This window comes from Brasilonema octagenarum UFV-OR1, assembly GCF_963888615.1.
In the GTDB taxonomy this organism is placed as follows: Bacteria; Cyanobacteriota; Cyanobacteriia; order Cyanobacteriales; family Nostocaceae; genus Brasilonema; species Brasilonema sennae.
In genome coordinates this window covers 1-57,671 of sequence record NZ_CAWPKW010000093.1, presented here as the reverse complement: position 1 = coordinate 57,671, position 57,671 = coordinate 1, and the positions used below count along the sequence as shown (strand labels likewise).

50 protein-coding genes and 2 pseudogenes (1 of these 52 running past the window's edge) are annotated in these 57,671 nt (G+C 42.0%); 23 read left to right on the top strand and 29 right to left on the bottom strand.

The annotated features are described in order from the left end of the window. Positions 1 to 655 carry the start of a TIGR03936 family radical SAM-associated protein gene (locus tag AC5590_RS07240; protein ID WP_169263495.1) on the bottom strand. It extends 2,066 nt beyond the left edge of the window, so the window shows 655 of its 2,721 coding nt (coding positions 1-655); its start codon is at positions 653 to 655; its stop codon lies beyond the left edge, outside the window. Between the two features lie 88 nt (positions 656 to 743). After that, positions 744 to 1,121 carry an STAS domain-containing protein gene (locus AC5590_RS07235; protein WP_169263494.1) on the bottom strand — a complete coding sequence of 126 codons (378 nt, stop codon included), beginning with the start codon at positions 1,119 to 1,121 and terminating at the stop codon, positions 744 to 746. Positions 1,122 to 1,896: 775 nt separating this feature from the next. Here AC5590_RS07235 and AC5590_RS07230 point away from each other — a divergent pair. Beyond that, the gene (locus AC5590_RS07230) at positions 1,897 to 2,103 is read left to right on the top strand and encodes a hypothetical protein (RefSeq protein WP_169263493.1); all 207 of its coding nucleotides are present in this window, start codon (positions 1,897 to 1,899) and stop codon (positions 2,101 to 2,103) included. Positions 2,104 to 2,501: 398 nt separating this feature from the next. Here AC5590_RS07230 and AC5590_RS07225 read toward each other — a convergent pair whose 3' ends face one another. Beyond that, positions 2,502 to 2,858, bottom strand: a complete 357-nt coding sequence (locus AC5590_RS07225; RefSeq protein ID WP_169263492.1) for a hypothetical protein — start codon at positions 2,856 to 2,858, stop codon at positions 2,502 to 2,504. 203 nt (positions 2,859 to 3,061) lie between these two features. Here AC5590_RS07225 and clpS point away from each other — a divergent pair, with 203 nt between their 5' ends. After that, the gene (gene clpS / locus AC5590_RS07220) at positions 3,062 to 3,343 is read left to right on the top strand and encodes an ATP-dependent Clp protease adapter ClpS (protein ID WP_169263491.1); all 282 of its coding nucleotides are present in this window, start codon (positions 3,062 to 3,064) and stop codon (positions 3,341 to 3,343) included. A 14-nt stretch (positions 3,344 to 3,357) separates the two neighbouring features. Beyond that, a complete protein-coding gene (locus AC5590_RS07215; protein WP_169263490.1) occupies positions 3,358 to 4,182 on the top strand; it encodes a CPBP family intramembrane glutamic endopeptidase in 825 nt (274 codons plus the stop codon). Positions 4,183 to 4,232: 50 nt separating this feature from the next. Here the strand turns inward: AC5590_RS07215 and AC5590_RS07210 are convergent, their stop codons facing one another. From AC5590_RS07210 to AC5590_RS07190, 5 genes are all read right to left on the bottom strand, one after another. Then, the gene (locus AC5590_RS07210) at positions 4,233 to 6,263 is read right to left on the bottom strand and encodes a WG repeat-containing protein (RefSeq protein WP_169263489.1); all 2,031 of its coding nucleotides are present in this window, start codon (positions 6,261 to 6,263) and stop codon (positions 4,233 to 4,235) included. Positions 6,264 to 6,512: 249 nt separating this feature from the next. After that, on the bottom strand, positions 6,513 to 6,764 hold the full coding sequence (locus tag AC5590_RS07205) for a PIN domain-containing protein (RefSeq protein ID WP_211178288.1): 252 nt from the start codon (positions 6,762 to 6,764) through the stop codon (positions 6,513 to 6,515). Continuing rightward, positions 6,764 to 6,928 carry a hypothetical protein gene (locus tag AC5590_RS07200; RefSeq protein WP_246163079.1) on the bottom strand — a complete coding sequence of 55 codons (165 nt, stop codon included), beginning with the start codon at positions 6,926 to 6,928 and terminating at the stop codon, positions 6,764 to 6,766. The genes AC5590_RS07205 and AC5590_RS07200 overlap by 1 nt, the downstream gene beginning before the upstream one ends. Positions 6,929 to 7,005: 77 nt before the next feature. Continuing rightward, positions 7,006 to 7,644 carry a pentapeptide repeat-containing protein gene (locus tag AC5590_RS07195; RefSeq protein ID WP_169263488.1) on the bottom strand — a complete coding sequence of 213 codons (639 nt, stop codon included), beginning with the start codon at positions 7,642 to 7,644 and terminating at the stop codon, positions 7,006 to 7,008. Between the two features lie 93 nt (positions 7,645 to 7,737). Next, positions 7,738 to 9,135 carry a DICT sensory domain-containing protein gene (locus AC5590_RS07190; RefSeq protein ID WP_169263487.1) on the bottom strand — a complete coding sequence of 466 codons (1,398 nt, stop codon included), beginning with the start codon at positions 9,133 to 9,135 and terminating at the stop codon, positions 7,738 to 7,740. A gap of 363 nt (positions 9,136 to 9,498) precedes the next feature. Here AC5590_RS07190 and AC5590_RS07185 point away from each other — a divergent pair, with 363 nt between their 5' ends. Further along, complete coding sequence (locus AC5590_RS07185) at positions 9,499 to 11,394, top strand: DUF3857 domain-containing protein (RefSeq protein ID WP_169263486.1); 1,896 nt, start codon at positions 9,499 to 9,501, stop codon at positions 11,392 to 11,394. A 55-nt stretch (positions 11,395 to 11,449) separates the two neighbouring features. Here the strand turns inward: AC5590_RS07185 and AC5590_RS07180 are convergent, their stop codons facing one another. Further along, entirely contained in the window at positions 11,450 to 13,021 is a 1,572-nt protein-coding gene (locus AC5590_RS07180) for a photosystem II high light acclimation radical SAM protein (protein WP_211178287.1), read from the bottom strand. An 847-nt stretch (positions 13,022 to 13,868) separates the two neighbouring features. On the opposite strand from AC5590_RS07180, the gene AC5590_RS07175 reads away from it, so the two are divergent. The 4 genes from AC5590_RS07175 to AC5590_RS07160 all read left to right on the top strand — a co-directional run bounded on the left by AC5590_RS07175 (position 13,869) and on the right by AC5590_RS07160 (position 16,509). Next, positions 13,869 to 14,261 (top strand): DUF1830 domain-containing protein, encoded by a 393-nt coding sequence (locus AC5590_RS07175; protein WP_169263485.1) that lies wholly within the window; start codon positions 13,869 to 13,871, stop codon positions 14,259 to 14,261. Positions 14,262 to 14,420: 159 nt separating this feature from the next. Beyond that, complete coding sequence (locus AC5590_RS07170; RefSeq protein WP_169263522.1) at positions 14,421 to 14,858, top strand: DUF4079 domain-containing protein; 438 nt, start codon at positions 14,421 to 14,423, stop codon at positions 14,856 to 14,858. Between the two features lie 117 nt (positions 14,859 to 14,975). Further along, entirely contained in the window at positions 14,976 to 15,542 is a 567-nt protein-coding gene (locus tag AC5590_RS07165; protein ID WP_169263484.1) for a hypothetical protein, read from the top strand. Between the two features lie 187 nt (positions 15,543 to 15,729). After that, positions 15,730 to 16,509 carry an ABC transporter ATP-binding protein gene (locus AC5590_RS07160; protein WP_169263521.1) on the top strand — a complete coding sequence of 260 codons (780 nt, stop codon included), beginning with the start codon at positions 15,730 to 15,732 and terminating at the stop codon, positions 16,507 to 16,509. A gap of 35 nt (positions 16,510 to 16,544) precedes the next feature. Here the strand turns inward: AC5590_RS07160 and AC5590_RS07155 are convergent, their stop codons facing one another. Then, the gene (locus AC5590_RS07155; RefSeq protein ID WP_169263483.1) at positions 16,545 to 17,312 is read right to left on the bottom strand and encodes a response regulator transcription factor; all 768 of its coding nucleotides are present in this window, start codon (positions 17,310 to 17,312) and stop codon (positions 16,545 to 16,547) included. Between the two features lie 562 nt (positions 17,313 to 17,874). On the opposite strand from AC5590_RS07155, the gene AC5590_RS07150 reads away from it, so the two are divergent. Continuing rightward, complete coding sequence (locus AC5590_RS07150; protein ID WP_169156803.1) at positions 17,875 to 18,117, top strand: DUF6761 family protein; 243 nt, start codon at positions 17,875 to 17,877, stop codon at positions 18,115 to 18,117. A 236-nt stretch (positions 18,118 to 18,353) separates the two neighbouring features. Here the strand turns inward: AC5590_RS07150 and grxD are convergent, their stop codons facing one another. The 7 genes from grxD to AC5590_RS07115 form a co-directional block, all read right to left on the bottom strand. Continuing rightward, positions 18,354 to 18,677 (bottom strand): Grx4 family monothiol glutaredoxin, encoded by a 324-nt coding sequence (gene grxD / locus AC5590_RS07145; RefSeq protein WP_169263482.1) that lies wholly within the window; start codon positions 18,675 to 18,677, stop codon positions 18,354 to 18,356. 69 nt (positions 18,678 to 18,746) lie between these two features. Beyond that, positions 18,747 to 18,998: a BolA family protein gene (locus AC5590_RS07140; RefSeq protein ID WP_169263481.1), complete on the bottom strand. Its 252-nt coding sequence runs from the start codon at positions 18,996 to 18,998 to the stop codon at positions 18,747 to 18,749. Between the two features lie 363 nt (positions 18,999 to 19,361). Next, positions 19,362 to 20,027: a hypothetical protein gene (locus AC5590_RS07135; RefSeq protein WP_169263520.1), complete on the bottom strand. Its 666-nt coding sequence runs from the start codon at positions 20,025 to 20,027 to the stop codon at positions 19,362 to 19,364. 302 nt (positions 20,028 to 20,329) lie between these two features. Continuing rightward, entirely contained in the window at positions 20,330 to 21,103 is a 774-nt protein-coding gene (locus AC5590_RS07130; protein ID WP_169263480.1) for a lysophospholipid acyltransferase family protein, read from the bottom strand. A gap of 111 nt (positions 21,104 to 21,214) precedes the next feature. After that, entirely contained in the window at positions 21,215 to 21,700 is a 486-nt protein-coding gene (gene tadA / locus AC5590_RS07125) for a tRNA adenosine(34) deaminase TadA (protein WP_169263479.1), read from the bottom strand. Between the two features lie 19 nt (positions 21,701 to 21,719). Further along, a complete protein-coding gene (grxC, locus tag AC5590_RS07120) occupies positions 21,720 to 22,034 on the bottom strand; it encodes a glutaredoxin 3 (protein WP_169263478.1) in 315 nt (104 codons plus the stop codon). Positions 22,035 to 22,203: 169 nt separating this feature from the next. Next, on the bottom strand, positions 22,204 to 22,431 hold the full coding sequence (locus AC5590_RS07115) for a hypothetical protein (protein ID WP_169263477.1): 228 nt from the start codon (positions 22,429 to 22,431) through the stop codon (positions 22,204 to 22,206). 724 nt (positions 22,432 to 23,155) lie between these two features. Here AC5590_RS07115 and glpX point away from each other — a divergent pair. Next, positions 23,156 to 24,196, top strand: a complete 1,041-nt coding sequence (gene glpX / locus AC5590_RS07110; protein WP_169263476.1) for a class II fructose-bisphosphatase — start codon at positions 23,156 to 23,158, stop codon at positions 24,194 to 24,196. A 79-nt stretch (positions 24,197 to 24,275) separates the two neighbouring features. Beyond that, a complete protein-coding gene (locus AC5590_RS07105) occupies positions 24,276 to 25,562 on the top strand; it encodes a glutamyl-tRNA reductase (protein WP_169263475.1) in 1,287 nt (428 codons plus the stop codon). 317 nt (positions 25,563 to 25,879) lie between these two features. Here the strand turns inward: AC5590_RS07105 and AC5590_RS07100 are convergent, their stop codons facing one another. After that, positions 25,880 to 26,023, bottom strand: a complete 144-nt coding sequence (locus AC5590_RS07100; protein ID WP_169263474.1) for a hypothetical protein — start codon at positions 26,021 to 26,023, stop codon at positions 25,880 to 25,882. Between the two features lie 55 nt (positions 26,024 to 26,078). Continuing rightward, the gene (locus AC5590_RS07095) at positions 26,079 to 26,753 is read right to left on the bottom strand and encodes a hypothetical protein (RefSeq protein ID WP_169263473.1); all 675 of its coding nucleotides are present in this window, start codon (positions 26,751 to 26,753) and stop codon (positions 26,079 to 26,081) included. Positions 26,754 to 26,895: 142 nt separating this feature from the next. On the opposite strand from AC5590_RS07095, the gene AC5590_RS07090 reads away from it, so the two are divergent. Further along, a complete protein-coding gene (locus tag AC5590_RS07090; protein ID WP_169263519.1) occupies positions 26,896 to 27,213 on the top strand; it encodes a UPF0182 family protein in 318 nt (105 codons plus the stop codon). Between the two features lie 280 nt (positions 27,214 to 27,493). Here AC5590_RS07090 and AC5590_RS07085 read toward each other — a convergent pair whose 3' ends face one another. Beyond that, the gene (locus AC5590_RS07085; RefSeq protein ID WP_169263518.1) at positions 27,494 to 28,132 is read right to left on the bottom strand and encodes a histidine phosphatase family protein; all 639 of its coding nucleotides are present in this window, start codon (positions 28,130 to 28,132) and stop codon (positions 27,494 to 27,496) included. 313 nt (positions 28,133 to 28,445) lie between these two features. Then, positions 28,446 to 29,558 (bottom strand): caspase family protein, encoded by a 1,113-nt coding sequence (locus AC5590_RS07080; RefSeq protein WP_256379410.1) that lies wholly within the window; start codon positions 29,556 to 29,558, stop codon positions 28,446 to 28,448. 105 nt (positions 29,559 to 29,663) lie between these two features. Here AC5590_RS07080 and AC5590_RS07075 point away from each other — a divergent pair, with 105 nt between their 5' ends. Together AC5590_RS07075 and AC5590_RS07070 are read left to right on the top strand one after the other, a co-directional pair. Next, complete coding sequence (locus AC5590_RS07075) at positions 29,664 to 30,161, top strand: helix-turn-helix domain-containing protein (protein ID WP_169263472.1); 498 nt, start codon at positions 29,664 to 29,666, stop codon at positions 30,159 to 30,161. A gap of 31 nt (positions 30,162 to 30,192) precedes the next feature. After that, positions 30,193 to 30,867 (top strand): transposase, encoded by a 675-nt coding sequence (locus AC5590_RS07070; protein WP_256379389.1) that lies wholly within the window; start codon positions 30,193 to 30,195, stop codon positions 30,865 to 30,867. Positions 30,868 to 30,894: 27 nt separating this feature from the next. On the opposite strand, the gene AC5590_RS07065 is transcribed toward AC5590_RS07070, so the two are convergent. The 4 genes and pseudogenes from AC5590_RS07065 to AC5590_RS07050 all read right to left on the bottom strand — a co-directional run bounded on the left by AC5590_RS07065 (position 30,895) and on the right by AC5590_RS07050 (position 34,496). Next, positions 30,895 to 31,113 carry an MAPEG family protein gene (locus tag AC5590_RS07065; RefSeq protein WP_211178286.1) on the bottom strand — a complete coding sequence of 73 codons (219 nt, stop codon included), beginning with the start codon at positions 31,111 to 31,113 and terminating at the stop codon, positions 30,895 to 30,897. 737 nt (positions 31,114 to 31,850) lie between these two features. Then, positions 31,851 to 32,267, bottom strand: coding sequence for a hypothetical protein (locus AC5590_RS07060; protein WP_169263470.1), 417 nt, complete (start codon positions 32,265 to 32,267; stop codon positions 31,851 to 31,853). 261 nt (positions 32,268 to 32,528) lie between these two features. Then, positions 32,529 to 33,126 (bottom strand): annotated as a pseudogene (locus AC5590_RS07055) (IS630 family transposase); the annotation flags it as partial. Positions 33,127 to 33,351: 225 nt separating this feature from the next. Beyond that, positions 33,352 to 34,496 (bottom strand): annotated as a pseudogene (locus AC5590_RS07050) (ISAzo13 family transposase). A gap of 180 nt (positions 34,497 to 34,676) precedes the next feature. Here AC5590_RS07050 and AC5590_RS07045 point away from each other — a divergent pair. From AC5590_RS07045 to AC5590_RS07030, 4 genes are all read left to right on the top strand, one after another. Then, entirely contained in the window at positions 34,677 to 35,609 is a 933-nt protein-coding gene (locus AC5590_RS07045) for a CHAT domain-containing protein (RefSeq protein WP_248277143.1), read from the top strand. 237 nt (positions 35,610 to 35,846) lie between these two features. Continuing rightward, positions 35,847 to 39,224 (top strand): two-partner secretion domain-containing protein, encoded by a 3,378-nt coding sequence (locus AC5590_RS07040; RefSeq protein WP_169263467.1) that lies wholly within the window; start codon positions 35,847 to 35,849, stop codon positions 39,222 to 39,224. A 56-nt stretch (positions 39,225 to 39,280) separates the two neighbouring features. Then, on the top strand, positions 39,281 to 41,899 hold the full coding sequence (locus AC5590_RS07035; protein WP_169263466.1) for a CHAT domain-containing protein: 2,619 nt from the start codon (positions 39,281 to 39,283) through the stop codon (positions 41,897 to 41,899). Between the two features lie 237 nt (positions 41,900 to 42,136). After that, the gene (locus tag AC5590_RS07030) at positions 42,137 to 44,821 is read left to right on the top strand and encodes a two-partner secretion domain-containing protein (RefSeq protein ID WP_169263465.1); all 2,685 of its coding nucleotides are present in this window, start codon (positions 42,137 to 42,139) and stop codon (positions 44,819 to 44,821) included. Positions 44,822 to 44,824: 3 nt separating this feature from the next. Here the strand turns inward: AC5590_RS07030 and AC5590_RS07025 are convergent, their stop codons facing one another. The 4 genes from AC5590_RS07025 to AC5590_RS07010 form a co-directional block, all read right to left on the bottom strand. Then, positions 44,825 to 45,622: a DUF928 domain-containing protein gene (locus AC5590_RS07025; RefSeq protein ID WP_169263464.1), complete on the bottom strand. Its 798-nt coding sequence runs from the start codon at positions 45,620 to 45,622 to the stop codon at positions 44,825 to 44,827. Between the two features lie 69 nt (positions 45,623 to 45,691). Then, on the bottom strand, positions 45,692 to 48,172 hold the full coding sequence (locus AC5590_RS07020) for a CHASE2 domain-containing protein (RefSeq protein ID WP_169263463.1): 2,481 nt from the start codon (positions 48,170 to 48,172) through the stop codon (positions 45,692 to 45,694). 20 nt (positions 48,173 to 48,192) lie between these two features. After that, the gene (locus AC5590_RS07015; protein ID WP_169263462.1) at positions 48,193 to 49,422 is read right to left on the bottom strand and encodes a DUF1822 family protein; all 1,230 of its coding nucleotides are present in this window, start codon (positions 49,420 to 49,422) and stop codon (positions 48,193 to 48,195) included. Positions 49,423 to 49,441: 19 nt separating this feature from the next. Then, positions 49,442 to 51,103 carry a sigma factor-like helix-turn-helix DNA-binding protein gene (locus AC5590_RS07010; protein WP_169263461.1) on the bottom strand — a complete coding sequence of 554 codons (1,662 nt, stop codon included), beginning with the start codon at positions 51,101 to 51,103 and terminating at the stop codon, positions 49,442 to 49,444. Positions 51,104 to 53,104: 2,001 nt separating this feature from the next. Here AC5590_RS07010 and AC5590_RS07005 point away from each other — a divergent pair. The 5 genes from AC5590_RS07005 to AC5590_RS06985 all read left to right on the top strand — a co-directional run bounded on the left by AC5590_RS07005 (position 53,105) and on the right by AC5590_RS06985 (position 57,402). Continuing rightward, entirely contained in the window at positions 53,105 to 53,293 is a 189-nt protein-coding gene (locus AC5590_RS07005) for a coproporphyrinogen III oxidase (RefSeq protein WP_169263460.1), read from the top strand. 8 nt (positions 53,294 to 53,301) lie between these two features. Next, positions 53,302 to 53,613, top strand: coding sequence for a hypothetical protein (locus tag AC5590_RS07000; protein WP_169263459.1), 312 nt, complete (start codon positions 53,302 to 53,304; stop codon positions 53,611 to 53,613). Between the two features lie 248 nt (positions 53,614 to 53,861). Then, positions 53,862 to 54,485 (top strand): L-2-amino-thiazoline-4-carboxylic acid hydrolase, encoded by a 624-nt coding sequence (locus AC5590_RS06995; protein WP_169263458.1) that lies wholly within the window; start codon positions 53,862 to 53,864, stop codon positions 54,483 to 54,485. A gap of 76 nt (positions 54,486 to 54,561) precedes the next feature. Continuing rightward, positions 54,562 to 56,007, top strand: coding sequence for an FAD-binding protein (locus AC5590_RS06990; RefSeq protein WP_169263457.1), 1,446 nt, complete (start codon positions 54,562 to 54,564; stop codon positions 56,005 to 56,007). A 108-nt stretch (positions 56,008 to 56,115) separates the two neighbouring features. Continuing rightward, positions 56,116 to 57,402 carry a glutamyl-tRNA reductase gene (locus AC5590_RS06985; protein ID WP_169263456.1) on the top strand — a complete coding sequence of 429 codons (1,287 nt, stop codon included), beginning with the start codon at positions 56,116 to 56,118 and terminating at the stop codon, positions 57,400 to 57,402. Positions 57,403 to 57,671: the final 269 nt, after the last annotated feature.

Sequence of the window (57,671 nt, the reverse complement as noted above, 5' to 3'; positions counted from 1 at the left end):
CTAAATCCAGCAACAATTCTTTACGACTCAGTCCTGCTTTTTTACCTTCTTCCAAAACTAAGCCGATTTCTGGCAACAGTTCCTCACCATCTCCTAAGGCGAAAAAGTCGAAGAACTCAGCATACGGTTCCGGATTGGATGTAGCTGTCTGTCCCCCTGCAAAAATCAGAGGGTAACTAAAGGAGAAGGGTGTACGGGGGGACGACGAGGAAGTAACGTCCTCGTTATCTGATTTTGTCTCCACCTCTAGACGTTCTTGCCAAGTTAGGGGAATTCCAGCTAAGTCCAACATTTCTAAAATGTTGGTTGCTCCGAGTTCATAACTGAGGCTAAAGCCTAGAATGTCAAATTCGCTTAGTGATCGCTTAGATTCTACGGCGAACAATGGTGTCTTTGTTGCTCGTAGTTTTATTGCTAGATCTGATCCTGGTAGGTAAGCGCGATCGCATAACTGACGCGGCTGAGCGTTCAGTATATTATAAAGGATAATGTGTCCTAAATTCGATGCGCCCACTTCATAAATTTCCGGGTATGTTAGAACCCAATGGATTTCTGCCGTATACCAAGGCTTATGAATTGCTAAGAGCTCGTTACCTAAGTAACGAGCTGGTTTTACTATATCCGATGTGATTAACTTTTCAACTGCAACATTCACTGTGCTATCTTTTAGCTACCTTAATTACAGCTACTCACTTCTAACATTAGCATTTTAATGGTGTTTCAACAGAGCCACTGATTTTTCCTTAAGACTTTTTTTGACATGAGTTCGTTTTCACTGATTGGATCGCAAAGCAAGCTGCTTCAAATGCCGCTTTCCCTTCAAATATCTCAAAAACCCTATCTAACTGAGTCATTTCAAATATAATTCTCAAGCATGGTGAAATAGAGCACAGGCTAAAGCTCCGTCCTAGTTTCTGAGATAGCTTAAGTGCAGACACTAATGCCATCAAGCCAGCACTGTCAACAGATTCCACAAACTCTAAGTCTACGAGTAACAAACAAACCCCGTCTTGTGAGAGTGCTTTGGTTATATTTGTTTCAAATTCTAAAGCGTTTGTGGCATTTAGGCAACCTTGAGGACTAATAACAGTTATTTTTGGATAGTCTAGTAGTACTTGCATCGTTTTAAAGTTATTGAACTTTAAGGTTAGATGTATTTGACCATAAACTTTTTTTTCTCACATCGACCATTCGTCTTAGTTATCTTTGCTGAATCTTTATTGCTATAGAGTTACTGTTTAAAGATTCTCAAAAACCCTAGTGTAACTGTGTTTCAATATACTTTTTTTTTATATTTAGGAAAATATAATCTTCACAAATTGCCGTAGAGGCGATGATAAACAGCTAATTACACCTAGAAATTTTATTTATCATACTTCGATTGAATTGCAAGAGGAAGCGTTAACCTTACAACAGCCACTTCGTTGATAAACCTATCTTAAAAATAAGACACACAAAAAACCCCCGCAGTGAGCGAAAAGTTCCTTTGTGGAATATCCAAACCCTCCTGTTGTTCAAAGCAGCATCTTTCCATGAGGTGCGCAACTGTTTTGGTACAACAGATCAGGATTTTTATCTGCCTGATCACTCGTACTGAACAACTGCGGTGCCTTTTTACTTTATGAACTGCTTTGACGTCACGATTAGTCGGGTTAAAATACCCCCATGACTTAATTTTGCTGTGTGGGTTAAAACGTAGATGTGTACAACCTTACTTACTTGCCTCTTTCCCTTTTGAGCAAGAAGTCTGCTGATAATTGGCAGATAGTTGAAGCAGCAATGAGCTATGTTTCCAGATTTTTGTGATCTTGATCGCTTACACAGACAGTTTGAGATCACTCTTTATATCAAATGATACCATAGATAATGATTACCTATAAACTGGGTGTAATCAGAATGACAACAAAATACTCTATTCGTCGATTAGTAGAAAAAGCTCTTGATATAAAAAAGTTGACTCCTGAAATAGAAAATGAAATCAACTCAGAATTGACACAACTGGGTTATATTTCAGACGTTGACTATGAAGCTTTAGAACTTTTAATGGCAGAGATGGATGCTGGTCGTGTTCAATTAGTTCCAAGCGCAGGTTGTTTCTTCTAAGTGGTTGGATTGATAGCTTTTTACTGAAATTAAGTAAACACTATAGTAGTCACCGAACTTCAATAGCAGAAAAAATAGAAACTACAGTAACGGTAGTACCAATAATTACACTGAAATATTGTCACTACTGATACTTTTTCTAAAGGTTAAATACACCTATTGCACGAATAGTGGAAAAATAGAAAAGAACAGGTCGAGCAGTACTGATGACCTCTGAACAGTTCAAAGAACTACAACCATGTGAGTTTCAACGGTTGAGTGCTGTAGGAGAAAGCTTTTTTCGGACAGTCCTGAGTGCTTTCTTCACAACGGATGCACGAAGCAATTCAACGTATGAAAGATGCAGGTATTCGTTATCAGTCCTGAATTCTCAAGACGAGTTTTGACTCATTTGCACTTCAACACTCAGAACTTTCTTTTTGTGCTTGCCAAATTTCGTGAATAAACTGATTGAGTTGTTGCTTAGCATCTAAAATCTGTCCTGGTTTTGGTTGTTTTGCCAAAACCTCACTTAAAAAACCTATGACTTCTGTGTCTAAGGCAGGTTGAAATAAATTGATAGACCAAAGCAGATCAGAAGCATCTCGCAGATCAATGATCTGCGGGATTTCTTGAGTGAAGGCGACTAGCAGCCAAGGACGTACCCAACACAACTGACGGGAAACGACTACTTGAATGACTTCTGCGTACAGCCTCCTGTCGCTATGCTCTAAATACACAATTTGTCCTGCTTTAAACTCCACACTCATGTTCATGCAGTTTAGGCGCATTTTTATCAATTCTAAGAGAATAAGGTGTCAACACACAGCAAAGCCATGCAGCTATCAACCCAGAAGCGCAAAAATTTTGACTTACACCACATTTGTATGAGTATGCTATAAAATGGATAAATAAGTGTTAAGCAATATTTTGACAAATATTCTGCTGTACTAATTCAGCCAAAAAAGAGTAAAGAGCCGTGTCTGTCGAAACTTTACAGAAGAATTCAACATCCCGCAAGCTAGCGCCTCGGTATCGCGTTTTGCTTCATAACGATAACCACAACTCTATGGAGCATGTGGTACAAGTTCTATTAACTACAGTGCCAAACCTTACCCAGCCTCAAGCTGTTAGCATTATGATGGAAGCGCATAGCAATGGTTTTGCCTTAGTTATTACTTGCGCTCAAGAACACGCTGAGTTCTATTGCGAAACCTTGAAAAATCATGGTTTGACCAGCACAATTGAGCCTGAGGAATAGTTGGGCTATTTGAATTGAAAAAAGTTTTACTCCGTTTACGCCAACGCCCTGCCCCAATAAGGCTGGGCGCTTTTATATTAACTTTGGTGGGAATATGGTTGCCCATAGCCGTACCTATTTATTTGTTGGTAGATGATTCCAATTTAGTCGCTATCTTGACTATGGTACCGCTGGCAATTGGATTTTTCGTGCTTCTCCCTATATGGAACAAATATGTATACCAGCAGCGACAGATATTTCGGCACTATGGTTTAGAAAGAACACGCCTCAATAAAGTGGAACTGGTGCGCGGCTTGGCTATTGGGCTGATTACCATTCTGATTCTATTTAGTTTAGAAGGACTCCTGGGTTGGTTGGTGTGGCAAAAACCCAATATTTTTTTGCTCAGAGTCGTTTTAGAAGGGTTAATTACCAGTTTGGGTGTGGCATTTGCAGAGGAATTGTTTTTCAGGGGGTGGATATTGGATGAACTGCAGCGGGATTATACCCCCCCTGTCGTACTTTGGACAGATGCCACCATTTTTGCGATCGCCCACTTTATTAAACCACTGCCAGAAGTCATTCGCACCTCCCCGCAATTTTTTGGCTTATTGTTGCTAGGGTTAACACTGGTATGGGCGAAGCGGGGTTCCAGGGGACGCCTAGGTTTACCGATTGGTTTACATGGTGGTTTAGTTTGGGGATACTACATTATTAATGTTGGGGGATTGATGAAATATTCTCGTCAAGTTCCCGACTGGGTGACGGGCGTGAATGATAATCCTTTGGCAGGAGTGATAGGGTTGGTGTTTTTGGGTGGGCTGGCGTTGTGGATGAGGGGGCGGGCAGTGAAAATTTGAATAATTAAAAATGGAGTTTTGCTGGGTTACGGACAAAGTACTAACGCACCTTACTTTAAGGGATTGCGAATATAGCCTCTGTTATTGTTAATATTTACCCACGCCAATGTTTCGGAAAAATTTCCGGCCTTATCAAATTGTGGTTGAATGACGAAGTTGCCATTCTTGTCGATGTAACCCCACTTGCTGCCAGTCTTTACTGCCGCTAGCCCTTCGGAAAACTTCCCAACCTCATCAAATTGCGCCTTGACTACGAGGTTTCCCGTTTTGTCAATGTAACCCCAGTTGCTACCAATCTTTACACCTGCCAGACCTTCAAAAAAATTCCAGGCTTGATCAAATTGCGCCTTGACTACGAGGTTTCCCGTTTTGTCGATGTGACCCCACTTGCCACCAATCTTTACGCCTGCCAGACCTTCATTAAATATATATACCTGATCAAATTGTGGTTGAATTACGAAGTTTCCCGTTTTGTCGATGTAACCCCACTTGCCACCAATCTTTACGCCTGCCAGATCTTCATTAAATTTATATACCTGATCAAATTGTGCCTTGACTACGAAGTTTCCCGTTTTGTCGATGTAACCGTACTTGCCGCCAGTCTTTACTCCTGCCAACCCTTCGGAAAAGTCTTGAGCCTCAGGAAATTTTCGTTCAATTACAAAACGTCCTGTCTTGTCTATATAACCCCAAGTGCGAGCAACTCGTACCCGCGCCAGCCCTTGGGAAAACTTTTGAGCACGATCTTTGGCATACTGTGGCGGAATCACAAAGCGTCCAGTTTTGTCTATATAGCCTCCGTTCTGACCAGAAATCCACACTACTGCCAGTCCTTCAGAAAAGTTATCAGCGTCGTCAAATTGCGGTCGAATGACTTCGGTACCGTTCTTGTCGATATAGCCGTACTTACCGTCAATGTTTACCTTCGCCAGCTCATCGGAAAAATAGCTAACTCCTTCAAATCGTGGCTCAATCGCCCAGTTAATATTCTGTGGCGATGCACTCGGCGTTGTTGATGGAGATGTTGTCGGTAGCGCAGAGGCTATTGGTGTTGGAGAAGCTGTTACAGGTTGCGAAGATGGAGATGGAGAGCGATTTAGTAGAATAACAGTAGCAATGACTCCTATTCCTAGTCCGCCCAGTCCAATTAAACCTCCCCACAGAAATGATTGAGGAATTTGTGACGTGACACGAGCAACTCTATTAAACTGTTGGGACTGCTGTGGGGTTTGTTGCTGTGGGATTTGTTGCTGTGGCGCTAAAGCATTTACTGCTTGTAAAGCTTCAGATGCTGACTGGTAGCGCTGACTAAAGTGGTAGCCCACCATTTTGTTTAAAACTTCTTCTAACTTCTTGTTGACTTGTGCATAATGACTCCACATCAGTTCACCTGTTGTAGAGTCTTGGAGAAACTGTTGAGGAAGTAACCCTGTGAGCGCTTGGATAGCAACCATTCCTGCGGCATATACATCGCTACATAATTTGGGGTCACGATTAGCTTGTTCATTCGGCATATAGCCAGGAGTACCAATAGCAATGGTAGACCTTACGACACCTTGAGTGTTCTTTGCTAAAGTTCCAATCTCTTTGACTGCACCAAAGTCAATGAGAACAATCTTGCCATCTGTTCGGCGGCGGATTAAATTTTTAGGCTTGATATCTCGGTGAATAATATTCCGTTGATGGACAACCGCCAATACTTCCAAGATTTCCTGCAACAATTGAAGGACTTCGTTTTCACTAAAACGCTTGCCAGGACTGAGTTCTTTGCTGAGATCATGCCCATCAACAAATTCCTGAACCAGATAGAATTCCCCATTTTCTTCAAAGTGGGCAAAAAGGTTTGGGATTTTGTCATGCTGACCTAATAAGTACTGAACTTGTGCTTCTGTTTCAAACAAACGTCTGGCAATGGATAAAAGATCTGGATCGAGGCTTGGCGGTTTCAGGTGTTTTACGACACATTGAGGATGCTTGGGTAAATCCCTGTCTCTCGCTAAGTAAGTGTCGCCAAATCCTCCGCTTCCTATGTGTGCAACGATTTGATAGCGATGACGCAGGATTGTTCCTTGGACAAGCATACAGCTGATGGAAGTGCGTTATACATTCACGTCTATTCTGGCACAATTACCACAATTAAACAGTAGAATGCCTTATAAGACTATATTTCTTGACTTCCATCACCAAATAGTGTTCCTGCTGGATAGTTTAATTTTGCAGTCCCGACTAATCACTGGCACTCCCAGATACAAAGCTGTAGCAGCAATAATGCGATCTGGTAAATCTGGCACTTGTGTGCGCTCAACTAAACGCAAAGCTTGGGCTATATGTCAATCAAATGGAACTTCTGCTAATACAGCATCAGTTGTGTCAACAACTGCAAGCAGTCTCTCAAGCGTCAGTGCAGAAATACGTCCTTTCTCGCTTAAGTAGACAATCTCAGCTAGGGTAATTGAGGAGAAAGCAACTTGATCGCCAGCAGATGCAATTTGTGCGATCATACTTCTTGCAGTAATCGAGAGTCGCGCATCAGCAAAAATATACCAGATCACTGTGTGAGTATCAGCGACAGCACGCAGCATTAAATGTCCTCCCGTGGGAAGTTAGCCCATTCCTGACTGCGGGCTGCATCAATTTCGGATTCTGAAGGTGCTTGTCCCAAATCAGCACATAAACCCCACAATGATTTGCGGGGTGTAGGCGGGTTGTCGATTAACTCGCGTTCTATTTCAGGAGCAATTTGCACCAATCAAACGCACCTTGTCCACTGTTGAAAGCTGCAATGCTTGCTTAAGAACTTCCTGTAGACTCATAAGTTTTTCCTTACGAAACTCTCTCAACCGATGTCCCTACCAAACACGCTCTCTCCAAATTCACACCATTTAAATTAGCCCCATCTAATTCAGCACAAAGTAAATTAGCACCCGTCAAATTCGCACCAGCAAGATTGGCTTTGCGCAAGTCAGTTTCTTCCAAATTCGCCTCACTTAACAACGCACCTTGCAAATCAGCGCGACTCAAGTCTGCACCTTTAAGATTCGCCCCAGTCAAATTCGCGCCTCGCAAGTCAGCACCTCGAAAGTCAACACCTTGCAAGTTGACATTCATCAAATTGGCACCACTCAAGAAAGCACCTGCAAGGGAGACTTCACTCAGTCTTGCTCCCATTAAATTAGCACCACGCAAATTTCCACCTCGTAAGTCAGCGCCTGTCAAATCTGCTTGCATCAAGTTCGCTCCCATAAGGTTCGCCCGCAAGTCAGTTTCTACGAGGTTGGCTCCCATCAAATTTGCACCTTCTAAATGTCCACCTTCGAGTTTGGAACCTGTAAAAATTGTGCCAACAAGGTGAGCACCAGCAAGATTAACGCGACTTAAATCAGCGTTTGATAAATCTTCGTCCTCTAAATTTGTTCCTGGCAGATTTTTGAGTTTTCCTAATCGAATTTCTTCTATGTTCATATAAATTATGGATTATCAAGATAATTACATTTTGCACACAGACACAAAGGTACAAAGAGTTTCTCAGCGTCTGTGAGCTTTTGTATCAAATGATTATTTGTCGTAAGTGCGAATCTGCTCACTAGTTTTGCTTTCGCTATCTAACCTGCTATTGAGTAGCCACATACTAGTGCTAGCTTTAGGTGTCATCACAGGTACATCCAGTCCCTGTTGTAAACCCATGACTAATAAAGCCAATGTATCTACAAGTTTAGGATCAAAGCGATAGGATTGCAGTTGCCTGCACTCTTCTAAAGCTTGAGCAAATATCTCCTCGCGACTTAACTGAGACATTTCTTTGTGATTCAGCCGCCATTGGAAATCCGCGACTAATGCGAGAATTCTCGACTCCAAAGGAATTTCATCTCCAACTAACCGGGCTGGTTCACCTGTACCATCCCAGTACTCAGTTTGATGTGTAATAATTTGGGCGATCGCTCGCAATTGTGGCATAGTTCGCAGAACTTGCGCTCCTGGTACCAAAGGACAACTCAAGGCACAAGTGGGTGCATCTTCTTGGTAGCGTGTAGAAGTTCCACCAGAAAGAACGCTTTCTACTCTTTGCAATGGATCTATACGGTGCAGCAAAGCTGCAAGACGCAAACGTTTCATCTGCCATGCAGGAATATCCAAAAGTTGCCCCATTGTTTCTGCTAGCGCTACCACTTGTGCGGCTGCCATTGGATTGGTAGTATCAGTAGCATCAATAATTTGCGCCATCCGTAAAAATGCTTGGATTTCGTTGGAAACCAGGTTACCGTCCAAGGCTTGATGGCGAGTTGCTGTAGGCACGGAAATGTTCACTTGCCCTGTTTGGAGGTACTCTACTACCCGAGAAACCACTGCACTCAAGTCTTCTGGTGTTGCAAGACGCGACTGAATTGCCTGTTTATGTGCCTTGAGTTTTTGTGCCAGTTCTGGGTTATATTCTCCGATATGGGAAATTGCCAATTCTGCTGTTTCTTTGACTAACTCTGGCTCAAATGTCCACAAGCCGTAGAATTTCCGCTCTACATCTGATGCAGGTACTCCGCTAGAACCATAATCAGCGACTGAAAGTTCTTGACAAATTACCATTGCTGTGTATCCTGGTGCGAGAATAATCAAGTGCCATTCCTGCGCCACTGGATCAGTTGAATCTAATCCTACCAGGTTCACATTGGGCAACTGGCTTGTGGGATGTTCAGCAAAGCCTGTATCCAGAGAAGCCATGATCGCGATTTGACCAGATTTTTTAGCAATATCTGCATATCTTTCGGCTTCTTGCAAATACCATTTTCCTTGTTGGAAGGCTGTGATGACTAAAGGTGTACTGTCGTCAGTTAAAATGTGGTCTTCCAGAGCATGACACAAGGAAACCAAGGTGTTTTTGTAGTAAACGCCGTATTGAATTGGTCTTTTACTATGGCGATGAGCTGCTTCTAGCTTTTGTAAAATTGAGCCTTCTAACATGGTATTTAATCAAATGAAACGCAAAGACGCTAAGCAACGACAAAGGAGAAAGTTTTGAGTTTTGAATTTGATCTGAAGTTTGCGCCAATTATTTTTTAGTTTACTGTTTAAAGGCTACGCTACGCCAATGCACTGAGGGCTACAATGGTGATTTTGTGATCAGTGTGCCGCAAGCCGTAGGCATAGGGATTGGTATGCGCTGTGCCCTTACAAAGAACAGGATTTCAGACAACTGAAGATACTGTATTACTATTGACAAGTTTATCACCATAAAAAATACGAAAATTCCTGATGAAATTTGTCACAACAATACTAGTACTAAATATTACTTTAATTAGCAGAATTTTCTTAAGCATAGTGCCTATGAAAGCCTATGGCATTGAGGTTAGACAGCTTTTAAGTTTCCAAACTCTTAACAGGAAGGTTCAAACTCCAGTTAAAACAGCAGGCACTACCACGGAAAAACAGCCAACCACTCCACCGGCTAAACCAGTGGTTGAAAATGCCAGAATGGACAACTATGAAAATCACTACCAAGTCAATCTCGACTACACCTATACAGAAGTGATTGCCCAACGGATGACTTTGCTAACTCGACAGGGAATTGAAGATTGGCAGCGGGCAAACCAGAGTTATTCTCCTGACACTCAATCATTGGAATTAGTTGAGGCTTATGTGATTCAACCGAATGGGGAAAAAGTCAAAGTCACTGAAGAAAATATTTTCACCCGCCCAAGCCAGGAATCACAGGATGCACCCGGATTTTCCAACAGTATGACAACAACTGTGGTGTTTCCAAAACTGATGGTAGGTAGCCAAACCTTCGTTAAATGGAAACTGACTCAGAAAAAGCCATCAATTGACTTCAGTGATATAGAGACTCCATCATTTCGAGAGTCATCGGTTAAGGAAACCGTGCAAATCTCCATACCAACTTCACTCAAACTGCGCTGGAAAAAGCGGGGTGCTTATGTGGTGAGTGATAAAATTCAAGGCGATCGCAGGATAATTACGGCTGTGATTGCCAACCAGCCAGCCCGTCAGTCTGAAAATGACATGGTTGATCCTACAGATGTTGATTCTGTCTTTGTGTTTTCCAATCTTGATAGTTGGGAGGAACTGGGTAAAATCGTTTGGCGGGATTGGCACGACAAGGCTGTGGTGACACCAGAGATTAAAAGGCTGGCAGACAAAATTACGGGAGACAAACAAGGCATTGAAGCGACACGGTTAATCTATAACTGGGTTGCTCAAAATATTAAATATGTCGCCGTTTACCTGACAGAATCTGCAGGCTACATACCCCATACTTCCACAGCAATTTTGCGAAATGGTTATGGAGATTGTAAAGATTATGTGCTTTTAATGCAAACCTTGCTAAAAGCGAAAGGTATTAATTCTGTGCCTGTGTTAGTTAACTGGGGTTCGATATATCAAACAGTTCCATTACCAACAAGTTCTCAGTTTAATCATGCAATTATTTATCTACCTGATTACAAGATTTTTGCAAATCCGACTGATAATTATGCATCTTTTGGACAACTGGATGTTTCTTTACGCAATAAATTTGTAGTGATGGCAACACAAAAAGGTCTCACTGCATACACGCCAAAATCCATTGCTAATCAAAATCGCTATTCCATGACTAGTACAATCACAATTGCTAACGATGGAAGCATCAACGGGCAAAGTGAAGTGCAATACTTCGGAAGTTTCAACACTCCATCTCGGCGCTACTTTGCTTCCGATAAACCAGAGCAAATTGTCAATCAACTCCTCGCTGCAACTCCTGAAGGGGGTAGTGGTACGCTAGAAACTAGTGACCTGAATAATCTGGAGCAACCTGTGACAGTCAAGGGCAAATGGCTAAGCCCTTATGCTGTAAGTATAGACAAACAAATTTATTTTAGTACGCCTTTTGGAGTTAGTACGATAAATCCACAATCGCTGCGCGGATTTATCACATTTAATAAGCGTTCGTATCCCCTGGTTGTGGGAGCAGGGAATGGAAGTTGGGAGTACAAAATTATACTACCTACTGGATATAAAATCAGTCATTTACCTGAAAATAGAAGCTTCTCAAACGCTGCTGGAGAATACAAATGCCGTTATGAAGTAGGCAACGGATACATTCGAGTTCAGCGCAATTTAACGTTCCAAAAGGATGTTTATAGTGCTCAAGAATATCCAGCGTTCCAAGATTTGATTTACAAGATAATTAATGATGCACGCAGTGTGATGGTTTTAGAAAAATTTTAAAAACACTATGTTCCCCCGCTAGCTGGAAATAGGAAGAGTTAACGGGGGACAAAAGTTATGATACTGCAAGCAATTTTTTCTCTTTCACCTCAAGGGGTGCACAAAGTGCTTCCTCTAAATCAGCACAACCGACTCTTTCCTCTAAAATTTTCATAACTTCGCGTCCGAAGTCGTTGGGGTTCCGTCGCCATGCTTCTAAGCAGACTTCACCAAAGAAGGAACCGAGAGGTTCGGGATTCCAGAGAAGTTTTCTAGCGTTCCAGGGCATATGGCTCATTGGATTGTACCCCTGTTTAACGATTCCTTCTTTAAAGGCATACTCTTCTAAATGGGTATGAGGTTGTAGCCCAATGAAGAAGATCGCAGGTTCAACTTTGTCAGCACCAAAAATTTTTTCTAATTCGCGGTGGTAGGCGATCGTTTGGCGAATAGTTTCGGGGCGTTCGTCAATAACGTTAAAGGAGTAGTTGACAGAGACTAAGTCGTTAAATCCAGCAGCTTTTAAGTCGCGACAGTTTTGTAAAACTGTTCGCAGGTTATAGCCCATGCGCATCTTACGAACAAGTTCTTGAGAACCACTGGTAATACCAATTTCAAAGTAGTTCATCCCTGTTTTCACCATCAACTCACACGTCTTTGGTGCGAGGTTGTCAGCGCGGATGTATGCTGCCCAGTGAATATCTGTCATTCCGGAATCGACGATTTTCTGTAGCAATTCCTCTGCATCTTCGATAAATTTTCGGGCGGGGATGAATTGGGCATCGGTAAACCAGAAGTTACGTATGCCCCGATTGTAAAGTTGTCGCATTTCGGCAACAACTTCATCCGCAGGATTGATACGTACCTGTTTACCTTCTACAACCGTGTAAACGCAATAGCAGCAGTTATGGGGACAACCACGTTTGGTTTGCACACCGATGTAGAAATCTCCTTCCTGTAGGTAATAACTAAACTCGGACCAGATGCTTTCGATATAGTCGTAGTTACAAGCAGTTTTTTGTACTGGAGTGGGTTGTTCGTGGATCAGGCGTGTACGTGGTTGAGATTCTCCCACTGTGTAGCAACGCTCTGAAGTAATATCTGTTCGAGTTAAAAGTTTTTCTAGCAGGGTTTCGCCCTCACCCACAGAAACAATTGTCCCCTTTGGTAGACTTTTACCAAGCTGTTCGTAAAATACACTCACAGCACCACCACCCACAACGACGCGGATATCTGGATGATATTTTTGGGCACGTTTCAAACCACGTTTGATTAATCCGAGGTTACGCCACAATTCCCCATAGTAACTTGTCAGCATCCGTAAGCCGCCAAAAGCACCGTGTAATTTCACTAGGGGGTTTTTGGCATAGAAAATTTCAAAGGAATATTGTAATGGGTTACCACCACGTCCACCCACAGGAGCATAAATTTGGATATCTCGCCACGAATACACTAATAGTGTGGGTTTGAATTCATCGATACACTGATCCAGAGCACTGGCATAATCTAAAGGCGGTACTGTCCCCAAATCAAAAATCCGCTGTTCAATTGTGGGAAACAGCTTGTGAACGTGATCTGCAAGATAAACTACCCCAATAGGAAAGATGGGGTTACAAGGAAGGCGAACATACAGAATTCGATTGTCCATCACAAATTTTCTAACTTCTATCTTGCTGTTTTCAACGGAAGGCGAGAACAATATCTTTTAAAGAAGTGTTTATTTTGTTTTTGTCCTATATCTTAATATTACTTGACATTCACCCAGATTATTGATTATTCTATTGTGTTTCTTGAAAGCAGCGCCACGGGTGGCGATTGCCTACGGCAGAGCTACGCTTAACGCCTCTATTTTTGGATTCATATTGAATCTAAAATTCACACCACCCGCGATGAATGCAAAAAACACTTTTTTCACGCCAAATACCTAGGTCGGGAGAGCCTCATCAAGTACTGGCTCAACGGACAGGTGCCTCAAGTCGGGAGACCCTTTCGGCAGTTCCTCATGCGGGAAACCCCCAAGACCAGACTGCCTCACCCCGGCACTGTCCTCCCCTACACCCCTACACCCCTACACCCCTGTATTTCTTGAAAGCAGTGAAAATTAGGTGAGCACATTTTGCTGTCATATTTCTAGTATCTGAGGTGAGATTCTATAATTTTTTTTCATACATCATATAGCTTTACAACAACACCAGTTATCTTTGGTAAGTGATGATCCATATACCTTATTTGTGGTTTAGAAAATTAGCGAAAACACGTCAATCACAAAAATTGTGATTTTTTAGTGAACCAGGAAACATTATATTTGTGGGAGCATAATGTACAATTGCGTAAAAGGCATAGATTTTTACAAATTTTTCATAAACTCGCACATCTTAAGATAGAAATAATCTAGAAAACTTCAGTTGGTAGTCGGGGTTACAGCAACTGGGGATCAGCCAGTGCTAGGTTTGCTGGTGTAATATAAAATAGTGGCGTAAAATTCCTCAGCAGTTATGGCTCAAATATTAGATCCTCTACCTCCTGAGCAATCGGGAAAACTGTTTTGTTGTTACGTAAATGCCACAAGTAAAATACAGGTGGCTCGCATCTCCAATATTCCTAACTGGTACTTTGAACGGGTTGTTTTTCCTGGACAAAGGTTAGTTTTTGAAGCACCAAAACAAGCTCAACTTGAAATTCACACCGGCATGATGGCAAGTGCAATTTTATCGGATAAAATTCCGTGCGATCGCCTTGCAATCAGTGAACCTAACAGTTTTTTGTTTGACACAGATTCAGGATCAGTTATGGACCCTATCAATAAAAAACCAATTGTGCACATTAATACAATAACCGGAGATTTAATAAAATCCTTACAAGTCGCTGGTTTAGTATCCGTTGATTAAGAAAACAAATTTTGCTTAGTTTGAGGGTTGCTGAGTTCAGCAACCCTCTTTTGTTTTGTGTTTAACGTAGTTCGACGGAATTCCCCATCCCTGAGTGCGGCGGGGATGGAATGTCCTCATCGCCTCCATCACTCGACTGTGCCATCTACAATGTTTACTATGAGCCTACCTTCTTTTCTTTGGCTGTGGAGAATAGCAGCATGGTCGATGGGTTTATCGCTACTAGCTTATTTACTGTTAGCGATAACCGGTGTTTGGATGTTTCGTGCCAGAAGACTACAGCAAGAAGAACCTAGCTGGCTGCATTTTTTTCACTATATGATTGGCAGTTGCATGGTAAGTTTAGTGCTGCTTCTGCTACTGATTGGCATTATTGGCACTTTAGGTCACTTTGGTTCTTTGGGACACTCGCCACATCTGATTGCTGGTTTGACAGCAGTGGTGCTGGTTTTGCTGTCTGCTGGAAGTGCATTGCTGATCAATGCTAGACGACTTTGGGCTAGACGTATCCACATAAGTGCTAATATTGTCCTGTTTTTTGGCTTTGCTTGGGTATCGTTAACAGGCTGGAGTGTCGTACAAAAGTACTTACCATAATTAATTGGAAATGACGCGATCGCTTCACGATTAATTTGCCAACGAATATCTGGAAGAAAAACTCTGACCTTATTTCCAGCTAATATTAATTTAAAGCACAATAATCATGATGGAGCCGTGACAGCAAACTCAGCCGATACTTCATCTTCTATTTTTCGACTATCTCCTTTAATTAGGATCACACTTTTGGGTCTATATGTGGCACTTACCACACCCTTACCTTTCCTCTCACAGGTAACAGCAGCACCCGTACCACCAGTTTTGTTATGGGTGGGTATTATCATCGGTTTTATTGGTCTGTATGCAGCGTTGAGTGAACGTGTAATTGTAGATGACCAGGGAATTCAGCTAACTTATCCTCAGTGGGTGCCACGTTTTTTCCGCAAAGGCTGGTCTTTACCTTGGTCTCAAGTAAAAGAGTTAAAACCCCGCACAACTGGTCAAGGAGGAATCGTTTACTACTTTTTGACTCACGAAGGAAAAGCTTACTTGCTACCAATGCGTGTGGTTGGGTTTGCCCGTTTGGTAAAATTTGTGCAACAGAAGACACAGGTAGATACGACAGATGTCTATCCCTTAGCACAACCGTGGATGTATTTAATTTTACTTTTTATGACGCTATTGCTGCTATTGGTTGATGGTTGGACAATCACCACAGCGTTAGCACAAGGCAACATAAATTAGAGTTTCACCTAAAGTAGGCAATCGAGAATTTACAGTACGGCGGATGTAACGAATAAGTTATCAAGGGCACAACCCAAAGACTAACTATTTGCTACATCCGTTATCTGCGGCTTGCTAAATTGGAGTGAGACTAAAAGGACAATTACCACAACAAAGGTTAAATTTGGAAATTCAACAAGACACGCAGATGGGGAAACTTACCCTCAAAACACAACTGCGACTAGAACAAGTCAGTCTTTTTGCCAGCCTGAAAACCCAGAGTCATGATAACCAATTGGGATATCCAATATTACAGGATATTTCCTTTGAGATATTTGAGGGGGAACGCGTTGCTATTGTTGGACCATCTGGTGCAGGAAAAACTTATTTATTACGCTTGCTGAACCGTTTAAGTGAACCCACAAGCGGTAAAATTTATCTGGAAAATCAGGAGTATTCGCAAATTCCTGTGTTGCAGCTACGCTCCATAATAACACTCGTATCCCAAGAACCGAAGCTATTAGGAATGACAGTAAAAGAAGCTTTGGCTTATCCTCTGGTTTTGCGTGGTTTACCCAAACAAACAATTCAGCAACGCGTCAGTCACTGGATAGAACAGTTGCAAATTCCGGATGAATGGTTAACGCGGACTGAGGTGCAGCTTTCTTTGGGTCAAAGACAGCTTGTGGCAATCGCCCGTGCTTTAGTCATTCAACCAAAAATTTTATTGTTAGATGAACCAACCTCTGCCTTAGATATAAAGCAGGCTGAGCATCTGATGGAAATTTTAAGCCAGTTGGCTCAAAATTATCAAACAACAGTTGTTATGGTCAATCACCAGCTAGAGCTAGCTGAGAAGTTTTGTACACGGCTTTTATGCTTACAACAAGGTCGCTTACTTGTCAATCAAGAAGCGTCTGAAATAAGTTGGGTTAACTTAAGAGAAAAGTTAACCCAAGCAAAAGCCCAAAACGAATTTGAATTTTGAATTAGCGAATTATTTACTCCTTTTGTTCCTGTGTTTCAGCGCTGAGTACTAAGCATAGAACGTTGATTACTGAATCTTTCTTTAGGTAACTTTGTTGACGAGTTTGGAATATTAGCATTTAAAACTTCCGTGTTAAATCTGTATCCTACATTACGGATAGTTTGAATAAAACTAGGTTGGCGGGGATCTAGTTCTACTTTTTTCCGTAATGATAAAACATGAGTATCAATGGTGCGTGGATTATCTATAGCATCAGGCCAAGCGCGGCGTAACAGCTCTGATCGACTTAAAGGAACTCCTCCTGCTTGCGCCAAAACGTAAAGTAAACTGAATTCCTGAGGTGTCAAGTCGATAAACTCCCCGAGGATACGAACGCGACGTTGTACCAAATCAATTTGCAAAGTACCATAGTCTAAGTAAGCTGGTGCAACAGGTGTGCGCTTACGGCGAATAAGTGCCTCAACCCGTGCAAGAAATTCCTGCATCCCAAAAGGTTTGCAGAGGTAGTCATCTGATCCCGCTTTTAAACCAGCCACAATATCAGCCTCATTATTACGGGCAGATAGCATTAGAATCAGAGGCTGTTGTTGACGATGTAACCAACGGGAGAATTCAATACCATCACCATCAGGTAAGTCGGCATCCAGAATAACCAATGTCGGTTGATGGCTTAAAAACACTTCTCTAGCTTGGTAAATACTTGCAGCTTGATGCACCCGATAGTCCAGTTGTTGCAGGTGCCAACCAAGCAATGACCTCAGATGGGGATTTCCCTCAATGATTTCAATACAAACCGAACCCACGGTGGCAAGACCCCTTAGCGTGCATAAATTTCAAGGTAACAAAGCCTATGTCTTAGGTTTTGTAATCCTTGTTACCTCAACTGTTATTAGATTCATATTTACTAATATCAATACAGGAAAAGCGTTTAATTAACGCGTTGTCCAAAGCCAAGTTAGTAATAATCTTAAATTTTTGTTAGACTGAGTGAAAACGCTTTTGATTACAAACTCTGCTCTCGATATGGGTGCCATTTACCGAGGAAGTCTCACTAAAATGAGCTAACCTCTGCAAAAAAAGTTTTTTGCTTTGCGGTGGAAACACATTCGATGTGGCTCTACAGATTGGTACTCACATTCTCCAGATCAGTGAAGTTATTGGTTGAGGCAATTATAACCAATAGCTTAGCTGATAATCATATTTCCAGTTTTATGGAATAGGATCGAGATAGTCTGTAGCCGCTCGAGATTTTTCCATTAGGGGGAGATATCGTCTTTTAGTTAATGCCAAACTGAAAGTGAGACTTTCCTTAGGTACTCGAATAAATTACAATCCTCTATTCCAGATAGTTTTCCAACAGCAGTTATGCTCCAAGACACACAAACCATCCGCTATTACCAAAGACTCACTGACGCCTTCGTCGAGTTATGGAATCGCGGTTATCGCATGGATGATATGCGGATGTATTTGGATGGCTATATAGCCGCACTGCAACACGGTAACGCTATTGAACCGTATCTGATTCATCGCTTAGAAGAGGAGGCTAATCGCTACTTGCACGATGTTTCAAACTTCACAATGACGCAACCACAACTGGATTACTATTAATATATTGCTTTTGTTAGCAATAGTACCAGTACCTTAACGCAGATAATTATAACATACTTAATTATCTGCGTGGCCGTGATGAGAACTTTTAGAAATACTTCTTTACAATTGAGAACGAAGCAGTTCTAAGTAATTAGTTGTGAATAATGAGTGAACTGATGAGTCAGATCACTCATTACTCAATACTCAGCACCTAGGACTGTCTTTATTAAGAACTAACTGCAATATGCTTCATTTCAGGAAGCAAGTGCTACTTCCACTATTTGCTGCAATTCGCCTTTTTGGTACTGTTCAATAAGGACGTCCGAACCACCAACGAATTCACCGTTGATATAGACTTGGGGAATTGTTGGCCAGTTAGAATACTCTTTAATTCCTTGACGGATTTCGTAGTCAGCCAAAACATCCACCGTCTCGAAAGGAACTCCCAACGTATTTAGGATTTGTACCACGTTGTTAGAAAAACCACATTGGGGCATTAACTTGGTTCCTTTCATGAAAACCAAGATCTTGTTTTGTTTTACTAAATGATCAATTCGCTCTTTAAGTTCTGGCGTCATGGTCTTTTTGTTTCCTGATTTGCTTTTAGTCTACTTCTTGGTGTTGTCTTTCGCCTTGGATCATTAGTACTAATGATTATTTTCCCAAGCATCGGGAGTATATGTTTTTAGTGCTAAGGCATGGATCGCTTCACTTGACATAGCTTGCTTAAGCGCACCATAGACTAATTGGTGCTGTTGTACTAGTCCTTTATTTGCAAACTGCGATGAAACGACTGTCACTTGATAGTGATCACCGCCTCCAGTCAAGTCCTGGACTTGAACTTGGGCGTCTGGCAGTTGTATCTTGATCATTTCTTCTACTTGCTGCGGACTCATCATCGCAATTCCTAATCATTTCAAAGCTTAATAGGGATTGTAACTCCCGCATTTGGGCAATTTAAAATCTATCTTAATAGAGACTTATAGTAAGTTGCAGTCAAAGAGGTAACTTGTCGTGAAAAGCGAACGAAATACAGTTAAGCGTGCCTTATGAGGAGGTACTACGAGTGGCGCTGAACGTGCACGTTAGCGCTTGGCAGGCGGCGAGATTCTAAGGCTTGACCATAGAATAACATCCTCAAAACCCAACTCGGTATCAAACATCAAAACTTCTCACCACCGCCAATAATCTCATCTTATCATTTCGATGAATGACAAGTGGGGATTAGGGGCAGTAGTGAGCAAAGGACAAAGGTAATTCGATTATTTCTTTTGAGGGTTCTTTGGAGGGTTCTTTGGAGGATTTTTTTGAGGGGAAGAAGAGGAAGCATCAGAGGGCGAGGAGGAAGCGCTACCAGCCCCTGTAGAAAACGGAGCATCCACAAAGCCCAATTCCAATAACTGCTGATATGCTTTCTTACCTAAATCACGTGTGGGGTTTTGACTCTTAACTATTTGAACAAGTAACGGTACAGCTAATTCTGGCTTATTTTGCGCTCTATGTACCAATGCTAGCTGGTAGGTTGCTTCATCTCGCATTTGGGCTGTTTCTAGCGCCTTTTTTCGTTGAGCATCAGCAACTCTATTGTCAATTCCAGAAAAACTAGAATTTAATTCTTGATAGAAATTAGACAGTTGATTAAACACAGATCGTGCTTCTTGAAGTTTCTTTGCTGCGGTGTCGTAGTTTTGAGAAGAAACTGCATTACTTGCCTCTGCCATGAGACGCTTCCCTCCGTCAAGGCTCAAAAGGCTGTTATTTTGCGCTGTGGGACGAAGGTTATTTGGATCGTTCGGATCAATGGGTTGTTGTTGGTTAGATCCAGTGGGTAACTGTACTTGAGCATGAACAGGTGATAACAGACCCAGCGTTGCTATCACTGCTAAGGAAGTGAAGCGAAATATAAGAATGGTTGCAGACGAGTTCATGAGGTCATTTAAAGAGGTAACTAAAAAAACAGTTATGGAAACTTGGGGTATCTTAACTCTGTTTTGAACTTTGGCAAAACAAAGTCTCATATTCAGTTTCCCTGATTTAGACTGAACATCAATGAAATCAGGTTCCCAAAGCTTTCTGGATAGTACCTAAATTGCTCCTATGAACGAACGCAAAAATTCCTCTGATTTTTCAAGGAGGAATGGTAATTGCTTGATGGGACTAAAAGAAGATTTAGAAATTGACTCAATTACCCCTAAGCTCAGCAGATTTTGTCACGAAGTGTACATGAGCGTTAACTATTCGCAATTTCTGCAAATGCACGAGGAGTGATGTATGATTCCTGATGGCTAAATTTTTGGAGAGCCATAGTTAAATCACCAGTAAGACGCTTGGCATCTTGTTTTAAGGAGCTTTTAGTGTAATTTGCTACATCTATTGCGTTTCCAATCTGAAGACTTACATTCGTACCCCATGTAGGGTAAGGTTCGCTGTAATTAATGTTGATGGGTATAATTTTTATGCCTAACCCAGGATGACTAGATTCAGCACTCAAAGCCAGACGAGCAATTCCTGGCTTTAATGGGTGAAGATTCGTATCGCGAAAAATGCCCCCCTCTGGGAAAATCACTAACATTTCGCCCGACTTAAGAAGTTCAATACTATGACGGAGAGTTGTGATTGAGGGACGTTGAAGATCTACAGAGAACCCCCCTAAACGTCGAACAAACCAGCCTTGTAACCCTTGGCATTCAGTAATCGTGACCATGAATCGCAAATCTCGTCCAGTTACACAGCGACCAGCTGCATACGATAATAGCAGCGAATCCCAACGTGTTCGATGTGTGGGAGCTAGAATAACAGGACCAGTTTGAGGAAGATTTTCTTGTCCAGTGACTTTAATTTCTCCAAAGAAAAATGGAAGAACAACATGACCTCCCAAGAAATACATTAAGGGACTTAACCAAGGAGAAATCTGAGAAGTTGTTATTTGAGCCACCTTAGCACTTTCTGGCGTAGTAGCAGGATGATCACACGGAGTATCAGAGCAAGAGTTTAAGGAAATCATGACAGTGGCTACTGGCTGTTAGGTTGAATACATTCAAGACTTTGCTAGTTACACCGTAGATTTTCTTCCGTTACTTGTGTAGCACCCCCTGGACAGTTTTATCTCTGTCCGTTAGTTAGAAATATGTCGCCGTCTAGCAAACCAAGCTTGCAACTGCTGACGACAGGAGTATTCTAAAATACCCCCAACCACACGCAGGCGGTGATTAGAAGCAGGGCTATCGGGGATATTGGCAACGGTACGAATCGCACCACTTTTGGGGTCATCCACTCCATAGACTAAAAGTTTTAGACGTGCGTGTACGATCGCACCTGCACACATCGGACACGGTTCTAGAGTGACGTAAAGGGTGCATTGGTTAAGACGCCAAGTTCGTAACTTTTGAGCTGCTGCTCTAATTGCAATAATTTCTGCGTGAGCGGTAGGATCATTGTCACGTTCTTTTCTGTTTTCTCCTTCTGCAATCAAACTTCCAGACGAATCAATAACAACAGCACCTACAGGAACCTCATCTGCATCACCCGCTATTTGTGCTAAGTCTAAGGCGCGACTCATCCATTGCCGATGTATAATATATTCTGAGTAATCGAGAGACATATTCTGATTGCAGAACCACCTAAACAGCCGACTGACTAAGAAGACGGTCTAATTGAGCTTGCGTGTCTAGCTGATAAAGGTCATCACAACCACCGATATGCTGATTGTTAATAAAAATTTGTGGTACGCTGCGGCGTCCATTGGCACGTTCTGCCATCTTTACTCTGGCTGCTTCGTTACCATCGATTTTGTATTCCGTGAATTTTACTCCTTTCCACCACAACAGCATCTTAGCGCGAATGCAATATGGGCAAGTTTGCCAGGTGTAGATTTCAACATTGGCTTTTATGCGCTCAGGATGGCGACCTAGTAGAGTGTTAAGAGAGTTCAGCATAATGTTTTTAAAGTTTTTTGTGAATCATTACCATCTATTATTTAGCCTAATTCATGGTAGGCACAACAGAGCGCTTGGGTGCAGGGGGATAGGGGTGTCTTACAAAGGTAGGGGGTGGAGGTGTAGGAAACCAGGAGCTTTTTGTGTTGCCTAACCTTACAGAGTTTTTTTACTTGGTTTCGTTTTTTTCTAGGATAAGTTCATTCTCTAAAATCAAACTATAAGGCCAGGTCAAAGCTTCCAGAAAGCAAGCAATCATTGTGACTTTTTTGGCTGTCCAAATTATGGGAAAATTTGCGTATTCGTCTAATTCTCTGAATTTTGGTCTAAATCCAACCCATTGAATAATAACACCCAAAAGATAAGAAAATAATGCGATTGATATTTCAATTGACATAGAAATTTTTCTCCGTTCTTTAAAATGGTTTTCTTTCAGAAATTTTTTTTAGTGTTTTGTTTGACAGCAATAGTCTAAAGATACGTTGGAATGCAATTAGGAACAAAGTTCATTCCAAAAGTCAAGTAAAACTATTACAAACAGCAAAGTGGTGTTCACTTGCCAGACTTTCACTCCTAGGTCATAAAATCAGTTGCCGATATGTAGATACAACGAAACTCAGCTAAATTTAGGTAAAGTTCCTAGAAAGTTCTGATGAAATATTCCAGCATTCTTAACCAGAGGCAGAGCCTCTATATTCTCGTTACCAGGCTCAGCCTAGTAACGAGGGTTGAGAAGTCGAGCCTCTGGTGTAATAGGGTTGACTGAAAACATTTATGCGTTGAGGCAGGCAGTTTTTGAGCGCTTGGGAGAGAAAAAGACTGATCACCAACTGTATTGGTCTAGAGATACCTTTGAGTGCAACTTGGTATAAACTTGATTGCAAAAGTCAAGTGAAATTATCAAAAAAACATAATTTTGTGTAAAGTTTTTGGTATATGATCTGGGTAATAAAATGTGTCGTTTAGTGCTATGGCAAGTAAGAAGAAGCAAAACTTAACATAGGGGATAGTGATACTATTTTCCATAAGTATCCCCACAGGTATCCGCCCTTTGGTAGACTTGAAAACTGAAACAGGTTTCTAGAACGACGCAAAATCAAGCAACCGAGAGGGCAGAGTTTGTGGAAAATACACTTGGGTTAGAAATTATTGAAGTTGTTGAGCAAGCCGCGATCGCATCCGCACGCTGGATGGGAAAAGGCGAAAAAAATACCGCTGACGAAGTGGCTGTAGAAGCCATGCGGGAACGGATGAATAAAATTTATATGCGTGGTCGGATCGTGATTGGGGAAGGCGAACGCGATGACGCGCCCATGCTTTATATCGGGGAAGAAGTTGGTATTTGTAGCCAGCCAGATGCCAAAGATTTTTGTAATCCTGATGAACTGATTGAAATTGATATCGCTGTTGACCCGTGTGAAGGTACTAACCTTGTAGCTTATGGTCAACCAGGCTCAATGGCTGTTTTGGCAATTTCCCAAAAAGGTGGTTTGTTTGCCGCCCCTGACTTCTACATGAAGAAAATAGCAGCTCCCCCAGCGGCTAAGGGCAAGGTGGACATCAACAAATCTGCCACTGAAAACCTGAAGATTCTCTCTGAGTGTCTAGATAGAAGCATCGACGAACTTGTTGTCGTGGTGATGAAGCGTGAACGCCACAACGACTTGATCAAAGAAATCCGAGAGGCAGGAGCAAGAGTTCAACTCATTTCTGATGGTGACGTGGGCGCAGCCATATCCTGTGGTTTTGCTGGAACCAACATTCATGCCCTGATGGGAATTGGTGCTGCCCCAGAAGGCGTTATTTCCGCCGCTGCAATGCGTGCTTTGGGTGGTCACTTCCAAGGTCAACTCATTTACGATCCAGCCATCGTCAAGACTGGTTTGATTGGCGAAAGCAAGGAAGCCAACCTTGACCGGCTCAAGTCTATGAATATCAATGACCCCGATAAGGTCTACGATGCTCATGAACTAGCATCTGGTGAAACCGTCTTATTCGCCGCTTGTGGAATTACGACTGGTAACCTCATGCAAGGTGTCCGCTTTTTCGCAGGAGGCGCAAGAACTCAAAGCTTGGTAATTTCTAACCAATCGCGTACTGCCCGATTTGTGGACACTATCCACATGTTTGATAAACAACCTAAGGAATTGCAATTGCACTAATTTTTGAAAAAGGGAAAAGGGTAACCCCTTTTCCCTTTACCCTATTCCCAATTCTCAATTAGTAACTAAGATTTAGCAAATGAATATAGCAGTGGTGGGGTTAAGCCATAAAACAGCCCCGGTAGAAGTTCGGGAAAAGTTGAGTGTTCCAGAACCACAAATTGAAGGTGCGATCGCGCACTTGCTCAGCTATCCTCATATTGAAGAAGTCGCAATACTAAGCACTTGTAACCGCTTGGAAATTTACGTTGTTGCTCAAGAAACCGAACAGGGAATTCGGGAAGTGACTCAGTTTCTTTCTGAACACAGTAAACTACCAGTCATATCTTTACGGCAAGATTTGTTTGTTTTACTCCATCAAGATGCAGTGATGCACTTGATGCGTGTTGCTTCTGGTTTAGATAGCCTGGTTTTGGGAGAAGGTCAAATTCTGGCTCAAGTGAAACACACTCACAAACTAGGGCAGCAGTTCAACGGTATAAAAACAGTTTTAAATCGCTTATTTAAACAAGCCATTACAGCAGGCAAACGGGTTCGCACCGAAACCAGCATTGGCACTGGCGCTGTCTCCATCAGTTCGGCGGCTGTGGAGTTAGCGCAGATGAAATTGGTAAATTTAACGGCATCTCGGGTGGCAATTTTAGGTGCTGGCAAAATGTCACGGTTGCTAGTACAACACCTACTATCCAAAGGCGCTGATCAAATTTGTATCTTAAATCGCTCTCTAGGACGAGCGCAGGAATTGGCAAAGCACTTCCCCGGACAACCAATCAAAACTTGCTTGCTTTCGGAAATGATGAGCGTGATTACCGAAAGTGATTTAGTGTTTACAAGCACATCTTCTCTAGAGCCGATTATTGACCGCACTAAATTAGAGATGGTTTTGGAACCCAGGCAACCTTTGATGTTGATTGATATTTCCGTACCACGTAACGTTCATGCTGATGTTAACGGATTGGCAAACGTACAGGCGTTTAATGTGGATGATTTAAAGGCAGTCGTTGCACAAAACCAAGAAAGTCGCCGCAAAATGGCGCAGGAAGCAGAAGGACTCTTAGAACAGGAGACGGAAGCTTTTGATGTTTGGTGGCGATCGCTCGAAACAGTCACCACAATTAGTTGTTTGCGAAATAAAGTTGAAACTATCCGCGAACAAGAACTAGAAAAAGCATTGTCGAGATTAGGTTCAGAATTCGGCGAAAAACATCAAGAAGTCATCGAAGCCTTGACACGAGGCATTGTTAACAAAATTTTACACGACCCAATGGTGCAGCTGCGAGCTCAGCAAGATGTTGAAGCAAGACGCAGGTGTATGCAAACTTTACAAATGTTATTTAACTTAGAGGCGGGCGAGCAAGTCGTATAGCTAGCAGTACCTGGTAGAGGTGATAATTTTCTATTTTGCAGCCAACTTCTGCACTCAATAGCTTACCCGTTTCGGCCTCAAAGATATGAAACGCGATATCGCATTTTTCAAACAACGCCTACCTTCAGTTGGTATTCCTTCGGGGAAGATGGCGGTTACTTAGTAAATTTGGCGATCAGGACTTATGGTATAGATGATTTCATCCGTGAACTATCGCACCGCATAAGCGGGTGAGGAATTCCACCGAACTGGGTTAAAGAGTGCATAACACCAGTTCACCCATCCCTAAATAAATAAAGATGGCACGCATGTACCCGCTATCCTTGGGTGGGAATTCCTCGCACATCTTGTTCATAGTAGTTGTAAGCCCCTACAATCAGATATAGTTGTGGGGGTTTTTTTGTGTCCATCTTGTGCCAAGCAGCAGCCAATAAAGCAACATTCCGATGAGTTGAAGTCACAAACCCATACAGGTGCTAAGTATTTCAGATCGTAGCTTTGTTCTCGCTCTCACATTTAGTAACTATTTGCTATTTGTTTCGTTTTAGACTCTATTAAAGTGCGATTGAAAGCAGCAGCAAAACCAATTGTTGCGAGTACACCTATGCCAAACAGAGGAGAAGGTTCGGGAATAGGTTTGGCTCCAGTAGCACTATAGCAATTTGCAGACAAGGAACTTCCATCAGGTACATTGCCATCAAAAACAAATGAGACACCTGGAGTTCTTGTATTTTCTATAAAAGCTTGTGTGGCACCACCTGGGTAGCAAACATTAGGAGGTTGAGGACCTGCAATACCAATGTAGACATCTAAACCAGCTGGTAGAGTTACTGTTTCTCTCAATTGCGCTAAATTAGGAGGAGGTCCGAAGTATTGAGCTAAAGCCAACTCTTGAATGACATCTAATGTCGTTTTACCATTACTACTGTCATAAAAATTACTTGTTAAATATCTACCAAATTTATAGGTGTTATCATTATTGTAATAGCGATAATAAGTTGTTTCTTGGGTAAGCGTTTGTTTTGTACATTCAGAGTTCAAGAACGACGCAATAACGGTAGCTTGATCTGAAATGGAGTCTGGAACCGGACAAGCAGCCGATGCGCGAATCTGTCCAGCCACAATAACTAAGGGGGAAAGACCGATAAATGTCAGTCCACTTAACCAAGCACCACAGTTTTGCTTTATCATAAAAAAATTGTTTTTTAATTTTCAGGTTGAATTTTTCAGAATTTTATCAACCTTGTTGCTTTTGTGTCAATTGAAGATGTGAAATGATAGGAATTATTAAGTTCCACAAAATCAACGCTTGTTAGACGTTCGTCATAAATCAATGGTTGGTGTCTTATTCAAACAAGGGTATCGACTAATTATCCTGCTGTTGGGTCTATGGCTGTTTTTTAATTTAACTTGCCACCTAGGAGCAGAAATTTTCTGGTTTAGTGAAGTTGGATATTTACGAGAATTTTTGTTGCGCTTGTTAACGCAACTAATAGTGTGGGCAGTTGTCTTTTTCACCTCAGTAGGTTTTTTATTCAGCAATTTTATTGTCACCTCAAGGTTGAAGTATTCCCCAAGCAGACAAAGGGACGAAACAATTCAAAATGGACTGCGTCCCGCTGCGCTAACAAAATTCAAAATTCAAAATTAAGAACCCCATAACTAAAGTTAGGGGCTTGAAACAAGGATGCTTTGCTTTTTACTTTTTCCATATCTAATATTGGGGCTCGCACCCCAGTTGTTAATTTCAAAATTATTTCTTTCTTGGTTTTTGAACGAGCGAATTTTGAATTTTGAATTGTTTGGTCGCTCAGGAACATTTGATAAACAGAAGGATATAATCGTTCAAATTTATTCCGTGCGTCCTTTGTTTTAAAGCGCCAGTTTACACTCGCCCGTACTTGCCGATCGCTGTTTCTCCCAAGCGAGTATTATGTTCCCGGACGAGAGCGAATATGATCGGGTATATGATGGCGATCGCCTAATATTTCTAAAAGAGGACCATTAACGTCAAATTTAACCATACTTACCGACGCGACCAAAATATTCACCCGATAGCGATAGCGTCCCAAATCTATTCCTAGTAAACTGCAAAGCAGAATCCGAATCGTGGCTTTATGGGATACTACTAAAACATTACCTTGGGGATGTTTTTCTTGAATCTCAGCAATTACAGGCATAGAACGGTTAGCAATATCTACCGCAGTTTCTCCACCTAATGGCGCATTCCAAGCCGGTTCTGTCAACCATTTTACATAGTTTTCTGCATAATTCTCTTGGGCAAACGATTTACTCTTAGTTTCCCATTCGCCGTAACTACCTTCTCTAAGTCCGTCACGCAACTGCATATCCATACCGATAGCATCACAAAATGGTTTAGCAGTTGCAATTGTGCGCTTCATCGGGCTAACATAAACGGCTTCCCACTTCAATTTGTGATAAACATCGGCAAAACTGGATGCCATCTGCATCCCTTCGGATGTCAACTGTGCATCAGTTTCACCACAGAATTCACCACTTTGACTAAAAGTAGTTTCTCCATGTCGCAGTAAATATAAATTGAGTGTCATAGCTTGCATCGCGATTGCGATAAAGGAGTTTGTGCAAAAATAAAATACCATTAATCTCGCAATCAAGTATGTGAGTGCAGGACAAAGTAATCAACCAAAAAAGTCAATCAACTACAAACTTTTGAAATCGAAGACAAAAGTAGCGGTTTCTGGAGAGGATAATTTACTGGTTGATACGCTCTGCGTAACACTACCCTAAAACAAGCAAATAAAAAAACAGCGGTTTGGCAAAAAAAATTAGATCGTTCCGCTGAGTCCCAAGGGGATACGCTGCGCGTTCGCTCTTAGCGTGCGCTTTGCGCTTACGCTACACTCAAAAAGAGAAAAGAAAAGAAGGGTAAAGGGAAAAAGAATAAAAGTATAAAGGGCTAAAGAGTTCACGCGGCAGAACACGCAACGCGAAAACCACTGAAGTTGTCCCAGCCGACCGCAACGAGGTAGTAGCGAAACGCCGAACGGCAGTACCCGGGACCGTTGCCCCAAGAACCACCACGCAGCATACGATAGTTGAGCTTCTCGGTTCAAAGTTTCCTCGCTGACGCACAGCAATCCTTTCAATAGCATCAACAGCATCCCAATCACCACGGGATACAGCCAAAACTCTCACCCATAATTGTTTTGCTAATAAGAAATCACCCTTGTTTTCAGCTTGAGATGCTTGATACTTCAACGGTTCTACATCTCTAAGTGTGGCAGTTTGTTCTAATAAAATGAAATACATTTTGTAGGGCGGTTCTGCCTGGAGATAAGGATTTTGTGCAGGCTTTTTATAGCGAGCATTCAACTCAGGAACTTGATAACGTAAATATTGTTCTAGACGCTCTACCGTCGCACAATTAGCTTCTCCTTGAATTCGCAAACCTTGTAATAGCGAATGGGTAAATGAACCATGTTGTAATTCATCAATTTCCCAAGACTTTTGGTTAGCTGTGCAGGAATAAAAGGTAATGACTCCCGGATATCTTTGTTGACCAATTCCTAATCCTCCCCGACTAGTTTCATCTCGGCAAGCATCCAAAAATAACACCACATTATCAGCGCCACTGCGGCGCAATCTTTGGGTGATATAATCAACAGGGATTGCTGTATGTTCTACATCACCTGGGTCACTGTCCGAGAACATTAAATAATCTTTATCTTTATATCGATTGCCATGACCTGCAAAGAAAAACCATAAATTATCTTCTGGTTTTAATAAAGGAGATTCAAGATTATCAAATTGTGCCCGTAAAAATCGCCGTAAGTGTCCGAAAGTCGGTTGAGTGGGAATTGGCGGATTGGCTGGAATTGGGGGAGAATCGTCAGTAAAAACGAAAACTTGATCAAACCTGGCTTCTTGTTCAAACCAAGTTGCCATGACAGAAGCATCTCGCTTGGCAAAGTTTAGCGAGCGCAGGTTTTCATAGTGATTAATCCCAACAACAATTGCCCAATTCCTAGTACAGCACGGCGTAAGTTAACCAGGTATTACTGTGGGAGAATGAGTAATTAGATTAAAAGTAGTTTTTGCTGAGAAGCGGAGAATTAGGATGTGGCAGGATTAGCTCCAAAACAATTAAACTTAAGCGATGGCGATCGCTCAGAACTGCAAGAGTTGGTAAACCGACACAATACAGGGCAACAAATAGTACTACGTGCAAAAATAATTCTTCTAGCGTCAGAGGGGAAAAATAATGGCGAAATTGCTCGAACATTAAATATAAGTCTGGATATGGCTCGTTTATGGCGAAACCGATGGTTTAAAACTAGCGATAAAAAGTTGCCTACTTTTGAGAGACTACGAGATTCGGAGCGTATTGGGGCACCAGTAAAATTTAGTATGGAGCAAGTAATCAAACTGTTTGCCCTTGCATGTTCAAAACCCGAAGACTACGGACGACCAATAAGTCATTGGACACCAAGAGAACTAGCAGACGAAATTATAAAGCAAGGGATTATTGAAAGCATATCTGTCCGCCATGTTGGAAGATTACTAGAAGAGGCAGAACTTAAACCCCACCAGAGTAGTTACTGGTTAACCCCCCCCTAAGGACGAAGAATTTGACGTAAAAGTTGAAGATATTACTGGTTTATACATAAGTGCGATTGAACGTTATCAAAACGCAGAGCGTACAATATCAATTGATGAAATGACGGGTATTCAAGCTACAGAGCGTCTAGAAAAAGATTTACCGATGCGACCTGGTAAAGTTGAAAGAAGGGAGTTTGAGTATATTCGTCACGGTACACAGAGTTTAATTGCTAATTTTGATGTCGCTACTGGTAAGATTATCGAGCCTACTTGTGGAGATTCTCGAACAGAAGTTGATTTTGTTCTCAATATTCGTCGAATCATTGAAAGTGAACCCAATGCTAAAAAATGGCATCTAATCATGGATTGTCTGAATACGCATCAGTCTGAATCGCTGGTTCGTTTGGTTGCAGAAAAAGAAGGTTTGAATATCGATCTGGGTATTAAAGGAAAAAGGGGAATACTCAAATCCATGAAATCCCGTGCTGCTTTTTTAAGTGACAAAACACATCGAATTGTTTTCCATTACACCCCTAAACACTCTTCTTGGCTCAACCAGATTGAAATTTGGTTCAGTATTTTGGTTCGTAAGTTACTTCAGCGTGCTAGCTTCAAGAGTCAGGATGACCTAAAAACCCGAATTCTTGAATTTATCGACTACTTTAATAAAACAATGGCTAAACCTTTTCAGTGGACATATAAGGGTAAAGTGTTAGCTGTCTAATACTTGGTTTATTTACGCCGTGCTGTACTAGTCTTCAACTTTATCAGGAATAATTTTTGTCGGTAACTTTTCGACTGTAGCTGCAACAACATTTGGATTTATCAGCGGATCGCGTTGTTTCGCCACATCTTCCTTTGACTCACCATGCCACAGCCTTGTTCTTGTTCGTTCCATCATCACAATGTAGGTGAGCAAAAGAGCAATCAAACCATTAAGCCCGATAAAAAGAGTTGAAATTGGAATCATATTTTCGTTATTTTTAAGTATTTAAAGTCACTTTTTCGTCTAAAGAAAGATACTATAGTATAATTTTCTCATCAAAATGTGACTCAAGTCATACTAAAATCATGACTTTTCTCTCTAGCTTCAATAAATTTGATTAGCTACTTTACAAATAGCTGTTTGTTATTTGTGTTGGTCTGATATCCGTATTTTAAAAATTTTTCAGAAATCATCCAATACGGTCATTTCATAGGATGATGTATGTTTAGCACGATCCATCTTAGGCGATGTTTCAGCTAATGTTACATTAGCTGAAACATCATTTTCCCGATATACACTCTTCTCTTCAAAGGGCATTCTTGATGTTTTCCAAAGCTTTGAACAAAAAATTTGTATATCTGACTACTATATCCATAACTATCGGCACAATTGTTGTTCTTTGTTATACTACAATTTTTTATGCAAGTTCAATGTGTGTCATTTCTAACACTGCATCTATGGATAAAGGAGTAGATACTTCTTTACGGGAAAATACAGGTAACTTTCTAGATGTGGCGATTGAGCAGAGTTTCCATTAAAGATGGGGTTGGTGAGGTTTACAAGTTGAGAGAAATTAAAATACCGACCAAGAATGATCAAGCTTTTGCACCCAATTCAAGATGATTCATTGCTTCAAATAATACTCAGTTGCGTTCTGTTGAACTCAACTCACCCATGCTCCAGAACTTGTAAAAAATCGCTACAAATTCTGTCCTGCAAGTCTAATCAAACACATACTTTTGGGCAACTTTCCAGTAGCGGGAGAAGCGCTTGAGGTCAATATAGCCGTCGTAATCAAAAAACGGTTTTACTTCAAAGACTTCTAGTTCTACAGAACGCTCAATTTCATCACAGATAGCATCAAACCGGGGACTAGGACTGTTTGCTGTCACGACTTTGTTGGTATTATGCTCTTTGGCAAAGGCTAAAACTTCTTTTGCAACATCGCCACGGCGAATCACAACAGGTAATTCTAACAAGCATTCGTAGATAAAGGCAAGGCGTTTCAAACTCAGTTGCCATTCTTCTATTAAAGCATCGTCCCAAACCCAGATGGCGGGTGCTTCGGGATATTCTTCGAGTGCGGGGTTTCGCGGACTTAGACAGTCTCCGTGTATCCAAATAATGGGTTGAGTCATTGGATTTAAAATTTATACGCGGGTTGCATTCATACGTGTTTACCTCACCCTGCCCTATCGGGCATCCCTCTCCTTATTGAAAGACCTCACCCTGCCCTATCGGGCATCCCTCTCCTTATTAAGGAGAGGGAAAGAAAGGAAAGAGAAAGATTTTAGCGTAGCAAAAAGCGAAGGTGAGGTTTTCAGGGAGATGTGTGTGCACGGTAGGGGCAAAGGTGAGGTGTTGAACGCAATTTGGTATTATAGCAAGCGCCAGGTTGGTTAGGACGCTAAGCTCAGAATATGCTCCATCGCTGCCCGCAAGGTAGGGAAGTCCTCTAGTTGCTTGCGGATGGGACTTTTGAGCCAAGACCAGCACGGTTCAATCTTGTTCAAGTCAGGAGAGTAAGGTGGGAAGTACGCGACTACGAACCAGCAGCCTGCACTAATTGCTCAATACGTCCACCCTTGTGAAAAGTGGCGTTGTCGATCACCAGCTTCTGCCCTGGTTTTCATGTTGGAATCAGGCATGTTTCTAACCAGGTTTCAAAAACCTGGCGGTTGCAAGCCCCCTCAATTGTGAATGGGGCAAGCAACTGCTTAGCACACAACGCCGCAATCATATTAACTCGCCCCGTTCTCCGACCCGATTTGAGATCATAGAACCGTTTTCCTTGGGGACTGTAGCCGTAACCATAGTCCTCCGGCTGATCCATGCCAGCTTCGTCGGCATACACAATTAACTCACGCTCAACTGCGGCTAGCTGTTTGAGCAACTTCCGCCGTTTGTCCTCATCCCGTTCACGGTAGCCATAAGTCTTTTTTTTCGCGTGAATCCGATTTTTTTCAACCCTCGTCAGATGGTGCGTTCGCTAATGTCTGGACTTTAGGGACTTCCAAAGAATAAAATATTCCAAAAAAAACAAAAGACAGCATTTTTATCATAATGATAATCATTATGAGGGAGGAGAAAGGGTTGCCGACGGCAACCCTTTCTCCCCCCTCAATTAGTCATGAAGAGTTAACACAAGAGTCCTTTGTGGAAAAGTGAAATAGTGATGATTGAATATGATTTAGAACTTGATAAATGCTTTTGCCAAACTAATTAAATTTTCCCAAAACAGATATCAATAAACCAATTCCCCAAATTAGGATAAAGTTCATGAGTAGAATTGGTTAAGCGTTCGATTTGTTTTTCAATTTGAGACATAGCTTTTTTTGTCAGCTTTACCCCAGTCTCATAGGTTTTATGAATTAGCTTAACCACTGGATTTTTACCTTTCCATTTCATAGTCTTAGCAAAGTTTAAAGCCGTCTCTACTTCATCTAAAATGCTGCCATTCCAATGATTTTCCAATACTGCCCATGTTCTCTCGATGGGGTTATATTTACTATGATATGGAGGATAATACGCTAAACGTATGTTTAGTGAGTACTTGTGGGCAAACTCTACTATAGGTTTCATAAACTGGGTGCGGCGAGAACTATTCTCGCCGCCATTATCTTGATTGAGAACTAGTGTTTCAACCTGAGAAAAACGATGTCTCTCTCCCAACCAAAAGTCCTCTCAAACATCAACTATAAAATCACTTGTGACTTTTGACTCTGTAAAGTATAAGAACAATTCGTCAAACTTTGGCATGAATATACCATAAGGAGTTACGGTAGTTTTCGGTTGAAAATCATGGTCAAAAGTTTCGGTTTTTACTCTGTTTCTACCGCCTAGGTCAAATGTACCAATGTTGACACGAGCCTTGGCATCTAGACTTAAGCGTAAAATACTTGGATCTGAGTCCGCATTTTGATTAACGATTGCTAATTCCTCAAAGATTGCTGAGGTTTGAGGAATTTTTTTTGAGGTAAAACTTTCTTCACTCGTCTGAGGTTGTAACCTAAATCATTTAATTTGACTCGAATCGTTTCTGATGTGGGTAAAAGTTCGTCACTATAACCGTACTTTTCTATTAGCTGCTTTCTCACTTGTGCAGCAGTCAATCGAGTATACAATCTTCTAGTTTTAAAACTCGGGTCAATTTGGCTTTCTTGATCCACTATATTTTTTATATCTTCTAAAAGAGTAATCAGATGTTCCTCTGCTTTCTTGCGTCCTTTACCGGAGTAATTATCAACACAAGTAATGCCAGTTGTTAGTTCTTTAATTCCTTTACGAATTGTGTCTCGATTCCATGCCAACTCTCGTTGTGCTAACCTTTGTCCCCCAAAACCTAATTTCACGACTGTTTGTGCCATAAATTTACGTTTAGCCGCACCATGAAGCTGAAATGCAGTTTCAATCAACAACTTTTTTAGAGAATCAGTTAAGACTATAGACACCGTTTGTCACACTCAAAAACCTAAGTCATTATTCAAATTACTACAAAAGGGGGTGAAGGGGCTGCCGACGGCAGCCACTTCACCTCCCCATAGGTAATGATTATCATTATTGATAATGGCATAATTTATTTTTTGGAAGTCCCTTACCTGAAAATTGCTGTAAAACAATTACGGGAAAATTTATCAAAGCCCCACACACTGCGACAGGTTCAGTCCTTGTCCCAAAAAGTCTACAGCTGGCTGATTAAACCTGCTGAAGCTGCCTTGGCTGAGAGTAAAACCTCTACTTTGGTGTTTGTGCCGGATGGTTCCTTGCGGAATATCCCAATGGCGGCTCTCTACGATGGCAAACAGTATCTGATTGAGAAGTATAGCATTGCACTGACCCCTGGTTTGCAACTAATTGATCCCAAACCATTGCGCAAAGGATTAAAGACAATAGCCGCAGGATTGTCTGAACCACGTTCCGGATTTTCTGCACTACATAACGTGAAGCGTGAATTAAACGAAATCCGCTCTCAAGTACCTAGTAGTATACTTCTTGATCAAGAATTTACGAGCAAAGCTTTGCAAAACAAACTGAATTCTCTACCATTTCCAGTCGTTCATCTTGCAACTCATGGTCAATTTAGCTCACTGGCTGAGGAGACATTTATTGTCGCTTGGGATGAACGCATTTATGTTAAGGACTTGAATAAGTTAGTGCAAACTGTAGAGTTAAACAAACCAGAAGCTATTGAATTACTTATTCTGAGTGCTTGTCAAACAGCTACTGGGGATGAGCGGGCTGGATTAGGAATTGCTGGTGTCGCTTTTCAGGCAGGAGCACGTAGTACCATCGCTTCTCTGTGGAACTTGGATGATGAGTCTACTGCTGTGTTGATGAGTAAATTTTACCAAGAGTTAGCAAACAAGAAACTAACTAAAGCCGAGGTGCTTCGTCGCGCTCAGTTAGCTCTTTTACAGAATCCTAAGTATAGACGTCCTATGTATTGGGCACCTTACGTTCTGTTAGGTAATTGGATGTAATATTCTGTGTAGTTAAATAACCGTGATTGAAGCTGTGTGAGCACTAGTGCTAAATTTCGTGTCTGTTTAGCAAAAGATTGATGAATTTTTGTAAAGAAATAGCCGATTTTGTGTAAAATTTGTACGCTTGAACAGAAAATTAGGCAGAGGTGACTTTCACGACCAGTAGATGTGACTGATTTGATACTGGTGCAGCGTAACCGTTGAAGAGCAACTGCTGTTTTCTTGGGGGGTGCAATGTTGGAGATAAGTACTCGTTGGGGCGCTTTGTTAGGGATTGCGATCGCCCAAGGGACACTGGCTTTGCCAATCGCTGGTGTGTTTTCTTTGTTTGGAGATTGTGCAGTAGCTCAAGTTATTCCTGATGGCACTTTGCCTAATAACTCCAGTGTCCAAACAGAGAGAAGCAGCTTCAATATCACTGGAGGAACGCAAGCGGGAAGCAACTTGTTTCACAGCTTTAGGGAGTTTTCTGTCCCTACTAACAGCACGGCTTTGTTTAACAATACCGCAGATATTCAAAATATTATTAGTCGGGTAACGGGTAATTCTATTTCTAATATTGATGGGTTAATTCGTAGCTTAGGTACGGCAAATCTGTTTTTGATTAATCCTAACGGCATTATATTTGGTCAGAATGCTCGGTTAGATATTGGCGGTTCTTTTTTTGCCACATCTGCCAATAGTATGAAATTTGCGGATGGGTTTGAATTTAGTGCTACAGATCCCAAAGCTACACCACTGCTGACTATCAGTGTGCCGACTGGATTGCAATACGCAAATAATGCTAGCAGTGTCGAAGTACGAGAGTCTAGTTTACAGGTAACTCCTGGTAAGACTCTAGCACTTGTTGGTGGTAATGTGAGTATTGATGCTGGGCAGTTGCTAGTTCCGGGAGGACGTGTCGAGTTGGGAGGTGTAGCGGGAAATGGTAACATCGGACTAGCTGCTAATGATGGTCAACTACGCTTAACGTTTCCCCAAGAAGTATCGTTAACTGATGTATTGCTGACAAATGGTGCCCAAGTTAACGTCAGTGCTAGAGGTGACGGTAGCATTGCTGTCAATGCACAGAGATTAAATATTTCAGGATCTGGTACAAGAGTGCAGGCGGGGATAGATTCAGAACTGCTATCCACAGGAAGGCGTGGAAATATTGAATTTAATGCTAAAGAAGTCACAAATATTGATGGCGGCGTGATCTCCAATGTGGTATTGGAGAATGGTGTGGGTAACGCTGGAGACATTAACATTACAACTGGCTCACTGATTGTCTCGAATGGCGGAAAAATTGAAACCAGTACTTTTGGTCAGGGAAATGCTGGAAATTTGAGAATTAACGCCCGTGACACGATTGAATTCACAAATGGAGCTTTTGCTTTTAGCCAAGTTGAACGGGAAGGTGTGGGTGATGGTGGTGAGATCAGCATGGACACAGGTTCCCTTTCTGTTAGTAATGGCTCGCAACTGAGAACCTGGACTACTGGCAAGGGAAATGCTGGTAGTGTGAATATAATAGCCCGCGATGCTGTTTCTTTTCAAAATGGCGGTGCGGTCTTTAGTACTGTAGAACCAAACGCAATCGGGAATGGTAACAATATTCGGATTCAGGCAAAATCACTTTCTGTGGTGAATGGGTCTTTTCTGACAGCAAACACCTTGGGTCAGGGGAATGCAGGTAACGTAACTATTGATGCCAGGGATTCAGTGGTGTTCGAGCGAGGAACCGCTACTAGCAGCGTAGGCGTACCTGAATTTGGTGCAGGTTTTGGAAATGGGGGTGATGTTCGTATTAAGACAGGTTCGCTCCGCTTAAGCAATAATGCTCGATTGCTTGCTAGCAGCAGCAAAGGACGTGGAAATGCAGGCAATGTGAATGTAGAAGCTCGTGATACTGTCTCTTTGTCTGATGAAAGTTTTATATTCAGCCAATTAGAAGGGGGAAGCACGGGTAATGGGGGTAACATCAATATCTCCACAGGCTCCCTGTCGGTTGTGAGTGGCTCGATTCTCAGTAGCGACATCTTTGGAGTTGGGAATGGAGGCAATATCAGCATCAACGCACGGGATAATGTTTCCTTTTTAACAGAAGGAGGAGCCTACAGCCTGGTGAATAGTCAAGCTGTAGGTGATGGGGGCAATATTGACATCAACACTGGCTCTTTAGTTGTTGGTAATGGATCTTTCATGGCAGCAAGTATTCTGGGAAAGGGAAATGCGGGCACTATTACGATTAACGCTACAGATTCTATTTCCTTAGATGGACTGAATCGAAAAGGATTTCCGGGTGGAATTTACAGCGAAGTGGCTAGGGGGGGTGTGGGCAAAGGGGGCAACATTAATATTAATACGCGATCGCTTTCCGTTACTAATGGCGCTCAAATAGTTACCGATATTGATGGCAGAGGTAGTGCAGGTACTGTGAATATTAATGCCACTGATTTTATTTCTTTTGATGGTGTGGGCAAAAATGTTATCCAGGGATCGGGACAATCGAGTGGTGCATACAGTTCAGTGGGATTGCAGGAAGGGGTAGGCAATGGGGGTAATATCAATATCTTTACGCGATCGCTTTCTTTAACAAACGGTGCTGCGGTGATCACCAATACCCTTGGACAGGGAAATGCCGGAAACGTGAAGATTATTGCTACTGATAACATCTTAATTGATGGAGCGAGCAGTAATAGTTTGCCTAGTGCAGTCAAGAGCGTTGTGGAAACTGGATCTGTGGGTGATGGGGGCGAAATAGATATCACATCTAAGTTGCTCCAAGTCACTAACTTTGGTGAAATATCCAGCAGCAGTGAAGGAAATGGAACCGCAGGCAATATGACATTAAACGCTCGCTCCATCCGTTTAAATAATGATGCCTTACTCACCGCCAACACACGCAGCGCTAAAGTTGTCCCGAATAGGGAACAGGCGACAATTAACATTAACTCACAAGATTTGATAATGAGTCGCAATAGCAACATCTTCACTAATGCAACAGGTGAAAACGTCAACGGCGGCAACATCAATATTTACACTGATTTCCTTATTGGTTTTAAAAATAGTGACATCAGCGCCAATTCTGCTAACTTCCGTGGCGGAAATGTGCGAATCAATGCGACTGGTATCTTTGGTACACAATTTAGGAATGCATCTACCCCCAATAGTGATATCACTGCCACAGGGGGAAGTCCTGAGCTAAGTGGTACCGTGCAAATCAACACACCTGAGATTGACCTCAACAGTGGCTTAGTCAACTTACCATCAGTACCAGTTGACACCAAGGTAGCCCAAACCTGCACTGAGGGCAACCCTATAGTTAAAAGCCAATTTACTATCACCGGACGCGGCGGCTTGCCCCCTAACCCAGGCGAACCCCTTAACACTGATGCAGTGCAGGTAAATTTGGTTACTCTCAACCCAGAAGTTGATAAACGCTCTATTACTACAGTTTCGACAAATCCCACTAGCCGAACACCAGATCGCATAGTAGAAGCTACTGGTTGGCTGATTGATGCTGATGGCAACGTGGTACTGACAGCAAATCCAACCGCCATCACGCCCCACAGTTCCTGGCAGAAGATAGCTGATTGTCGTGCATTCAATCAACAGCATAAGCATTGATGTAGCAAATTACACTGTATATTTTTAAAGGACGCGGTGCAAATGAGGGCTAGAACATGGTCAGAAAAAAATCCAAATTTCGCAGAATCAAACACCTTTTAAGTGTACTGCTGCTATTGGCTATGTTCTTGGGCGCGGGATTATTGCCACCTACTTTCGCCCATATGACGGAGAAAAACTCCACTGTTCAAACCTTACCCAATGCCCAAAATTTGCTTGAACAAGGCAGAAAACTTTATAAAGCTGAACGGTTTGCTGAGGCTTCTGCAATATGGCAACAGGCTATCTCTGCATTCAAAGCCAATGGGGATGAACTCAGACTTGCCATGACACTAGGCAATCTATCATTAGCTTATCAGCAACTTGGACAATGGACTGATGCAGAAAGTGCAATTCGCCTTGCGATAGCTTCGCTTCACGCCCAAAGTCGAAATCTCTTAAAAACCTCATCAAATAGAAATACTTTAGAGCACTCCCAAATCCTAGCCCAAGTTCTAGATATCCAAGGTCGTCTGCAGTTGGCTCTTTCTAAAGCTGAAGATGCCCTAAATACTTGGCGACAATCAGTTGACATTTATAAAAAAATAGGATATGGTGATGCAGTTGTTCGTAACCACATTCATCAAGCGCAAGCTTTGCAAGCTTTAGGGTTTTATCGTCAAGCTGAGAAGACGTTAAAAGAAAGTATCAAGAGTCTGCAAAACCAACCCAACTCGCCTCTTAAAGTCATAGGACTGCGTAGTCTCGGTAATGTCCTGCAAGTCACGGGAGATTTAGAAAAATCCCGACAGATATTACAGCAAAGTTTAGAAGTCGCTTATTCGTTGTCAGATACGCAAGCAACAGGTGATATTCTACTCAGTCTAGGCAACACAGCTCGTGCCTTACAGCGTACCCAAGAAGCGATAGATTTTTATCAAAAAGCTGCAAAAACTGCCACCTCACCTACCACGCGCATCCAAGCTCAAGTCAATCAACTAAGACTACTGCTGGAAATCAAGCAATTCAAAACTTTCCCAGCGTTGTCATCCCAAATCCAAACTCAACTTGGCGACTTACCTCCCAGTCGCACAGCAATTTGTGCTCGCATCAATTTTGCTCAGAGTTTAACACGATTCAGACAAGATACCACCGCAGACACTCCCGAATGGTTGGATATTGCTCAACACCTGTCAACCGCAATTGAGCAAGCGAGAAGCTTGCAAGACAAACGCACAGAATCTTATGCTCTTGGTGTTCTAGCAGGGGTGTACGAACAAACCCAACAGAAGTCTGATGCCCAAAATCTCACCCAGCAAGCCTTGCTGATTGCTCAAGCTATTGATGCTAAAGATATTGTCTATCAATGGCAATGGCAACTGGGACGTTTGCTGAAAGCCAAGGGAGATATGAAAGGGGCTACCGCCGCTTACACAGAAGCAGTTAACAACCTGCAAGACTTACGTAACGATTTAGTTGCTGTCAATCCTGAAGTGAAATTTTCCTTTCGGTATGAAGTTGAACCTGTATATCGAGAGTTAGTAGAATTACTTTTGCAACCTGAGGGAAATTCCCAACCAAGTCAAGAAAATATCAAAAAAGCCAGCGAAACAATAGAACAGGTGCAAGTTGCAGAACTTGACAACTTTTTTCGCAACACCTGTTTAAATGCTCGGATTCAAAGTAAAAAAGAAGACCAAACAACAACAGCAGCAGTTATCTATCCTTTCATTTTGCCAGACCGATTAGAGGTCATCGTCCAGTTACCGCAAAAATCCTTGCAGCACTACACCACTGCTGTAGATGAAAAGGAAGTACAAAGTACTTTAAAACAATTACGGGAAAATTTATCAAAGCCCCACACACTGCGACAGGTTCAGTCCTTGTCCCAAAAAGTCTACAGCTGGCTGATTAAACCTGCTGAAGCTGCCTTGGCTGAGAGTAAAACCTCTACTTTGGTGTTTGTGCCGGATGGTTCCTTGCGGAATATCCCAATGGCGGCTCTCTACGATGGCAAACAGTATCTGATTGAGAAGTATAGCATTGCACTGACCCCTGGTTTGCAACTAATTGATCCCAAACCATTGCGCAAAGGATTAAAGACAATAGCCGCAGGATTGTCTGAACCACGTTCCGGATTTTCTGCACTACATAACGTGAAGCGTGAATTAAACGAAATCCGCTCTCAAGTACCTAGTAGTATACTTCTTGATCAAGAATTTACGAGCAAAGCTTTGCAAAACAAACTGAATTCTCTACCATTTCCAGTCGTTCATCTTGCAACTCATGGTCAATTTAGCTCACTGGCTGAGGAGACATTTATTGTCGCTTGGGATGAACGCATTTATGTTAAGGACTTGAATAAGTTAGTGCAAACTGTAGAGTTAAACAAACCAGAAGCTATTGAATTACTTATTCTGAGTGCTTGTCAAACAGCTACTGGGGATGAGCGGGCTGGATTAGGAATTGCTGGTGTCGCTTTTCAGGCAGGAGCACGTAGTACCATCGCTTCTCTGTGGAACTTGGATGATGAGTCTACTGCTGTGTTGATGAGTAAATTTTACCAAGAGTTAGCAAACAAGAAACTAACTAAAGCCGAGGTGCTTCGTCGCGCTCAGTTAGCTCTTTTACAGAATCCTAAGTATAGACGTCCTATGTATTGGGCACCTTACGTTCTGTTAGGTAATTGGATGTAATATTCTGTGTAGTTAAATAACCGTGATTGAAGCTGTGTGAGCACTAGTGCTAAATTTCGTGTCTGTTTAGCAAAAGATTGATGAATTTTTGTAAAGAAATAGCCGATTTTGTGTAAAATTTGTACGCTTGAACAGAAAATTAGGCAGAGGTGACTTTCACGACCAGTAGATGTGACTGATTTGATACTGGTGCAGCGTAACCGTTGAAGAGCAACTGCTGTTTTCTTGGGGGGTGCAATGTTGGAGATAAGTACTCGTTGGGGCGCTTTGTTAGGGATTGCGATCGCCCAAGGGACACTGGCTTTGCCAATCGCTGGTGTGTTTTCTTTGTTTGGAGATTGTGCAGTAGCTCAAGTTATTCCTGATGGCACTTTGCCTAATAACTCCAGTGTCCAAACAGAGAGAAGCAGCTTCAATATCACTGGAGGAACGCAAGCGGGAAGCAACTTGTTTCACAGCTTTAGGGAGTTTTCTGTTCCTACTGGCGGTACTGCTTTTTTTAAGAATAGTACGGATATTCAGAATATCATTAGTCGGGTAACGGGTGGGGCGGTATCTAATATTGATGGGTTGATTCGTGCGTTGGGTACAGCTAATCTATTTCTGATTAATCAGTCGGGGATTATTTTTGGTCAGAATGCGCGGTTGGATATTGGCGGTTCGTTTGTGGCGACTACAGCTAGTGCAATTCAATTTGGCAATCAAGGTTTTTTCAGCGCAACGAATCCGAATACTCCTGAGCTGTTGACGATTAATCCTTCTGCGTTTCTATTTAACCAAATTCGTGCCGCATCTATCCAAAATAACTCAATAGCTGACTCCGGCTTCAATCCATCTTCTGAGTTTACAGCAACGGGTTTGCGCGTACCAGATGGCAAGAGTTTGCTGTTGGTAGGTGGTGATATCAATATGGATGGTGGAGGATTATTTGCTTTTGGTGGGCCAGTGGAGTTAGGTGGATTAGCAAATGCGGGAACAATTGGGTTGAATGGAAATGGTAATAATCTGAGTTTGAGTTTTCCCGATAATGTAGAAAGAAGCGATGTTTTTCTGAGCAATGGCGCTCTTGTAAATGTTCGTGCTGGCAATGGTGGAAGTATCGCAGTTAATGCCCGGAATTTAAAGATGACAGCCAAGAGTTCCCTCTTAGCAGGCATAGAGAGTAGACTGGGTTCTAATAATAGTAAGGCGGGAAATATTGAAGTTAATGCTACTGCAGCAATAAACCTTAACAATAAGAGTGAAATTTCTAATCAGGTGCTAGCACAAGCAAATGGACAGGGAGGCAATGTCAATATCAATGCTAGCACATTACAAGTTTCGGGTGGAGCACAAGTGGGTGTTGCGACATTTGGTGTGGGCAAAGGAGGAAATTTGAGGGTTGATGCCCAAGACGTGCAACTGATTGGTACAAGCTCTGATGGTTTTCTCAGTGGCTTGTTTGCTTCAGCAGAGCCAAACTCAACAGGGGATGCGGGAGACTTGACGATGAAAACTAATACCTTGCTAGTGCGAGATGGGGCAGTGGTTAATGGTGGTACATTTGGTTCAGGCAAGGGGGGAAATTTGACGGTCGATGCCTCTGATGTGCAACTGATTGGTGAAAGCGCTGATCGTCAGTTTTCCAGTGGCTTGTTTGCTTCAGCAAACCTAAACTCAACAGGGGATGCGGGAGACTTAACGATGAAAACTAATACCTTGCTAGTGCGAGATGGAGCACAGATGGGTGCTGGTACATTTGGTTCAGGCAAGGGGGGAAATTTGACGGTCGATGCCTCTAATGTGCAATTGATTGGTGAAAGCGCTGATAATCGGGTTTCCAGTAGCTTGTTTGCTTCAGCTGGACCAGACTCAACAGGGAATGCGGGAGATTTGACAATCAAAACTAATACCTTGCTAGTGCGAGATGAAGCACAAGTGACTGCGGGTACATTTGGTTCTGGAAAGGGGGGAAATTTGACGGTCGATGCTTTTGATGTGCAACTGATTGGTAGAAGCGCCGATGGTCAGTTTCGCAGTGGCTTGTTTGCTTCTGCACAGCCAAATTCAACAGGGGATGCGGGAGATTTGACAATCAAAACTAATACCTTGCTAGTGCTAGATGGAGCAGGAGTAAACGTGCAGAGTCTCGGGACAGGAACCGCAGGCAACATGACATTAAATGCTCGCTCTATCCGTTTAGACAAGAACGCCTTACTCACCGCCAACACACGCAGCGCTAAAATTGACCTCAATAGGGAACAGGCGACAATTAACATTAACTCACAATATTTAATAATGAGCCGCAATAGCAACATCAGAACCAACGCAACAGGTGAAAACGTCATCGGCGGCAACATTAATATTGACACTGATTTCCTCATTGGTTTTAAAAATAGTGACATCAGCGCCAACTCTGCTAACTTTCTTGGCGGAAATGTGCGAATCAATGCGACTGGTATCTTTGGTACACAATTTCGGGATGCACCTACTTCCAATAGTGACATCACCGCCACTGGGGGAAGTCCTGAGCTAAGTGGCACCGTGCAAATTAACACACCTAATATTGACCCCAACAGTGGCTTAGTCAACTTGCCATCAGTACCAGTTGACACCAAGGTAGCCCAAACCTGCACTGAGGGCAACCCTATAGTTAAGAGCCAATTTACTATCACCGGACGCGGTGGCTTGCCCCCCAACCCCGGCGAAGTCCTCAACACTGATGCAGTTCAAGTAGACTTAATTACTCTCAATACCAGCAGTGATAACCGCAAGAGTCCAACTGTTCCCAACAAAACAACAACCACCGTACCAAAACCCATTATAGAAGCTACTGGTTGGATAATAAACGAAAAAGGAGAAGTCGTCCTCATAGCAAATTCTCCCACCACTCCCCGTAGTCCTTGGTATAACCAGCCAGATTGCACAGCAAATCAGCACTGAACTTCACTGCTGATTTTCCAACTTACAGCAGTCCACTTTTGGTTCAGTTGTCATATCATTCAAACCAACAGCTTGCAACAACCTCGCCCAAGAACTCTCTTGCGGATTACTGCGACGCAGTTCACTAGCAGTACTCAGCGCCTCATACCAAATACCATTAGCAGCATAAAGGTTTACCTGCTGGCTTGGTGTCGCTTTTTCCAATTGAGTTTTTAAAGCGGAGTTCAGTTGCTCCCGTTTTACATATCCTTCAACATTAGCAATAATTTGATTATCCTTATTACAGTAAATGTTGAAATACCAGCGATATCGTTTACCAATCTGCAGAGGTGCTGCTTTTGATGGCAAACTCAGGTTAATTACTCCTGGTGTCCCCATCAAAGAAGTCTTGTAAATAGTCTGATTTTGTGCTTCATCTTCTAGCACAAATTCTGCATAAGCAAAGGACGACGAATAAGGAACATAAAACCAGAAACTAGGATGCTCAGCAACTGTTGCTGCATAAACCAACTCTGATTTTGAATAAACGGGTACTAAAGCTGTGAGACGCTTTTGAGAAACAGAAGCCAGGGGCTTATTCATGTTCTCTCCACAGCCACGGCTACCAGCTTCTGTTCGCTTACCTGGTTCCCCGATATCTGGTGGTGGAGGCGGCGCAGCGAAAATCAATGATTGGTTGAATTGTCCTTTGGGTTTTAATGTTGGGCTTTGTCCAAGAAGGGAGTTAACAGGCTGTGCCCGCACTTGTATACAGCTAAGGAGTGTTAAACTGATGGCGAGGGAAAGTTGGATCTTTTGCATAAACAATTTTCTTATACTTATCAACTTGTAGAAAATTTTTCTACTTCAACTTGTAGAAATCGATTGTTGCTAACTTTGTGGTGAATTGAGGTAAATTACCACAATGCTGCTAGTCACTATTAAAACTAAGGCTGACGGGACCAGGGGAACCCAAACACTAGAGCAAAACAAAATTAAACAAAGAAAGTATAAGACGCCTATTGCGCCTCCACCCGCCAGAATGAGATGTCGTCCCGAGCGTTCGCGCGAAGCGATCGCACCTCCAACAACCGACCAACCCCAAACCCATAACATTTCGCCCCAAAAAGGTAAAATGAATAACAAAGGTCGTCCATCTTTTACTGCACTCACAATTTGACTCACCATCTGTGCTTGCAGAATGACCCCTGGTATTTCCTGATAAAAACCCTGCCCAGTCATGTAAGGGGTAGAAACATAATCACGGAAACTTTGGGCAGTGGTACCAATGAGGACAATTCGGTCTTTGACTTGTTCAGGGTTGACTTTACTCCTAAGAACATCTGTAAGCGTTACTGTGGGAGCAATTTCCAAAGGAGAACCTTGGTAAGAGCGGTAATTGAGCAATATTTGATAGCCCCCTGTATCCACTTGTTGATAGCCGCCCTTGTGTGCGTGCAACTGCTTGAAAACAACGTTACCTAATTGCAATTCCCCTGCTTTAGTATAGTTGGGATAAATACCCTCCTTCTCCAAGTAGTGGAATGCCAGTTGGGCATTAAGGGCGTAGCGTGCAGTACAAGGGGATGTTGGATCTGCTGGTTGCATTGCTAATAAATGGCGACGCACAATCTTGTCTGCGTCTTGCACAACATCACTAAATCCTTGGCGTTCTGGGGGAACCCCCTTTGGAGGTGAATTTCCCGAACGGTTTTTTGTCTTGTCGCTCACTTTGCAAATCGCAAAGAAGTTGTCATCTGTTTTTAATCGAGTCGCAAGAGTTGCTTGGTTGAGTTGTGATGGCTCATCACGATAGATATCCAAGCCAATGGCTTTTGGTTGGAGAGGTGCAAGTTTTTCCAAAAGTCGGGCTAGTGCGAGATCCGATAGAGATCCTCTTCTGTCCTTTTGCTCTGGTAGTTTCAAATCATCTTCAGTGACAGTGACTATCAACAGGCGCGAATCTTGTTTTTCCTGTCGACGCGATCGCATAAAATGGTCAAAAGCCTGTAACTCCCATGCTTGTAGTATCCCCAGCCAGCGCACTCCCATCAAGAAGCTTGTGACTATAAAACTCATTATCAAAACTGTTTTGAAATTGAGTTTGGATTGGCGATGCTGCTTTGGAGACGCACTCTCCGGGCGATAGCGTATCTCCTGCAAAGATGCTTTGCGTTGGCGCAGCCTGTGCTTTGCACTGAGCGTGCTTCTTTGGGGCTGCTCTTTTGTAGCATTGTCCTTAGTTTTTTGTCGCAACTCTTTCCAAGTTGGGGATGCAAGAGCAGGATTTTGAAAAATCACAGGTAACCAGCTAGCACCAGGAAATTCAGTTTCCAAACCCTGCAACTGTTCCCGTGCTTCCCGCACTGCTAAATAAAACGACTTACCATCAGCAAACCCCTTAAGAAAGCGCTTCAAAAACTCTTGCGCCACTTTATCTGGAACTGGTTCCCGCATGACAATCATTTGGGGAATATGCAAATCATCCAACTGCTGTGCTAACCCCAAGCCATCACAAGAGTTAAAAATTGCCAACTGCAACCCGCGTTCTATCGCTTTTTTAAGGGCATTTTTTAACTGCCCAATCGCTAAGCTTTCGGTAGGATTTATATGTATAAAACCTGTTTCACCATCAGTCTTACTAGAACTATGCCCAGCAAAAAATAAAATATCCCATCCTTGATTATCCCAAAGCTGTTCATCAATTTCTGAGCGTTTTGGCTCTACCAAAAATACCGTTGATGCATCTGATGACAACTTCTCCAAAAACTTTTTATCAGCATCAGTATCAATTCCCGTGCTATTCCCCAGAATTGCCAAAATTCTCACTTTCAGTTCTGAACTGACTACCTGATTTTGTGACTCAAACTCAATAGGACTTAAAGCGACTTCTGCCAAACGATAATCTTCAAAAAAGCGCCAAATATGCCAGGGCAGTTTTCTTAAATAGGTGTCTTCGGTTTGAATAATAAATCGAATTTCGTCTGACTTGGATAATTTCGTTCTCAGTTGTAATTCTATCTGTCGAAAATCCGAAGAATCTAACCAATTATTAAGGCTTTTTTGTAATTTTTTACAGATTTCATCAAATTCAGCATCAGAAACGTGAGTGATATCACATTCATCAATTTTAATGTCTGAATCCATGAATTCTTCATGACGTAAACCTATATTTATAGAGCGAGCCGAATAGATTAAATCATAGAGCAATTGCCAACGACGATAGAGATCAATAAGATTTGGAGCCGCAGGTAAACTACCTTGAAATTGACTTGTTTTGGAATTGAACTCTGACTGTAACTGAACAGTCACAAAGTGAAAGCCCTCTTGTAGAGTACCCCTTCCCAAGTTTAAGATAACTAACTTACTCATTTTTATAATCGCGCAAGTTGTTAAACCACAAAATCTTCCGTAATGTTAAAATTATCGATAGCTACTTGGATTTTGAATGTTTTTCCTTTCGGGCATGTAAATCGTTTCAGTTGAATTAAGTTATCTTGAGTTCGTGATTGAAATTCCTGGAGAGTTGCTCCAGAGGAAGAAAGTAAAGCAAGTTTGATATTAGGTGGCAGGTAAGTCTGTCCATGAGATGGATGTAACTGAACGCGGATACCCACTTTTTGCTCATTCTCTTGTGTCAAACCAACCAACAGTGCAACAGAATGATTGCCTAATTGTATTCCCAAATCAATCAACTTGACTCCCTCAACAGACACACCTCCAGCAGCAAGTTCACGTTGTCTAAAAGCAAAAGCTAAATTTTCTGATTCTGTATTTAGGATTGTATTAAGAGACTGCCAACCGGTTTCAAAAATATTTTGAAACCAATTGCTCAAATTGTTAACTGATGCCGTGTTTTTAGCAATAGCCAAGCCACCTATTCGCCGATGATACAACTGAGTACGCCATTCGTCATTATCCAGCAGTGCTGCCCATTGCTCAAACGGTACATCAACTCGTAAACGGGGAAAATAAATAGATGAATTACCTAACAGTTGCAACAATTTTTGTGCCTCAGCTTCAGATACAGTAAACAATTCTGGGATTTCCTCTTGTACAGGTAGTCCCAATGTCATCAGCATCACGGAGAGATTTTTTGTTAAATTTTTTGCTGCTAATACGTAGGTGCGCTCATTAGCGTTATATCTGCCAAAATTCTTAAGTAAGCGATGAGTGGTAAAACCGAGGACTCCCAAAAAACACTCATCCTCATTTGCCTCTAGATTAACTTGCACCGCTAAGTAATAATCACCTGCAAAAGAAGGAATGTCTACCCACTCTTGGGGTACGCACAACTCTTCTAAATCTATTGTTTCACTGGGAATTAGCACTATTCGCTTCTCACCTAGTGTAATTGCTGCAGCATTTAGCACTTCCCAAATACTGGGTAAGCTATCCTCACTTGGGAAAATTGAGGGTTTAGCTACAGACTCTTCTGCCAACCACTCTGTAAGCCAGTTAAAGAAAATATACAATGAAAGATGATTAAGATAAGCGTTGTAGCGTGCAAGCGTATTAGAATGGCTCTGAGCTTGCTCCCAGGCTTTCTTTTTGTCTGTCGATGAAATATTTAACCATAATTGATTACTAGAAGCTATTTTTAACTCATTAAAAGAAAACATCACTACAACCTCATTACTCTCACGAATTCCAATTTTTTAATACTTCTTCTAATACCGTATTAATTGTTGGGATCTCTGTTATTTTATCTCGTATCATACCCAATTTTTCACAAGCTGATTGAAAAACGCTTTTAGTTCTCTTTGTCAACCAAACTTGCAAATATTTATTAATCATGGTATCAATACTATTGATTAAAGCCGCCTCTAATTTAGCTTTTGTTTTCCGCAGTATGTTCATAATTTCTGGTAGGGCTATGCCAAGCTGCGTAGCAATTTCTTGTTCATCCAGTTTTTGTCCATAGGTAAGTCGCAATAGCTCTTGCTCTTGTGGTTCAAGTTTCTTTATCGCCTCAACCAAAGCAACATGAATCAAATCTGAATAGATAGGGGCTTGGTAATTACGATTTAACCATACTGCAACATATTGAGAAACCCACTCAGGAGGTTTACTTAATCCATATAAAGTTTTCAGTAATTTGATTTCAATCGTCTTCAGGCGATGAGCAATTGCTCCCTGAGTGACTTTAAATCTATTTGCTATCTGTTTTTGATTTAGCCCAAAACCATAGTAAAGGAGTATGATTTCCTTTTGTTCTATTTTCAAATAAAGCAACTGCTCTTGTAAAGCTGGCTCAGTTCGCTTTTCTATTATTCCTTTATTTTCTCGTGAATCTTCGACTTCTTCTGAAGTCAGGAAATCTTGTTCGAAAATTTCTAGAGATTGATTAGATTCAACTTGACGACCAGTTTCTTTGAGTGCTTCCAAAGAAAAGCGTGGTGTGATTGATTTGGGGTAATTTTGTAATGCAGCAATGCAAATTTCCATACTTGTTTTAAGTTGTTCGCCTGTAATATTTCCACCTACAGCCACTTCATGAGATGCACAAGGGAGTAATATCTGTGCATTGTAGTAATTAGCTGATTCTGCAAAATCTACACTATCGGGTTCTTGCCACTTCTGTCCTGTTATTTTAGCAGGATTTTGAATTTTGTTCATCTGATAAATTTGTTTAAAATATTTCCGAGCTATGAGAAACCTAGAAATTTCCGGTTCATACCTTCCAGATCTAGCAAGTGCTTCTTTCAGTTCTTTATCGCTCTTTTTATGCAACAGCCGCCACTTAGAGAACTTAGCAACTGAATCTTTAATATTTTTTATCAAGACGCCTGTCACATAAGTATCGAGAGAAGAATCGTTTGAGTTATATTTAGCTAATATTTGTCTAAACTTGGTCGTTTCATAAATAAAACATCTAGAAAGAAATATATATTCTTCCCAAGATTTAGATGTGTCATCTTTCCATACCGTTACAGCAGCCCTGTAGCAACTTTCCTCACAGTAAGCTGTCAGGTATTCCCAAGCTTTTTGTACTCGTTTTTCTGGCTCCCAATCTTCCTTTTGTGGTCTGTCATTGAAAGCCATATCTATCCAGAACTGCACTAACCCCCTGCCGTTATCATCCTGGTTAACTAACGATGCAAACTTATAGTGTCTGCTTTTGTATAACTCAATATTGCAATGCATTTGAGGTTCTGTTTTCCATTTAATTGTTGAGTAACCCTTATTATTCTCCACAGTCATATACATAGAAAATTTCTCAATCGAATTTTGACGGCTGGGCAGTTTGGGTATGCTGGTAATAATTTTGGTAAACATTCTGACCTCTTCTTTAACAGCCAAAGGGGAGTATTTCTACAAAAGATATAAGTGTAAAAACTTCGTTTCCGTATAGTAGCGGTCAGGATGGATTTGTTCTAGAGCAAGAAATCGGGATAATTGTGTAATATTTCTGACAAAGTAGTCAAGTTCTTTCAGGGAGATATGTCTGGTCTGGCACTTAAGCGTAAATAAATGCCCAGCCGTCAAACCTAGATCCTGTGTTCCAACCCGTTAACTTAACACACCGCTGGGCATTTATTTTGATAGAGTCGATGCCCTTGTTACCAAGGGACACCTCTCCTTCAGAACCGGACGTGCAGCTTTGACCGCATCCGGCTCCTAGCATTGTATGGAAAGGATTTTCACCTGATATCCACTCAAGCGAGTGTAGGGTTTACATCTTTTCAGAACTTGTTCATTACTGAACTTTTCTTACTTAGGTTACTTGTATCTAGGTTTTCTCTATCGTCATCAATAAGCGTGCCTTACTACCCGCCTTGGGCTTTCTTAACCGTTCGACGCTTTCCAATCGCCTTTACCACCGGGGAGTTATCGGAAACGCAGGCTTTCACCTGCTTTGGTCGGTTTTACTTGCCTGTACGCAGTTAATGGTATCTTCGCTACTCAATAAGAGTGCGTCTAAGCATCATCTTGTCGATGTACAATGATTCTGCGATGCTGTGGGCAGTTTCATTCCCACATCCTACCCGTACCTTTGTGTTAAACGGTTAATCATGCCGCTCCACTAGCTCTCTTGGGAACCCTCCCATCTCAATCTTCACTCAGGTGGACTGAGTAGGCTAGAAGTTAGATACGTTTTTCCTCGTTCCGATTGATAGATTGTTGAGCCACTGCGTTGGGCGGGTTTCCCGACTTGTAGCATGTGGCGTTGTGCCGATTTAGGTTTCTCCAATTCGCCCACTAGCTTCTCAGGACAGCATCTTTTTCCATAAGAAAGAATGCGAGAATATTGCTAGTGTACAGGGTAGGCTGTAGCTTGTGCTAACATCGGTTTCCCTGATAGGCAGTAGGACGCTTTTTTCGGAGATTTGCGTAAGCTAACCATGTCGGCTCCCTATTAGCGCAAAGCTCGCCGGGGGGATACTCCCCCCGGCAGACTTTGCGCCAGTGTGACCTCAACCGAGGAAGTCTCTGATTGCGCCCTGTTACCAGCTTCGCTTTGGTGATTAACCTCTACGTGGTCAGATAAGGAGTCACGTTGTCCTTCACGGATGGGATTTTCACCCATATCCATCAATCAGTTATGAGATTTTCAAGGTTCTAACTTGATATTCTCACCTAGAGCTATGTATTTACTCTAGAACGAGTCGCACTATGGATCTTCCTCTGGGGGTATGACTTTGTAAAGACAGTACATTAGTGATATTGCTATTGGGTTAGGGATGGCATGTAACTTGTTGGGCATAGTGACCATGAAGTAGTTTGTATCAAGTGTGCTACTTAATTATTGGTATTGCTTGAGGCGTTTTATGAGGGGTTATCTGTAGCGACCCACTTGCCAGAAACGCCCTGAAGAGCGAACAAGCTAATTTTTGACCCCAATTAAGGGTCTTGTCAACTTTTGATCATATCCCTCTTGTGTCACTCTCCGAAAAGTTTTATCATTTCTGAATGATAGAGTTCTTATACAGTAGGCGATAGCAGATTTTTTTAGGAATAGAAATATTTGAAAGCATGGAACTTGCCAAAATTAGATGAGTAAATGCTGTATTGCCTGGTATACCTTGTGTTCAGAAAGTATTAATAATAGAAAAAACTGGAAAGTGACAGAAGAGGGATATCATTCAGGCAGGGGTCTTTCTGCCTGTTTCAGCCGAAAGCAAAAAATTTTTCAAAAAAAATACAGACACCCTCATATTTCCTCAAAGCTGTTCCCAATATAATTAACAGCAAAGAAATTTTTTGAATACTATGAGGAAATTCTGCTGACATTATAAGACCATCTGCCCTGATGGTACACACATTATTAGCAACTCATATGCTCTGCTAATGAGCAATTAGATGGCAAGAAGTTTATCGAACAGACCTAGACTCATGGGCATTCGCTTCGGATTGGCAAGCGGCATCGTGAACACGCAAAGTGTCCTCAATTGTATGCCTAAAGAAGCTTTTTGGAACTATAAAGACCAACCCGCCCCTGATAGCCAAGAGGCATTGCTTCTAGACGTGCTGAGAAATTTTTGGGAGTAAGTGTAAAGATGTTCAAGAGTTTATTTGACAAACAACTGACGGCCAAAATCTCTCAAAACTCAATAGCTAATCAAAAGGGTGAAATACCTGTTGAAAAATTGCTGACAGGTTATCTGCTGAATATTCGCAAAGGATTCCGCAGGAATAAACACTCTAAAGTTTCCAAGTTCAGAAAAGAAAGCACAAAATTGTTTAAGTTCACTCGTGTGAATTATTTCTGTATAAGTCTGCAGCAGGAAATTGATACTGTATTAACGTGCTCTTTGGCTAGCAAATATATTGCTCTGGCAATCATTCTGCTATACTTATTTGCTGATTGATAAATTTAAGGGTGACATTTTATAATTTTATGGAGAGCATAACAAATCAACAAAGTTAGTTGCAATTAAACTAGAAGCGGAGAATACACTATAACTTAAGGAATGTACTCTCCGCCTTGCAAATAATCAAATAGCAATGTTTTTTTAGAAAAATGTTGGGAAAATCAACAGACAGAGCCGTCTCAAGTGCTATAAGCTATCTCGACTTTTCAGGTCATTTTAATTCATTGCAATACAGAGGATTAAACATGGACAATATCGTAGGTATTGGAGACATTCAAATGGCTGACGTGATGAAAATGGATTCATCGAAAGCCTTAAGTATGTTTAGAAATCGATTTGCAGCCTTCAAAAAGCTGGCTGATGAAATTGGAGAGGATGCAGCTTATCAAAAGATGATGGAAGCCTATCCCAAACAGCAGAAGGCGTTTATGGGGGCTTTTATTGATAACACCACCTTAGCTAAAGGCTTCACCGACGCAATTCCTATCTTTCGGTTGATGGGCTTCACGATGGAAGTAGTAGATATTTCCCAAAATGGGAAAGATGCTGTATTGGAAATTCAACGGGTTTGTCCAGTTCTCTCCCTAGCCAAAGAGTATGGTCTTGAGAGCCCTTGCCGTGTAATCTGCGAGATGGAGCAAGATGCCACAGTAAAAGCATTTCCCGGCACTAAAGCTGCAATTATTAGCAGACAATCCCAAGGCGACTGTGTCTGTCTGTTTAAGTATGAAAGACCAGCTAAGATGGCTACGCTTGAAAGGCAAAAAACGCAAAGCCTAATTTCTCGCACGTTCGATCTGATTCGACTGGCTCCAAAAATTATCCTGATTGGTATTAACTTACTTAAAAGCCGCCTTTCCAAACCCTAGTAAAGTTAGATTTCCCAACTTTAATAGCCAAGGTAGTGAGTGGCAAGGTTTATAAAACTAGAGGAAAATTTTTTCCATGAATAGCATTATTTCAGATATCAAATGTATAGTCGAAGGTGAAGTTACCAACACGCCAGAAATCTTAGGTGACGTTTCTCAAGATTTTGGTCGCATCATTCAAAAACAGCCTCAGCTTGTTGTCCGCCCTCAAAATTCCGCTGATGTTGTTCAGGTTGTTAAGTATGCTCTAGAACAAGGGTTAACGATTTCTCCAAGAGCTGGGGGCAACTCATTGGGTGGTCAATGTTTGAACCAAGACGGAATTGTTTTGGACATGAGAAACTTCAATCAAATTCATGAAATTCAGAAGGAAATGCTGTGGTTCCAAGCTGATACAGGTGTAACCTGGAGGGAGGTAATTGTTAGCTCATTACCTCATGGTTTAATCCCTCCATCTCTTACCAACTACATTGACGCGACACTAGGAGGAACTCATTCAGCTGGCGGTTTAGGTAATTCATCCTTTCGTTACGGAACTCAAGCTGACAATTGTCTGGGTTTAGAAGTTGTTACAGGAACAGGTGAACTTGTCTGGTGTACACCAGAAGAGAATAGCGAACTCTTTTATCATGTCCTTTGTGGTTATGGTCAGTTCGGAATTATCACTCAGGTGCGTCATCGTCTCAGACGTTACCGTCCTTCCACACGCACTTATTTTCTTCTGTACGATAACTTAGATGCTTTCTTGAATGATAAGCAGGTTCTCACACAACAAGGACGTATTGATTATCTTTTATCTGTTCCCAACTCCTGCTTGGAATTATTCTCTAAAGCCGTGCGGAAACCTCTTATGCAATGGTTCTACCTGTTGCAGGTAACGGTAGAGGCGGATTCTACAAACAGCATCAATGACGAAGAAGTTCTTTCTGGATTGAATTTTTATCGTCATATCCATACACAAGACCTTAATTTCGATGAGTTTGTCATCCCCGCACTAAAAGTAGGTGCTCCTTCAAATACTGTCCACCCCTGGATAGATTTACTCATTCCAGGCTCTAAAGCAAAAACTTACATTCAGACGGTTCTAGAGCGCTTGCCTTCTATTTTGGACTGTGGAAATACGCTTATAGGCTCCTTTTGTCTGTTCCAGCATACGACCAATATGCCCATGTTCCGGGTTCCTGATGAAGACTTCATCGTCGGCCTGGGAATTTATCCAATCATTCCAAAGTCCCAGCTTCAACCTGTCTTGGCAGAGTTAGAGTCGCTTACTGAGTTAGGTTTAAAAATGGGTGCAAAACGATACTTGACTGGTTGGGTGAAATTTGATCTCCAACAATGGCGGGTCCAGTTTGGCGATTACTGGTCTACTGTTAATGAAATTAAAAGGAAATACGACCCTCAAGCGATACTTAACCCTGGCTTTTTACAGTACGAACGGGTTGCACATCCACATGAAATATATAAACAGCAAACCCATCTCACCGAAGACGCGATCGCTAAATCTCGCAGCGTAGCATAAGTAACTTCTCAATGATGCTCGTTTAAGACAAGTTCTCAACCACCGCAAACATCAACCAAATTAGTATTACGTCTAACTCACAAAAGGGCAAACTTCTAGGGAGGATACATGAATATTGCAGTCGTAGGTCTTAGCCACAAGACTGCTCCAGTCGAAATTCGTGAAAAACTGAGCATTCCAGAGGCTCAAATTGAAAAAGCGATCATGCACTTGTGTAGCTATGCCCACATTGAAGAAGCTGTTATTCTTAGCACCTGCAACCGTTTAGAGATTTATGTTGTCGTCAAAGCGGCAGAGCAGGCAACTCAAGAGGTAACTCAGTTTCTCTGTGAACACAGTAATTTGCCTTTCCACGACCTATATCAGCACCTATTTATTCTGCTGCAGCAAGATGCTGTTCGGCATCTGATGCAGGTTGCTTGTGGTCTAAATAGCTTAGTGATAGGGGAAGGACAGATTCTGGCTCAGGTTAAACACGCCCACAAATTAGGTCTACCTCATAATGGTATCAGACGTATCCTTAGTCAGTTGTTCAAGCAAGCCATTACGGCTGCAAAGCGGGTGAGAACCCAGACTGCAATTGGTACAGGTGCTGTCTCGATTAGCTCTGCAGCTGTAGAGCTAGCCCAAGTCAAGGTACAGAATTTATCGAACTGCCGAGTCACAATCGTGGGCGCTGGCAACATGGCCCGACGGTTGGTGCAACATCTATTGGCGAAAAGAGTAACCCGGATTTCAATTGTAAATCGTTCTGTTGAGCGAGCTAAGGAATTGGCAAGTGAGTTCAGTAATACTCAAATAGAATGTTATCCACTTGCTGAAATGATGCCAATAGTTGCAGCTTCGGACTTAATCTTTACTAGTACTGCCTCTACAGTTCCCCTGCTGGATCGAAGCAATTTGGAAGCTGTTTTAGAACAGCATCAACGACTGATTCTGTTTGATATATCAGTTCCTCGTAACGTTGATGCAGATGTCAATGAGCTAGCTCACGTTCAAGTATTCAATGTGGATGATTTAAAGACAGTCGTTGCTCAAAATCAAGAAAGTCGTCGGCAAATAGCAATAGAGGCGCAAGCACTTATAGAAGAAGAGTTAAAAACATTTTGTGTCTGGCACCGCTCACAAGAAGCCGTTTCCACTATTAGCTGTTTACGGGAAAAAGTGGAAAAAATTCGCGAGCAAGAGTTAGAAAAAACTCTGTCTCGTCTAGGGTCTGACTTTGGCAAAAAACATCAAGAAGCTATCGAAGCCCTAACTCGAGGGATTGTCAACAAAATTCTCCACGAACCAATGGTGCAACTGCGAACGCAGCAAGATATAGAAGCCCAACGTCTTGTTGTCCAGACTCTTCAAATGTTGTTTAATCTCACATCTTGCACCAATAAATATTGATGTTGTTTTGACACACAGTAAAAACCCTAAAATCCTTATTTTACCTATAAAAGTCAAGAAAAAGACTGTAGCTTTATTGCACTGTTTTTGACTAAACCCAGGGTTATACGGAAAAAGCTTTATTGCACTGTTTTTGACTAAACCCAGGGTTATACGGAAAGGTGCAAGATCTGAGCCTCTGACTAGCGGCAACGATGCCAGCAAAATATGAAAGAAACACCTTTTTCACGCCCTTCGGGTTCGCCAGTCGCCTACGGAGGGAAACCCTC

Bases quoted from the DNA above. Each gene is read 5' to 3' on its own strand.
- AC5590_RS07095 (WP_169263473.1), bottom strand. From the start codon at position 26,753: ATGATAAAGCAAAACTGTGGTGCTTGGTTAAGTGGACTGACATTTATC.
- AC5590_RS07210 (WP_169263489.1), bottom strand. From the start codon at position 6,263: ATGCTTGTCCAAGGAACAATCCTGCGTCATCGCTATCAAATCGTTGCA.
- AC5590_RS07230 (WP_169263493.1), top strand. From the start codon at position 1,897: ATGACAACAAAATACTCTATTCGTCGATTAGTAGAAAAAGCTCTTGAT.
- tadA (WP_169263479.1), bottom strand. From the start codon at position 21,700: ATGTCTCTCGATTACTCAGAATATATTATACATCGGCAATGGATGAGT.
- grxD (WP_169263482.1), bottom strand. From the start codon at position 18,677: ATGACGCCAGAACTTAAAGAGCGAATTGATCATTTAGTAAAACAAAAC.
- AC5590_RS07045 (WP_248277143.1), top strand. From the start codon at position 34,677: ATGATTATCATTATTGATAATGGCATAATTTATTTTTTGGAAGTCCCT.
- AC5590_RS07170 (WP_169263522.1), top strand. From the start codon at position 14,421: ATGAGCCTACCTTCTTTTCTTTGGCTGTGGAGAATAGCAGCATGGTCG.
- AC5590_RS07030 (WP_169263465.1), top strand. From the start codon at position 42,137: ATGTTGGAGATAAGTACTCGTTGGGGCGCTTTGTTAGGGATTGCGATC.
- AC5590_RS07085 (WP_169263518.1), bottom strand. From the start codon at position 28,132: ATGACACTCAATTTATATTTACTGCGACATGGAGAAACTACTTTTAGT.
- grxC (WP_169263478.1), bottom strand. From the start codon at position 22,034: ATGCTGAACTCTCTTAACACTCTACTAGGTCGCCATCCTGAGCGCATA.
- AC5590_RS07130 (WP_169263480.1), bottom strand. From the start codon at position 21,103: ATGATTTCCTTAAACTCTTGCTCTGATACTCCGTGTGATCATCCTGCT.
- AC5590_RS07115 (WP_169263477.1), bottom strand. From the start codon at position 22,431: ATGTCAATTGAAATATCAATCGCATTATTTTCTTATCTTTTGGGTGTT.
- AC5590_RS07015 (WP_169263462.1), bottom strand. From the start codon at position 49,422: ATGTTTTCTTTTAATGAGTTAAAAATAGCTTCTAGTAATCAATTATGG.
- AC5590_RS07000 (WP_169263459.1), top strand. From the start codon at position 53,302: ATGTTCAAGAGTTTATTTGACAAACAACTGACGGCCAAAATCTCTCAA.
- AC5590_RS07175 (WP_169263485.1), top strand. From the start codon at position 13,869: ATGGCTCAAATATTAGATCCTCTACCTCCTGAGCAATCGGGAAAACTG.
- AC5590_RS07060 (WP_169263470.1), bottom strand. From the start codon at position 32,267: ATGACTCAACCCATTATTTGGATACACGGAGACTGTCTAAGTCCGCGA.
- AC5590_RS07005 (WP_169263460.1), top strand. From the start codon at position 53,105: ATGGCAAGAAGTTTATCGAACAGACCTAGACTCATGGGCATTCGCTTC.
- AC5590_RS07035 (WP_169263466.1), top strand. From the start codon at position 39,281: ATGGTCAGAAAAAAATCCAAATTTCGCAGAATCAAACACCTTTTAAGT.
- AC5590_RS06985 (WP_169263456.1), top strand. From the start codon at position 56,116: ATGAATATTGCAGTCGTAGGTCTTAGCCACAAGACTGCTCCAGTCGAA.
- AC5590_RS07135 (WP_169263520.1), bottom strand. From the start codon at position 20,027: ATGAACTCGTCTGCAACCATTCTTATATTTCGCTTCACTTCCTTAGCA.
- AC5590_RS07020 (WP_169263463.1), bottom strand. From the start codon at position 48,172: ATGAGTAAGTTAGTTATCTTAAACTTGGGAAGGGGTACTCTACAAGAG.
- AC5590_RS07105 (WP_169263475.1), top strand. From the start codon at position 24,276: ATGAATATAGCAGTGGTGGGGTTAAGCCATAAAACAGCCCCGGTAGAA.
- AC5590_RS07040 (WP_169263467.1), top strand. From the start codon at position 35,847: ATGTTGGAGATAAGTACTCGTTGGGGCGCTTTGTTAGGGATTGCGATC.
- AC5590_RS07065 (WP_211178286.1), bottom strand. From the start codon at position 31,113: ATGATTCCAATTTCAACTCTTTTTATCGGGCTTAATGGTTTGATTGCT.
- AC5590_RS07195 (WP_169263488.1), bottom strand. From the start codon at position 7,644: ATGAACATAGAAGAAATTCGATTAGGAAAACTCAAAAATCTGCCAGGA.
- AC5590_RS07090 (WP_169263519.1), top strand. From the start codon at position 26,896: ATGGTTGGTGTCTTATTCAAACAAGGGTATCGACTAATTATCCTGCTG.
- AC5590_RS06990 (WP_169263457.1), top strand. From the start codon at position 54,562: ATGAATAGCATTATTTCAGATATCAAATGTATAGTCGAAGGTGAAGTT.
- AC5590_RS07225 (WP_169263492.1), bottom strand. From the start codon at position 2,858: ATGAACATGAGTGTGGAGTTTAAAGCAGGACAAATTGTGTATTTAGAG.
- AC5590_RS07190 (WP_169263487.1), bottom strand. From the start codon at position 9,135: ATGTTAGAAGGCTCAATTTTACAAAAGCTAGAAGCAGCTCATCGCCAT.
- AC5590_RS07150 (WP_169156803.1), top strand. From the start codon at position 17,875: ATGCTCCAAGACACACAAACCATCCGCTATTACCAAAGACTCACTGAC.
- AC5590_RS07180 (WP_211178287.1), bottom strand. From the start codon at position 13,021: ATGGACAATCGAATTCTGTATGTTCGCCTTCCTTGTAACCCCATCTTT.
- AC5590_RS07205 (WP_211178288.1), bottom strand. From the start codon at position 6,764: ATGCTGCGTGCTGTCGCTGATACTCACACAGTGATCTGGTATATTTTT.
- AC5590_RS07235 (WP_169263494.1), bottom strand. From the start codon at position 1,121: ATGCAAGTACTACTAGACTATCCAAAAATAACTGTTATTAGTCCTCAA.
- AC5590_RS07140 (WP_169263481.1), bottom strand. From the start codon at position 18,998: ATGATGAGTCCGCAGCAAGTAGAAGAAATGATCAAGATACAACTGCCA.
- AC5590_RS07025 (WP_169263464.1), bottom strand. From the start codon at position 45,622: ATGCAAAAGATCCAACTTTCCCTCGCCATCAGTTTAACACTCCTTAGC.
- AC5590_RS06995 (WP_169263458.1), top strand. From the start codon at position 53,862: ATGGACAATATCGTAGGTATTGGAGACATTCAAATGGCTGACGTGATG.
- AC5590_RS07185 (WP_169263486.1), top strand. From the start codon at position 9,499: ATGAAAGCCTATGGCATTGAGGTTAGACAGCTTTTAAGTTTCCAAACT.
- AC5590_RS07160 (WP_169263521.1), top strand. From the start codon at position 15,730: ATGGGGAAACTTACCCTCAAAACACAACTGCGACTAGAACAAGTCAGT.